At 68.1% G+C, this 47,738-nt stretch carries 45 protein-coding genes and 1 tRNA gene (1 of these 46 only partly in view); 26 read left to right on the forward strand and 20 right to left on the reverse strand.

Annotated features, from left to right (window positions below):
* Positions 1 to 63, forward strand: partial view of a glycosyltransferase family 1 protein gene (locus E3O50_RS06940; protein WP_134560143.1) — the end only. Its footprint begins 1,023 nt before the window's first position; only the last 63 of its 1,086 coding nucleotides appear in the window; its start codon lies off the left edge, out of view; it ends in the stop codon at positions 61 to 63.
* Here the strand turns inward: E3O50_RS06940 and E3O50_RS06945 are convergent.
* Positions 51 to 707 (reverse strand): histidine phosphatase family protein, encoded by a 657-nt coding sequence (locus E3O50_RS06945; protein WP_241975454.1) that lies wholly within the window; start codon positions 705 to 707, stop codon positions 51 to 53. The two genes, E3O50_RS06940 and E3O50_RS06945, sit on opposite strands and share 13 nt — an antisense overlap.
* A gap of 76 nt (positions 708 to 783) precedes the next feature.
* Positions 784 to 1,635 carry a Sir2 family NAD-dependent protein deacetylase gene (locus E3O50_RS06950; protein ID WP_134446600.1) on the reverse strand — a complete coding sequence of 284 codons (852 nt, stop codon included), beginning with the start codon at positions 1,633 to 1,635 and terminating at the stop codon, positions 784 to 786.
* 140 nt (positions 1,636 to 1,775) lie between these two features.
* On the opposite strand from E3O50_RS06950, the gene E3O50_RS06955 reads away from it, so the two are divergent.
* Both E3O50_RS06955 and E3O50_RS06960 read left to right on the forward strand, forming a co-directional pair.
* A complete protein-coding gene (locus E3O50_RS06955) occupies positions 1,776 to 2,576 on the forward strand; it encodes an RNA methyltransferase (protein WP_134446599.1) in 801 nt (266 codons plus the stop codon).
* 63 nt (positions 2,577 to 2,639) lie between these two features.
* A complete protein-coding gene (locus tag E3O50_RS06960) occupies positions 2,640 to 3,875 on the forward strand; it encodes a D-alanyl-D-alanine carboxypeptidase (protein WP_134560147.1) in 1,236 nt (411 codons plus the stop codon).
* 27 nt (positions 3,876 to 3,902) lie between these two features.
* Here the strand turns inward: E3O50_RS06960 and E3O50_RS06965 are convergent, their stop codons facing one another.
* Entirely contained in the window at positions 3,903 to 4,691 is a 789-nt protein-coding gene (locus tag E3O50_RS06965; protein WP_134446597.1) for an SGNH/GDSL hydrolase family protein, read from the reverse strand.
* A 58-nt stretch (positions 4,692 to 4,749) separates the two neighbouring features.
* On the opposite strand from E3O50_RS06965, the gene E3O50_RS06970 reads away from it, so the two are divergent.
* Positions 4,750 to 6,567 (forward strand): DEAD/DEAH box helicase, encoded by a 1,818-nt coding sequence (locus E3O50_RS06970; RefSeq protein WP_134560149.1) that lies wholly within the window; start codon positions 4,750 to 4,752, stop codon positions 6,565 to 6,567.
* Positions 6,568 to 6,677: 110 nt separating this feature from the next.
* Positions 6,678 to 7,157, forward strand: coding sequence for an Lrp/AsnC family transcriptional regulator (locus tag E3O50_RS06975; protein WP_134446595.1), 480 nt, complete (start codon positions 6,678 to 6,680; stop codon positions 7,155 to 7,157).
* Positions 7,158 to 7,172: 15 nt separating this feature from the next.
* Here E3O50_RS06975 and E3O50_RS06980 read toward each other — a convergent pair whose 3' ends face one another.
* Positions 7,173 to 7,682 carry a histidine phosphatase family protein gene (locus tag E3O50_RS06980; RefSeq protein ID WP_134560151.1) on the reverse strand — a complete coding sequence of 170 codons (510 nt, stop codon included), beginning with the start codon at positions 7,680 to 7,682 and terminating at the stop codon, positions 7,173 to 7,175.
* A gap of 119 nt (positions 7,683 to 7,801) precedes the next feature.
* On the opposite strand from E3O50_RS06980, the gene E3O50_RS06985 reads away from it, so the two are divergent.
* A complete protein-coding gene (locus E3O50_RS06985) occupies positions 7,802 to 8,389 on the forward strand; it encodes a TMEM175 family protein (RefSeq protein WP_134446593.1) in 588 nt (195 codons plus the stop codon).
* A gap of 133 nt (positions 8,390 to 8,522) precedes the next feature.
* On the opposite strand, the gene E3O50_RS06990 is transcribed toward E3O50_RS06985, so the two are convergent.
* The 5 genes from E3O50_RS06990 to E3O50_RS07010 form a co-directional block, all read right to left on the reverse strand.
* Complete coding sequence (locus tag E3O50_RS06990; RefSeq protein ID WP_035840308.1) at positions 8,523 to 8,726, reverse strand: cold-shock protein; 204 nt, start codon at positions 8,724 to 8,726, stop codon at positions 8,523 to 8,525.
* Positions 8,727 to 8,982: 256 nt separating this feature from the next.
* On the reverse strand, positions 8,983 to 9,819 hold the full coding sequence (locus E3O50_RS06995; protein WP_134560153.1) for a DUF3097 domain-containing protein: 837 nt from the start codon (positions 9,817 to 9,819) through the stop codon (positions 8,983 to 8,985).
* 44 nt (positions 9,820 to 9,863) lie between these two features.
* Positions 9,864 to 13,274, reverse strand: a complete 3,411-nt coding sequence (locus tag E3O50_RS07000) for an error-prone DNA polymerase (RefSeq protein ID WP_134560155.1) — start codon at positions 13,272 to 13,274, stop codon at positions 9,864 to 9,866.
* A 75-nt stretch (positions 13,275 to 13,349) separates the two neighbouring features.
* Complete coding sequence (locus E3O50_RS07005) at positions 13,350 to 14,987, reverse strand: DNA polymerase Y family protein (RefSeq protein ID WP_134446590.1); 1,638 nt, start codon at positions 14,985 to 14,987, stop codon at positions 13,350 to 13,352.
* Positions 14,988 to 14,989: 2 nt separating this feature from the next.
* Positions 14,990 to 15,700 (reverse strand): hypothetical protein, encoded by a 711-nt coding sequence (locus tag E3O50_RS07010; protein ID WP_174774643.1) that lies wholly within the window; start codon positions 15,698 to 15,700, stop codon positions 14,990 to 14,992.
* Between the two features lie 110 nt (positions 15,701 to 15,810).
* Here E3O50_RS07010 and E3O50_RS07015 point away from each other — a divergent pair, with 110 nt between their 5' ends.
* The 3 genes from E3O50_RS07015 to E3O50_RS07020 are packed head-to-tail and all read left to right on the forward strand — an operon-like array spanning position 15,811 to position 17,582.
* Positions 15,811 to 16,509: an SOS response-associated peptidase gene (locus tag E3O50_RS07015; protein ID WP_134446589.1), complete on the forward strand. Its 699-nt coding sequence runs from the start codon at positions 15,811 to 15,813 to the stop codon at positions 16,507 to 16,509.
* Between the two features lie 54 nt (positions 16,510 to 16,563).
* Positions 16,564 to 16,728, forward strand: a complete 165-nt coding sequence (locus tag E3O50_RS19090) for a hypothetical protein (RefSeq protein ID WP_166787273.1) — start codon at positions 16,564 to 16,566, stop codon at positions 16,726 to 16,728.
* Positions 16,729 to 16,736: 8 nt separating this feature from the next.
* A complete protein-coding gene (locus E3O50_RS07020) occupies positions 16,737 to 17,582 on the forward strand; it encodes an SMP-30/gluconolactonase/LRE family protein (RefSeq protein ID WP_134446588.1) in 846 nt (281 codons plus the stop codon).
* A 33-nt stretch (positions 17,583 to 17,615) separates the two neighbouring features.
* Here the strand turns inward: E3O50_RS07020 and E3O50_RS07025 are convergent, their stop codons facing one another.
* Positions 17,616 to 18,266, reverse strand: a complete 651-nt coding sequence (locus E3O50_RS07025; RefSeq protein ID WP_134446587.1) for a DUF1345 domain-containing protein — start codon at positions 18,264 to 18,266, stop codon at positions 17,616 to 17,618.
* 154 nt (positions 18,267 to 18,420) lie between these two features.
* Here E3O50_RS07025 and E3O50_RS07030 point away from each other — a divergent pair, with 154 nt between their 5' ends.
* Positions 18,421 to 19,383: a DnaJ domain-containing protein gene (locus E3O50_RS07030; protein ID WP_134446586.1), complete on the forward strand. Its 963-nt coding sequence runs from the start codon at positions 18,421 to 18,423 to the stop codon at positions 19,381 to 19,383.
* A gap of 24 nt (positions 19,384 to 19,407) precedes the next feature.
* Here the strand turns inward: E3O50_RS07030 and E3O50_RS07035 are convergent, their stop codons facing one another.
* From E3O50_RS07035 to E3O50_RS07045, 3 genes are all read right to left on the reverse strand, one after another.
* Complete coding sequence (locus tag E3O50_RS07035; RefSeq protein WP_134446585.1) at positions 19,408 to 20,283, reverse strand: hypothetical protein; 876 nt, start codon at positions 20,281 to 20,283, stop codon at positions 19,408 to 19,410.
* A gap of 83 nt (positions 20,284 to 20,366) precedes the next feature.
* Positions 20,367 to 21,233, reverse strand: a complete 867-nt coding sequence (locus tag E3O50_RS07040) for a DUF4097 family beta strand repeat-containing protein (protein WP_166787272.1) — start codon at positions 21,231 to 21,233, stop codon at positions 20,367 to 20,369.
* Between the two features lie 57 nt (positions 21,234 to 21,290).
* Positions 21,291 to 23,102 carry an amino acid transporter gene (locus tag E3O50_RS07045; protein ID WP_134446627.1) on the reverse strand — a complete coding sequence of 604 codons (1,812 nt, stop codon included), beginning with the start codon at positions 23,100 to 23,102 and terminating at the stop codon, positions 21,291 to 21,293.
* A 352-nt stretch (positions 23,103 to 23,454) separates the two neighbouring features.
* Between E3O50_RS07045 and E3O50_RS07050 the strand changes: the two genes are divergently transcribed.
* The gene (locus tag E3O50_RS07050) at positions 23,455 to 23,817 is read left to right on the forward strand and encodes a hypothetical protein (protein ID WP_134446583.1); all 363 of its coding nucleotides are present in this window, start codon (positions 23,455 to 23,457) and stop codon (positions 23,815 to 23,817) included.
* 11 nt (positions 23,818 to 23,828) lie between these two features.
* Here the strand turns inward: E3O50_RS07050 and E3O50_RS07055 are convergent, their stop codons facing one another.
* From E3O50_RS07055 to arfB, 3 genes are all read right to left on the reverse strand, one after another.
* The gene (locus E3O50_RS07055) at positions 23,829 to 25,229 is read right to left on the reverse strand and encodes an MFS transporter (protein ID WP_134446582.1); all 1,401 of its coding nucleotides are present in this window, start codon (positions 25,227 to 25,229) and stop codon (positions 23,829 to 23,831) included.
* 237 nt (positions 25,230 to 25,466) lie between these two features.
* Entirely contained in the window at positions 25,467 to 25,940 is a 474-nt protein-coding gene (locus tag E3O50_RS07060; RefSeq protein WP_134446581.1) for a GNAT family N-acetyltransferase, read from the reverse strand.
* Between the two features lie 34 nt (positions 25,941 to 25,974).
* Positions 25,975 to 26,397 (reverse strand): alternative ribosome rescue aminoacyl-tRNA hydrolase ArfB, encoded by a 423-nt coding sequence (arfB, locus tag E3O50_RS07065; protein WP_134560157.1) that lies wholly within the window; start codon positions 26,395 to 26,397, stop codon positions 25,975 to 25,977.
* A 208-nt stretch (positions 26,398 to 26,605) separates the two neighbouring features.
* Between arfB and E3O50_RS07070 the strand changes: the two genes are divergently transcribed.
* The 7 genes from E3O50_RS07070 to E3O50_RS07100 all read left to right on the forward strand — a co-directional run bounded on the left by E3O50_RS07070 (position 26,606) and on the right by E3O50_RS07100 (position 35,469).
* Positions 26,606 to 29,077: a glycosyl transferase gene (locus E3O50_RS07070; RefSeq protein WP_134560159.1), complete on the forward strand. Its 2,472-nt coding sequence runs from the start codon at positions 26,606 to 26,608 to the stop codon at positions 29,075 to 29,077.
* A gap of 135 nt (positions 29,078 to 29,212) precedes the next feature.
* Entirely contained in the window at positions 29,213 to 30,151 is a 939-nt protein-coding gene (locus E3O50_RS07075; protein ID WP_134446578.1) for a heavy metal-binding domain-containing protein, read from the forward strand.
* 40 nt (positions 30,152 to 30,191) lie between these two features.
* A complete protein-coding gene (locus E3O50_RS07080; RefSeq protein WP_134446577.1) occupies positions 30,192 to 31,016 on the forward strand; it encodes a heavy metal-binding domain-containing protein in 825 nt (274 codons plus the stop codon).
* Positions 31,013 to 31,834, forward strand: a complete 822-nt coding sequence (locus E3O50_RS07085) for a hypothetical protein (protein ID WP_134560161.1) — start codon at positions 31,013 to 31,015, stop codon at positions 31,832 to 31,834. The genes E3O50_RS07080 and E3O50_RS07085 overlap by 4 nt, the downstream gene beginning before the upstream one ends.
* 44 nt (positions 31,835 to 31,878) lie before the next feature.
* Complete coding sequence (locus E3O50_RS07090) at positions 31,879 to 33,258, forward strand: FAD-binding oxidoreductase (RefSeq protein WP_134560163.1); 1,380 nt, start codon at positions 31,879 to 31,881, stop codon at positions 33,256 to 33,258.
* Complete coding sequence (locus E3O50_RS07095; RefSeq protein WP_134446574.1) at positions 33,255 to 34,592, forward strand: class I SAM-dependent methyltransferase; 1,338 nt, start codon at positions 33,255 to 33,257, stop codon at positions 34,590 to 34,592. The genes E3O50_RS07090 and E3O50_RS07095 overlap by 4 nt, the downstream gene beginning before the upstream one ends.
* Positions 34,593 to 34,659: 67 nt before the next feature.
* Positions 34,660 to 35,469, forward strand: a complete 810-nt coding sequence (locus tag E3O50_RS07100) for a DUF1206 domain-containing protein (protein ID WP_241975455.1) — start codon at positions 34,660 to 34,662, stop codon at positions 35,467 to 35,469.
* Between the two features lie 25 nt (positions 35,470 to 35,494).
* Here E3O50_RS07100 and E3O50_RS07105 read toward each other — a convergent pair whose 3' ends face one another.
* Positions 35,495 to 36,190 (reverse strand): phosphatase PAP2 family protein, encoded by a 696-nt coding sequence (locus tag E3O50_RS07105; protein ID WP_241975456.1) that lies wholly within the window; start codon positions 36,188 to 36,190, stop codon positions 35,495 to 35,497.
* A 71-nt stretch (positions 36,191 to 36,261) separates the two neighbouring features.
* Entirely contained in the window at positions 36,262 to 37,050 is a 789-nt protein-coding gene (locus tag E3O50_RS07110) for a phosphatase PAP2 family protein (RefSeq protein WP_241980938.1), read from the reverse strand.
* 160 nt (positions 37,051 to 37,210) lie between these two features.
* Between E3O50_RS07110 and cls the strand changes: the two genes are divergently transcribed.
* A complete protein-coding gene (gene cls / locus E3O50_RS07115; protein WP_134560181.1) occupies positions 37,211 to 38,620 on the forward strand; it encodes a cardiolipin synthase in 1,410 nt (469 codons plus the stop codon).
* 260 nt (positions 38,621 to 38,880) lie between these two features.
* Here the strand turns inward: cls and E3O50_RS07120 are convergent.
* Positions 38,881 to 38,963: transfer RNA gene (locus E3O50_RS07120), tRNA-Leu, on the reverse strand.
* Positions 38,964 to 39,112: 149 nt separating this feature from the next.
* On the opposite strand from E3O50_RS07120, the gene E3O50_RS07125 reads away from it, so the two are divergent.
* From E3O50_RS07125 to mshC, 3 genes are read left to right on the forward strand one after another with little or no spacing between them, the layout of a single operon-like run.
* Positions 39,113 to 40,438, forward strand: a complete 1,326-nt coding sequence (locus E3O50_RS07125) for a M20/M25/M40 family metallo-hydrolase (RefSeq protein ID WP_134560165.1) — start codon at positions 39,113 to 39,115, stop codon at positions 40,436 to 40,438.
* A gap of 14 nt (positions 40,439 to 40,452) precedes the next feature.
* Positions 40,453 to 41,307, forward strand: coding sequence for an undecaprenyl-diphosphate phosphatase (locus E3O50_RS07130; RefSeq protein WP_134446571.1), 855 nt, complete (start codon positions 40,453 to 40,455; stop codon positions 41,305 to 41,307).
* A gap of 10 nt (positions 41,308 to 41,317) precedes the next feature.
* Positions 41,318 to 42,652 carry a cysteine--1-D-myo-inosityl 2-amino-2-deoxy-alpha-D-glucopyranoside ligase gene (gene mshC, locus E3O50_RS07135; protein ID WP_134560167.1) on the forward strand — a complete coding sequence of 445 codons (1,335 nt, stop codon included), beginning with the start codon at positions 41,318 to 41,320 and terminating at the stop codon, positions 42,650 to 42,652.
* A 12-nt stretch (positions 42,653 to 42,664) separates the two neighbouring features.
* Here the strand turns inward: mshC and E3O50_RS07140 are convergent, their stop codons facing one another.
* Positions 42,665 to 43,615: a PAC2 family protein gene (locus E3O50_RS07140; RefSeq protein ID WP_134446569.1), complete on the reverse strand. Its 951-nt coding sequence runs from the start codon at positions 43,613 to 43,615 to the stop codon at positions 42,665 to 42,667.
* 81 nt (positions 43,616 to 43,696) lie between these two features.
* On the opposite strand from E3O50_RS07140, the gene E3O50_RS07145 reads away from it, so the two are divergent.
* The 4 genes from E3O50_RS07145 to E3O50_RS07160 all read left to right on the forward strand — a co-directional run.
* Positions 43,697 to 44,446, forward strand: a complete 750-nt coding sequence (locus tag E3O50_RS07145) for an HAD family phosphatase (RefSeq protein ID WP_255454103.1) — start codon at positions 43,697 to 43,699, stop codon at positions 44,444 to 44,446.
* A 32-nt stretch (positions 44,447 to 44,478) separates the two neighbouring features.
* Positions 44,479 to 45,612, forward strand: a complete 1,134-nt coding sequence (locus E3O50_RS07150; RefSeq protein WP_134560183.1) for a tRNA (adenine-N1)-methyltransferase — start codon at positions 44,479 to 44,481, stop codon at positions 45,610 to 45,612.
* Between the two features lie 85 nt (positions 45,613 to 45,697).
* Positions 45,698 to 46,666: an FKBP-type peptidyl-prolyl cis-trans isomerase gene (locus E3O50_RS07155; RefSeq protein WP_134560169.1), complete on the forward strand. Its 969-nt coding sequence runs from the start codon at positions 45,698 to 45,700 to the stop codon at positions 46,664 to 46,666.
* Positions 46,667 to 47,042: 376 nt separating this feature from the next.
* On the forward strand, positions 47,043 to 47,738 hold a 696-nt coding region (locus E3O50_RS07160), incomplete at its 3' end, for a DUF222 domain-containing protein (RefSeq protein ID WP_134560171.1).

Raw genomic sequence — 47,738 nt, forward strand, 5'->3', positions numbered from 1 at the left:
AACTGGGCGGACTCCGCGCAGATCCTGCTCCGCGCGATCCGGGAGACCGCTCAGCCCGAGTAGTGCGTGTTCTCCGCTAAACCGCGGATCGTCGCGTCGAAGTGCTCGAGCTCGAGCCGGCCGTCGGTCCAGAGGAAGTCGTGGACGGATCCGTTGGCGATGATCTCGTCGGGGTGCGGGCGCACGCCGGCGGTCAGGTAGCGGATCAGGGTTCCGATCACGCCGCCGTGGCAGACCACGAGTACCGCGTCACCCGGGAACTCCTCGGCCACGCGGCCGAGGGCCGGAAGCACCCTGTCGAGGACCTGTTGGCGCGACTCGAGGCCGGGCACCGGCATCCCGTTCGGGAACTGGCGCTGCCGTTCTGCGAACGTGAGGCCCTCGATGTGGCCGTGGTGACGCTCGGTGAGGTCGTCGATGATCTCCGGCCGCGGCAGGCCGAGTTCCCCCGCGATGATGCGGGCGGTTTCCGCGGCCCGGTCGAGCGGGCTCGAGACGATCTTCTCCCAGGCGGCGGAGCTCTCGGTCAGGCCGCCGTCGAGGCTGGGCGCCAACCCCGCGCGGCTGCGCTTGAGGAGCCGCAGGCCGGTCTCGGCGGCCTGGGCCCGTCCCGTCGAGTTCAGTGGGATGTCGGTGCGGCCCTGGATCCGGGTGGCGAGGTTCCAGTCGGTCTGGCCGTGTCGGACGATCGAAAGCCTGGTCTGCAACCGGTGCATGGTCTCGCGTGGCCCCTGTCTGCGCTGTCCTGTCTGGCGCTGTCCCGTCTGGCGACCAGGACCTCCTCTACCCCGTGAGGCGTTCGGCGAGCCCGGCCAGCACCTCGGAGGTGCCGGCTTCCAGCTTAACCAGTGCGCGCGCGTCTCCCTTGGTCACGCCCCGATTGATGACGATAATCGGCAGTTTGCGCCGGCGGGCCTGTTCGAGCAGTCGGATGCCCGAATTCACCGCGAGAGACGATCCGGCGACGATGAGCGCCTGGGCCCCGGCGACGAGGGCGGTGGCCTCGACGAACTTGACCGTCGGCACGAGCTCGCCGAAGAAGACCACGTTGGGTTTGAGCATCCCGCCGCAGACTGTGCACGCGGGGATGACGAAGCCCGTGAGGTCGGTGACGTCGGCGTCACCGTCCGGTGCGAGACGGGCGGAGTCCGGCCGCCGCAGGGACGGGTTGTCGGCTTCGAGGCGGGCCGCGATGCTCTCCCTGTCGAAGGCCTGGCCGCAGCCGAGGCAGACGACGAGATCCATCGAGCCATGCAGGTCGACGACGTGGCGGGAACCGGCCCTGGTGTGCAGCCCGTCGACGTTCTGGGTGATCACGCCGGAGATGACACCATGGGCCTCGAGGGCGACGAGCGAACGGTGCCCGAGGTTCGGCTCAGCTGCGCGGAACCGACGCCAGCCGAGGTGGCTGCCCGCCCAGTACCTGACCCGGGCCCGGGGGTCGTCGATGAAGGTCTGATAGTTCATCGGGGTGCGGACCGGCGCGCCCTTCCCCCGATAGTCGGGGATGCCCGAATCCGTGCTGAGCCCGGCGCCGGTCAGCACCGCAGCACGCTTTCCGCGCAGGAGTTCGGCGACCGTGTCAAGGGTGTCGGCCGAAACCTCGCCCGCGACGGGAATCGTCTCGGTGGTCATAACGCTCCGTCCTGTCCACTCCGAGTCTAAGCTGGCCAGTTTTCGTCCTTGTTACAGAACACGGGTACGTGACCTCGAGTACGTGACCGGGTGAGACAACTGGCAGTCTGGACGTGTTCTCCTTCGAAAGGCAAATCACCGTGCAGATCATCCACATCGACTCCCTCGACCTTCCCGGTCTTGCCGACTACTCCCAGCTCACGGATGTCGCGCTCCGGCGGAAGTCCGAACCGGCGGGCGGCCTGTACATCGCCGAGTCGACCAAGGTCATCGCGCGCGCCCTCGAGGCCGGACATCGCCCCCGCTCGGTGCTCCTGCAGGAGCAGTGGCTGCCCGACGCCCTCGAACTGCTCGCCGACTGGCCGGACGTGCCGATCTACGTCGGCGCGGCATCCGTGCTCGAAGAACTGACCGGGTACAACCTGCACAGGGGGGCACTCGCCGCGATGCACCGACCCGTGCTCGCGCCGGTGTCCGATCTGGTCAGGGGCGCCCGCCGGATCGTGATCCTCGAGGACATCGTCGACCACACCAACGTCGGCGCTATCTTCCGCTCGGTCGCCGGACTCGGCGCCGACGCCGTTCTGATCACCCCGCGCTGCGCCGACCCGCTCTACCGGCGCAGCGTGCGCGTGAGCATGGGCACGGTGCTTCAGGTGCCCTGGACCCGGCTCCCCGAGTGGGACGAAGCCGTTCCTCTGCTGCACGAAGCCGGCTTCCACCTCGCAGCACTCGCCCTCGCGGACAACGCGGTGAGCCTCGACGACTTCGCGATCGACCCGCCGGAGCGGCTCGCGATCGTGCTCGGCGCCGAGGGCGACGGGCTCAGCAGGCAGGCGCTCTCTGTCGCGGACACGGTCGTCACGATCCCGATGCTGCACGGCGTCGACTCGCTCAACGTCGCATCCGCGAGCGCGGTCGCACTGTACGCGCTGCGCTGACCGGGACTGCGCCGCGCCGCGGTGTCCAGCGTTTCCCTATCCGTGGATCGGTAAAGTGAGCGGATGCCTTCCGCGAGTCGTTCCACCATCCTGCGTCGCCGATTCGCGGTCCTCGGGGGCCTGCTCGTCGTGATCCTCCTCGGGGGCTACTTCGCGACAACGAGTGCCGCAGCACTTCCAGCGTCGTCAGCGACGCTCACGCAGCCTGCCGCGCTCACCCAGCCGGCGACGGCAATGAAATGGCCGGGAATCGGGGAGGGCGCGATCGGCGCCGTGGGCTACGACGGGGTGCTCGGCTCCAGCGGCAGCCAGTCCGCCGTGCCGATCGCGAGCATCACCAAGATGGTCACCTCCCTCGTGCTGCTCGAGGCGAAGCCGCTCGCGGCCACCGAGGCCGGCCCCGACGTGAAGTTCACCGACGCCGATGTGCAGATCTACTACGACGTGCTCGCCCAGGACGGCTCGGTCGCCCCCGTCGTGTCCGGGATGGTGCTGAGCCAGCGCCAGGCCCTCGAGGGCATGCTGCTGCCCTCCGCGAACAACTACAGCATCACCCTCGCGAACTGGGCGTTCGGTTCTGTCGACGCGTATCTGAAGGTCGCCAGGGCCTGGCTCACCGACCATGGCCTGACCGGGACCACGATCGCGGACACGAGCGGGATTTCGCCGCTGAGCGCCAGCACGCCGGCCGACCTCGTCGAGATCGGCAAACTCGTGCTGAAGAACCCGGCGCTCGCCTCGATCGTCTCGGAGAAGACGGCCACGCTGCCGACGATCGGGACGGTGACCAACACCAACGAGATGCTCGGCGAGCACGGTGTCGACGGCATCAAGACCGGGACGACGGACGAAGCCGGCGCGTGCCTGCTCTTCTCCGCGGACTTCACCGTCGGAGACACGACCGTGACCCTCGTCGGGGTCCTGCTCGGCGGGACCACCCACGACACCCTCGACGCCGACATCGGGCGGCTCATCGAGAGCGTCAAACCCGGCTTCCGTGAGGTCACCCTGACCGAAGCCGGTGCGTCCTATGGAACGTACGCGAGCGTCTGGGGGCAGAACGGTTCGGTCGTGGCCGCCGAGAAGGCATCCGCCCTCGTCTGGTCTGACACGGCCGTCACGGGCGTCGCAACGGCCCGTTCGGTCGGGGTCGGCTCGGACGGAGACGCCGTCGGGTCTCTCGACTTCGTGGTCGGCACCCAGAAGATCAGTGTGCCCCTGGTGCTGGACGGCACACTCAGCGATCCCGGACCCGGCTGGCGCTTCACGCACCCTGGCGAACTGCTCGCGTCCCGCTGACGCCTCTGCGCTGTGTGAAGAGCTGGGCTACTTGACGGCCTGGCGGAACGGCCCGGCCTCCGGGCGTTTGGGCAGCACGTGGTCCCCGGACGACTGGTGCCTGATGCGGCGCAGCACCCACGGCACGAGATACTCCCGCGCCCAGACCATGTCCTCGCTGCGCGCCTGGCGCCAGGTCTGCGCGGGCAACGGCTCGGGCTCGGAGGGTTCGAGACTGTTGGGCACGTTGAGCACGTCAAGCACCATCCGGGCGACGGTGTGATGTCCGAGGGCGTTCAGGTGCAGCCGGTCGGGCGCCCACATCCGTGCGTCCTGGATCTCGGTGAGGGCCCACAGGTCGGCGACGACGCAGTCGTAGCGCGCAGCGACGGCACGGATGTTCTCGTTGTAGATCGCGATCTTGCCGCGGATCCCGCGGAAGACCGGGGCGAACCCGACATCGGCGCCCGTGAACAGCACGATCGTGGCTCCGTCGCGGCTGAGCAGGCGCACGGCCTCATCGCACCGGGCGGCGATCTCGTCGGGGTCTGACCCCGGCCGGATCACGTCGTTGCCGCCTGCCGAGAAGGTGATCAGGTCCGGGTGCACGTCGAGGGCCTGCTCCAGCTGCTCGTCCATGACCTGCCGGATCAGTTTGCCGCGCACGGCGAGATTCGCATACGCGAAGTCCGTCGAGCCCTGGCTGAGTACCTCGGCGACGCGGTCTGACCAGCCGCGGAACCCTCCCGGGCACGCGGGCTCGGGATCCCCGACACCCTCCGTGAAGGAATCGCCGACGGCTACGTACCGCGACCAGGGATGCAATGGCGTTGTCATCAGTCCATTCTCCTCGTTTGCACGAAACTGTCGGTTCACCTTGCTAGGTTCTATTGAAGTGACTACCTCAGCAGCGTTCGAACCGAACCAGGGAACGAGTGCAGCCGAACACCTGTCCCCGTCGTTCCCCGGCCGGGCCGCCTGGGGTACCGCGACCAAGCTGCGCGCCTGGCAGGAAGAGGCCCTGGCCGCCTATTTCGTGCACCAGCCCCGTGACTTCCTCGCCGCCGCGACACCGGGAGCAGGCAAGACCACGTTCGCACTCCGGCTCGCGTCCGAGCTTCGTGCGCGGCACCTGATCGACCGCATCACCGTCGTAGCCCCGACCGAACACCTCAAGCGCCAGTGGGCGGATGCCGCCGCTCGCGCGGGCATCCGCCTCGACCCCTCGTTCAAGAACGCGGACGGGCGTTACGGCAACCACTTCCACGGTGTCGCCGTCACGTACGCTCAGGTCGCCAGCCGGGCCGCCCTGCACCGCGAGCTCACCCAGTCCAGCCGCACCCTCGTCATCCTCGACGAGGTGCACCACGGGGGCGACGCCCTCAGCTGGGGCGATGCGATCCGGGAGGCCTTCGAACCGGCGACCCGCCGCCTCTCCCTGACCGGGACCCCGTTCCGGTCAGACACCTCGCCCATCCCCTTCGTCAGCTACCTGCCGGACGAGCACGGCATCCGTCTCTCGCAGAGTGACTACAACTACGGCTACGGTCGCGCCCTTGCCGACGGCGTCGTGCGCCCGGTCATGTTCATGGTCTACGCCGGGCACATGAAGTGGCGCACGCGTGCCGGCGACGAGATGGAAGCCAAACTCGGCGAGGGCAACACCAAGGACATCACGAGCCAGGCCTGGCGTACGGCGCTCGAGCCGACCGGGCAGTGGATCCCCGCCGTGCTGCGCGCCGCTGACTCGCGCCTCACCCAGGTCCGGCACGGCATCCCGGACGCCGGCGGCCTCGTCATCGCAACGGACCAGTCAGCCGCACGCGCGTATGCCACCATCCTCGAGGAGATCTCCGGGGAACCGGTGACCGTCGTGCTTTCTGACGAGAAGGAGTCGAGCGACCGGATCGACGAGTTCTCGAAGAACACCCGGCGTTGGATGGTCGCCGTCCGGATGGTGTCAGAGGGTGTCGACGTTCCCCGGCTCGCCGTCGGCGTCTACGCGACGAGCGCATCGACACCCCTGTTCTTCGCGCAGGCCATCGGCCGCTTCGTGCGCGCCAGACGGCGCGGCGAGACGGCCTCGATCTTCCTGCCCAACGTGCCGAGCCTGCTGAGCCTCGCCAACGCCCTCGAACTCGAACGCGACCACGCGCTCGACCGGAGCAACAGGGACGACGGCGACGACGGGATGTACAACCCCGAAGACGCGATGGTCGCCGCGGCGAACCGGGACGAGAAGGGGTCGGACGGACTCGGCGAGGACGAGTTCACCTGGCAGGCGATCGACTCCCAGGCGACCTTCGACATGGTCATGTTCGACGGCGACGAGTTCGGCCAACTCGCCGAACCGGGAACGGACGAGGAATTCGACTTCATCGGCATCCCCGGACTCCTCGAGCCGGAACAGGTTTCTGAGCTGCTCCGGCAACGGCAGTCCCGCCAGGCCAAACGGTCGACCGACCGGCGAAAGAACCCGGTCACGGGCGAGATCGCCCCCGAGGAATCGCCGCCGCTTTACCGCACCCTCAAGGAACAGCGGACCTTGCTCGCGAGTCTCGTGGGCATGTGGTCGAAACTCGCGAATGAGCCGCACGGGATCGTACACGCCGAACTACGGCGGGTCTGCGGGGGACCCGCAGTTGCCCAGGCGAGCGTGACCCAGCTGCAGAACCGGATCGACTTGCTGCGTCGCCGCCTCGGCCGCAGCTGAAGCCACCGCCTCGCGCGATCGATCCTCGATCGTTACCCGGTCCAGGCGCAGACCCTTGCGTCAAGGAATGATTCGTCGCATAAGCTCTTAGGGACGAAAGAGTGTGACTGATGGAACCGAAGAAAGCCGAAATCGACAGGGTCGACCGGGCATTGCTGAAGGCCCTCTCGGTCAACGCGCGAGCCTCCGGCGCCGCACTGGCTGCCGAGATCGGTGTCGCCGAGTCAACCGTGTCGCTCCGGTTGCGCCGGCTCCAGCAGCTGGGCCACATCCGCGGGTACCGGGCGAACATCGACCTCGCAGCCCTCGGAGCCTCCCTGCAGGCGCTCATTTCCGTGCGGCTCGTCAAACACGCCCGGGTGCAGATCGACGACTTCCGTAATGCCGCTCCGCACTGGCCCGGCGTCATCGGTCTCTTCCACACCGCGGGGGCCGACGACTACCTCCTGCACGTCGCGGCGGCGAACGCGTCCGCGCTGCGTGACTTCGTGCTCGAACATCTCGCCGAGCATCCTGCTGTCGCGCACACCGAGACCAACCTCATCTTCGAGTACGTCGACGGTGACGGCTGGCAGGACCTCGTCAACTAGTCGACGACCGTCCCCTCACTGAGCGCGGTGACGGTGCGGAAAGTCTTCCGGCGGGCGCCCGGTCGCCAGGATCTCGGCCGGTCGCCTGCCGGCGTCAGACCACGGTCCGGCCAAGCCCAGCACGGCGAGGGTGCTGGTCGGCATCGGTATCCACGTTCCGGTGAGGAGTTCGGCGAGGCCGGTGATCCCGGGATTGTGCACGACGAGAACGACCGTGTGGTCCTCGTCGGGAAGCTCCCTGACGACGTCGAGCAGTTCGTCGGCGGATGCCGCATAGCCGCGGCTGTCGACCACGGTCGGCGGCGATTCCGTCAGTTCACCCTCGGCGATTTCCCAGGTGCTGCGAGCGCGGTGCGCGGGGGAGACGACCGCGAGATCGACGTGCCCGATATTGCGGGCGAGCCACGCTCCGGCGAGCGGCGCCTGGCGCAGTCCCCGTTCGGCGAGCGGGCGCTCGAGGTCGGAGACCTCGCCGGACCAGTCGGACTTGGCGTGCCGCAGCAGGATCAGGGTGCGCTCACTCATACCCTGAGTCTGCCACCGACGGCCGGACAGGTTGTGCGAAATCCGGCTCCTGACAGGGCGAACGGAATCTGGGATGATGCCCTCAGCGCACCTGAACGGACGACAGGGACCGGAGGCACATGACCAAGAACAGGCTCGAAGCGTTCAGCGATGGCGTGCTCGCCATCATCATCACGATCATGGTGCTCGAGATCCGGGTCCCGGAGGAACCGACCTGGCAGGGGCTCGTGACCATCCTGCCCACGCTGTTCAGTTACCTGCTGAGTTTCCTCTACATCGGGATCTACTGGAACAACCACCACCACTTGCTGCGCCTCGCCTCCGGCGTGAACGGCGGCATCCTCTGGGCGAACCTGCACCTCTTGTTCTGGCTCTCCCTGTTCCCCTTCGCTACGAGGTGGAGCGACGAGTCCGGCTTCGCCGAGGTCCCGGTCATGGTCTACGGGTTCACGCTGCTCCTGGCCGCCGTGGCGTTCTACATCCTGCAGCGGACCCTGATCCGTTACCAGGGCGCCGACGGAGCCCTCGCCACGGCCCTCGGACGGGACTGGAAGGGCAAGGGCTCGCCCTTCATCTACCTGGCCGGGATTCTGCTCGCCCTGGTGCAGCCGCTCGTGTCCATGGGCGTTTTCGCGATCGCCGCACTCATCTGGCTGGTGCCGGACCGGCGGGTCGAGCGTTTCGTCGGAGACGGCCGCGCAGACTAGGGCGGCGGCGAGAAAAGCTTCGGCTTAACGAAGTAATGCCCCCGCCGAAGCGGGGGCATTACTGGAGCTCTCTGGGCGAATGACCTCGGTCAGACGCAGTTCAAGCAGTGTGCTGATTCAGCACTGAGCAGAATCAGAGGGCGCGGATGTTCTCGGCCTGGGGACCCTTGGGGCCCTGGGTTACCTCGAACTCGACCTTCTGGTTCTCGTCGAGGGACTTGTAGCCATTGGAAGCGATCGCGGAGTAGTGCGCGAACACGTCGGCGCTTCCGTCGTCGGGAGCAATGAATCCGAAGCCCTTTTCAGCGTTGAACCATTTCACGGTACCTGTTGCCATTTTTGAAACTCCTCCAGGAGTGTTAGACCGACCCCGACTGTCGGGGCCGTTCGTCGCGGTATTCGTCGTCCGCTTCCGAAAGGAATACGCCGCATGGACCGAAGTCCGTGCGTTTTAAGACGTGCAAGCACTACAACTACTGGGACAAGACTAGACCACTTCGCTCGGTAAGAACCGGATTTGGGGCGAATTCGAGTCATAACCGTTACGTTTTATGAATATTTCGCCCGAACAGGGGCGGTATTCAGCCCACCTGTCAATCGACGGTCGCGAAGTCGATGAGCTGTTCGACCCTGCCGAGGAATGCGGCCTCGAGGTCGGCATACGACCGGACCCGGCCCAGGATGCGTTGCCAGGCCCTGGCGATGTCGGCCTGGTCCTCGTGCGGCCAGCCCAGGTGCTCGCAGATCCCGTGTTTCCACTCGACCGTGCGGGGGATCGTCGGCCAGTCCTTCATCCCGAGTCGCTCGGGTTTGACGGCCTGCCAGACGTCGACGTAGGGGTGCCCGACCACGAGGACGCTCCGCCCGTGCGGGCCGCGAGCGACGTTCTCGGCGATCCGGCTCTCCTTGGACCCTGGTACGAGGTGGTCGACGAGCACGCCGACCTTCCTGCCTGGTCCCGGGCTGAATTCGGTGAGGAGTTCCTCGAGGTTGTCGACTCCCTCGAGGTATTCGACGACGACGCCCTCGATCCGGAGGTCGGCGCCCCAGACCTTCTCGACGAGTTCGGCGTCGTGCCGACCCTCGACGAAGATCCGGCTGCCGCGGGCGACCCGCGCGCGGGTCGCGGCCATGGCCAGGGAACCGGATGCCGTCCGGGCGCGTTGCTGGGCCGCCCTGGCGGGCACGACGAGTCGGACGGGCTCCCCGTCGATCAGGAACGCTGAGCCGAGGGGAAAGAGCCGGAGCGCGCCGTGCCGGTCCTCGAGGGTCACGATCTGCTTCTCGAGGCGCACGATGGCGCCGCAGAACCCCGTGGCGACTTCTTCGACGACGAGGTCGCGGACGGCGTCGTGGGTCGGGATGACCTTCCGTCCCACCTCGCGCCAGCCCGGCCTCAGGGCGTCCTGTCCGTATCGATCGTCATTCACCCGTTCGACGTTAGCCGAAGACCCACGGGAGAGGGACGGCTCTCTCAGCGGAAATCCCGGGAGGTCGTCGGCGCCGCGAGGGTGAGGGTTTCGAATTTGTCGGCGAGGAGATTCGTGACGCCCTCCGGGGAACGCTCCAGGATGCCGCGCACCACGAGCGCGGGCGATTCCCTCGCGATTCTTCGGTAGCGGTTCCAGACGCCGATTCCGGCGATGACGTTGAGAGTCCCGGTTTCATCCTCGATATTGAGGAAGGTCACCCCGCCGGCGGTCGACGGGCGCTGCCGGTGGGTGACGACGCCGCCGACCTGGATCCGGCGTCCGGACTCGGCGGCGGGAAGCCGGTCGATCGGAAGGGCACCGCGTGCGGCCAGGCCCGCGCGCGCGTGGCTGATCGGATGGTCGTCCGGGGAGATGCCGGTTGCCCAGAGATCATAGACGACCTGTTCGACGGGGCTGAGCAGGTCGAGCAGAGGCGGCTGCACGGTGACGGCGGTTCCGCTGAGGTGGTTCGGTCGTTCGGTCGCCGCCTCTCCGGCCGTCCACAGCGCGGTCCGCGGTTCGAGCCCGAGACCGGAGAAAGCACCGGCGGCGGCGAGCGCCTCGAGCTGTTCCGTGTTCAGGCCGACCCGCCCCGCGGCATCCGCCATCGACAGGTACGGCCCGTTGAGGCCGCGCTCTGCGACGATGCGGCCCGCCAGGTCGCCGCCGATGCCGGAGACCTCGGCCAGGCCGAGGCGCACCGCGAAGTCGCCGTCCCTGCGGTGGTCTGCCCAGTCCGGCGGAACAGCTCGGTCGAAGGGCGGCACCGGAGGCTGCTCTGGGCACAGGCACACCGAACGGCGAACTGTCGGGGGACCGTCGGTGGTTTCGAGGCCCGCGTCGGCGCCCGATCGGAGGATGTCCGGACGGAGCACGGTGACGCCGTGGCGGCGGGCGTCCGCGACGAGCGACTGCGGAGAATAGAAGCCCATCGGCTGGGCGCGGAGGAGGGCGGCCAGGAAGGCGCCGGGGTAGTGCAGGCGCAACCAGGCGCTCGCGTACACGAGCAGGGCGAAGCTGATCGAGTGGCTCTCCGCGAAGCCGAAGTTGGCGAAGGCCTCGATCTTGGCGTAGATCGTGTCGGCCACGTCCCCGGTGATGCCGTTCGACGCCATCCCGGCGTAGAGCCGGTCGCGGAGGGTGGAGATCTTCTCGATGCCGCGCTTGGATCCCATCGCGCGACGGAGCAGGTCGGCGTCCTCGCCGGAGCACCCGCCGACGGCCATGGCCATCTGCATGAGTTGCTCCTGGAAGAGCGGGATGCCGAGTGTGCGTTCGAGCACGGGCTCGAGTTTCGGGTGCAGGTACGTCACCGGTTCCTGGCCGAGCTTGCGCCGGATGTAGGGATGCACGGCGCCGCCCTGGATGGGCCCCGGCCGGATCAGGGCGATCTCGACGACGAGGTCGTAGAAGCGGCGCGGCTGGAGGCGGGGCAGGGTGCCCATCTGGGCGCGGCTCTCGACCTGGAAGACTCCGACGGAGTCCGCCCGGCAGAGCTGGTCGTAGACGCCGGCTTCCTCGCGGGGGATGGTCGCGAGGGTCCAGGTCTCGCCGAGGTGTTCTGCGGTGAGGTCGAAGGTGTACTGGATGGCCGCGAGCATGCCGAGTCCGAGCAGGTCGAACTTCACCAGGCCCATCCAGGCGCAGTCGTCCTTGTCCCACTGCAGCACTGTCCGGTTGTCCATCCTGGCCGGCTCGATCGGGCAGACCTCGCCGACGGGGCGGTCGGTCAGGACCATGCCGCCGGAGTGGATGCCGAGGTGCCTGGGGGAGCCGAGCAGCTGCTCGGCGAGGTCGGTCACGAGCGGGGGGATGTCGTGTTCCGGACTCGAGACGGATTCGCTCCAGCGCTCGACCTGCTTGGACCAGGCGTCCTGCTGGCCCGTGCTGAAGCCGAGCGCCTTGGACATGTCGCGCACGGCGACCTTCGGCCGGTAGGTGATGACGTTCGCTACCTGGGCCGCGTTGAGCCTGCCGTAACGGCCGTAGACGTATTGGATGACCTCCTCGCGCCGGTCGGAGTCGAAGTCGACGTCGATGTCCGGCTCCTCGTCGCGAAGGCTCGACAGGAAGCGTTCGAAGGGGAGCCGGTAGAAGATGGAGTCGACCGCGGTGATGCCGAGCACGAAGCAGACGGCCGAGTTCGCCGCAGAGCCGCGGCCCTGACAGAGGATGCCGCGGCTGCGCGCGAACCGGACGATGTCGTGCACGATCAGGAAGTAGCCGGGGAAGTCCTTGGCCTCGATGACCGCGAGTTCCTTCTCGATGCGTTCGAGCACCGACGGAGAAGCTCCCGGGTACTTCTCGGCGACGCCGTCCGTGACCAGGGACCGCAACCAGGTCATCGGTGTGTGCCCCGCAGGGACATCCTGGCGGGGAAGGCGGGGGCGCGCCCGGCGTAGCGAGAAGGCGAGTTCGGCGGCGAGCGGAACGGTGTTCGCGACCGCGCCGGGATAGCGCGCGAACCGGGCGGCCATTTCGGCGCCGCCGCGCAGGTGCGCTCCGTCGGAGCCGGGGAGCCAGCCGTCCATCTGGTCGAGGCTGCGCTGGGCGCGCACGGCGGCGAGCGCGGAGGCGAGCCGGGAACCTGCCGGCGTTGCGTAATGCACGGCGTTCGTGGCGAGCACCGGCAGGCCCGCGTCAGCGGCGAGGCCCGCGAGGGCGTCGTTGCCGGCGCTGTCCGCGGGGTAGCCGTGGTCGTACAGTTCCACGAAGACGTTGTCCCTGCCGAAGAGGCGCACGAGTCCGGCCAGTTCCCTCGCCGCAGCAGCAGGCCCCCCTGTGACGAGAGCCCGGCGCACGGCGCCCTTGCGGCATCCGGTCAGCACGGCCCAGGTGCCGTCGGCCTGGGCTGCGAGATCCTCGATGTCGTAGACCGGACGGCCCTTCTCGCCTCCCGCGAGATGGGCGCTCGTGAGGGCGGCGGCGAGCCGATGGTAGCCGGCCTGGCCGCGGGCGAGAACGAGCAGGTGGGAGCCGACCGGGTCGGGAACGCCGGCCTGCGGCTCGCCGAGGCCGAGGGACAGCTCTGCTCCGAAGATGGTGGCCAGGTTGGGAAAGCTCTCGGCCGTCTCGGCGAGGCGCACGGCGCCGTAGAGCCCGTCATGGTCGGCCAGGGCGAGAGCGGAGAGTCCGAGCCTCGAGGCCTCCTCGAGCAGGGCCTCCGGCGAACTCGCGCCGTCGAGGAAGCTGAAGTTGGAGTGCGCGTGCAGTTCGGCGTACGGCACGAGGGCAGCCCGCGTGGTTGAGCCGGCCGCAACGGCGGGCTCCGCCGGGCGGTATGGCCTGCGCCTGCCCGACCACGCCGGGCTGTCGCCGCCGTCGGCTCCCGCGGGCGGACCGCCGGGGCGGCGCCGGTCGGAGAGGGCGCGCTCGAGTTCGGACCACGGGATCGGGGGATTGCTCCAGCCCATCAGTCGGTTCCGTTCTGAGTCATACCGTTGTCAGCCATACCGTTCTCAGCCATACCGTTCCCAGTGGTTCCGTCGTCAGTCATACCGGGCCTCCGCAACCCAGCGGGCGGACTCGAGCAGGAGCAGCCAGGCCGCGCCCGATCCGTCCACGAGCTGGAGGCGATGGCCGTGGTGCGCCCTGGCGGGATCCCACCAGCGTTCGACGAGCGGCCAGGGTCCGGCCCAGGCCGTGACAGGGGACAGGTCGTCGGTTCGCCCGGTTTGAGAGAAGGCGGCAGGAGTCCCGGAGAGGATGCCCCGCTCGTCGACGCCGACGGCAGCGCCGTCCGTGGCGTGGAGCAGGACCGACGGCGATTCCAGGAAAACGGTCGCGGGGGAGAGCCCGGGGAGGCTGCCAGGCCAGGGCGCCGTGGCCGTGCGTTCGCGTGCCGAGGCCGGCTGGGCGGGGACGACGGGGACGGCGTCGCCCCAGGGAACGAGCACCCGGCGGTCCCTGAGTAGCCGGCCGCCCGCACTGATTGCGGTGAGCACCCCGTCGTGCCCGAGCAGGCCCTGGACCCGGGTGAGCGCGTGGTGGATCCGCTCGTCTGGCCCGGAGTCCCAGAGACCCTGCTCGTGATCGGCTGTCGAGTCCACGCGTTCGGGGATGATCCGCACCCGGGTGATGGCGGCTTCGAGCTCGCTCGCACCGGGGCCGGCCCCCTGCAGTTGCCACCGCACCCGGTCGGCGATGTCCGCGCCGGTGAACCAACGCGGATGCCGCCACGAACGCGTGTGCACGGCTCCTGCCCCCGCCGCGGCCTCGGTGCACACCTCGATCGTGACTTCGGTGCAGACCAGGCGCGAGGCGGCGAGGTCGCCGACGAAGGCGTCGAGTCCCGCCCGGATGGCGAAGGTGACCTGGTCGACCCTGTCGAGGGGAGGTTCCCAGTCGAAGGCCACCTCCCGGTGGCGGGGAGGGACCCGGGGAACGACTCGGCCATCGTCCGCCGCCCCTGCGATCCGGTGGGCGCGGGCCGCTGCCGCTCCGAACCGGTGCCGCACCCGGTCGGCGGGGAGCGCCGCGAAGTCCCTCAGCGTGTGCACGCCCAGGCGGCGCAGCAGTGTCGCGAGGTCCCTGTCGATGAGCCCGGCGTCGACGAGGGTCGTGACCGGGCGGACGGCGAGAAAGGCCGCTGACCCCCCGGGGAGAACCACCCTGACCGGGGTGGGGGCCTGGTCCCTGGCGACCTGTTCCGCGGCGAAGGCGCCGTCCGCGATGCCGACCCGGGCGCCGGGGATCCCGAGCCCCGCGACGCACGCGACGAGGGCGTCCGCGGCCGCCTCTTCGGTGCCGTAGAACCGGGCAGGCCCGCGGGAGCGGATGGCGCAGAGTCCGGGACGCAGGACCTGCACGCCGGGTGTCGTGTCCTCGAGCCGCTCGATGACGGGTTCGAAGGCCCGGTCGTCGAGTACGCGGTCGTAGCCGAGCACGACGAGCTCCGGGCAGCGGAACTGGGCCTCGCGGGCGGCGAGTCCTCTCCGCACGCCCGTCGTGCGGGCCGCCGGCGAGCAGGCAAATACGATGCCGCGGTCGACGAGCGCGAGGGGCACGTCCTCCGGGAGCCCGGCGCGCACCCTGGCCGCCGTCACGGGCCAGTCGGGGCACCAGAGCACCAGGGTGCGCTCGGGTCCGTGCGGGTGCCCCACTGTCGTACCGGTGAGTGCTGTCATTGTCAGACCGCCTCGCTGTACCGGTGCGCGCCGAAGGGGATACCGAGGCGGGGCGGGTCGACGGACTCTGCCTCCGCCGGGCCGCCGGCGAGCGACATCCGTGCGGTGCGGGGTGCGCCGGAGCGCGCGGACGCCGCGACGGTCACCTCGCGTCCCGTGAGGTGACCGTGACCGTCGCCGAGCCCGGTCCAGGTGCTTGAGCGCACGGAGAGCCTCGCCTCGGCCTGCGGCCAATCGCCGGCGACGAGGAGTGTGCACCCGCGTTGCCGGAGCCGGGCGGCGAGCCGGGAGGCCTCCGCCTCCGAGACCCGCCGCGTCGGTCGCACCGCGACGACGGGGAGAACGTCCGCGAGGGCCGCCGTGACGGTGAGCCACTGGTCGCCCGGCGCAGGGACCAGGACGAGGCGCGTGAGGTCGATACCGAGGCTCGTCGCCGCTTCGGGGCCGAGGTCGGGCAGCCCGATGATCCCGCACCAGGACCCGGCCTGGGACGGCCCGGCGAGGAGCGCGAGAATGAGGGAGACGGAGCCGTCCACGGTGTAGACCGACCCAGGCCTGAGCGCGCCGCCCGGCAGGAGGCCGGCGAATCCCGTTGCCGCCTGGCGGCTTTCGAGTCCCGCCCGAGTGGATTCCATCCCGCGGATGCGCGCCTGCAACCCGGCCGCGAGTTCTCGCGGGTCGGGTCCGCTGCGGGGGACGGGGAGACTGGACACCCCACCATATTCGAACAGACATTCGATTAAGTCAAGACGATCCGGGGCGGGCGGATGCACGGCCGATGCCCGGGGAGAGGGTTGTCGGTGGGCCGCGCTAGCCTGAGACCATGTGTGGTCGATTCATCATCACGGACACGGCGCCGGACCTCGCCGCGATGTTCGACGTCGAGCATGAGGGCGAGGACCTCCCGGAACCGTCGTGGAACATCAAGCCAACCGAGCGGATTCCGATCGTGCTCGAGTCGGCGAAATCAGGCGCCGTCGTGCGCAGGATCGAGTCTGCGCGCTGGTCGCTCGTTCCCTCCTTCGCGTCGGCGCTCGTGTCGAAGTTCCCGACGTTCAACGCCCGGTCGGAGACGGTGGGGGAGAAGCCCACCTTCCAGCCCTCCCTCGCATCGCGGCGTGCTCTCGTGCCCGCCACCGGTTACTACGAATGGCACACCGAAGGCACCGTCAAGACCCCGTACTTCGTGCACTCGGACGATGGGCTGCCCCTGGCCCTCGCCGGTCTCTACGCGTGGTGGCGCAACCCTGCCCTCACGGAAGACGACCCGGCGCGATGGGTGCTGAGCGCCACGATCCTCACCCAGGAGTCGAGTGGCCGTCTCCGGGGCCTTCACGAGCGGATGCCCGTCGTGCTCCCGGAGGAGACCTGGGACCAGTGGCTCGACCCGCACACGGTCGGCGACCAGGAGTTCGTGGACGCGGCCGTGGCCGCCTCCGCGGAATCCGTGGAGGGTTTGCGGTTCCACGAGGTTGCGCCCCTCATCGGCGACGGGCCCGAACTCATCGAACCGGTCGCCTGAGCGGCTACGCTCGTCATGGCACGGAACGGCCGGGCCGGTGTCGAAAGGACCCCTATGAAAATTGTCGCCTTCATCGTCGCGATGGCCGTGTTCGTCTTCGGACTGTGGCTCTTCGGGTTCGCCTTCACGGTCACCGCGGGCCAGTTGCCCATCTTCTTCGGCGGGATCCTCTGCGTGGCCCTCGCCGTGGCGATTCCCGTCCAGATCCTGCGCGACTGAGCAACCCCGTGCAGGCCGAACAGCGTACCGATCCCCTCGCCTTCCACGGTGAGGGCCCCGTATGGTCCCCGTCCTGGGGCGGCCTGCGCTGGCTCGACATGTTCGCGGGAGACATCCTCTCGCTGGACGGTGACACCGTGCATCGCAGGCACGTCGGCAGCATGGTCGTGACCGTGCGGCCGCGCCGCGCGGGCGGCGCCGTCCTGGCCCTGCAGCGCGGTTTCGCCCTCGAGGATGCCGAAGGGACGATCACCGAACTCGGGGAGCTCTGGAGCGATCCGCTCCTGAGACTCAACGAGGGCGGCTGCGACCCGGACGGCCGGTTCTACTGCGGTTCGATGGCGTTCGACCAGTACCCGGGCGCCGGTTCCCTCCGCCGCCTCGACCCGGACGGCTCGGTCGAGGTCGTCCTGACCGGCCTCACCATCTCCAACGGGCTGGACTGGAGCCCGGACGGCTCCCTCGCCTACTACAACGACACCGCGACGGGCCGGGTCGCGGTGTTCGACTACAGTGCAGAGACTGGCCTGACGGGCCTGCGCAGTTTTGTCGAGATCCCGGCGGAGTCCGGCTTTCCCGACGGTCTCACCGTCGACAGCGACGGCGGGGTCTGGGTGGCACTCTACGGCGGGAGCGCCGTGCATCGCTACACGCAGGATGGCCGCCTGGACGAGGTCGTCGAGGTCGCCGCAAGCCGCGTCACCGCGTGCACCTTCGGCGGACCGAACCTGGACGAGCTTTTCATCACGACGTCACGGGAAGGCCTCGACGACGGGGAAGAGGCACTCGCCGGATCGTTGTTCCGGGTGGATGCCGGGGTCACCGGCCTGCCCGTGCGCGCGTTCGCCGGCTGAACGTCCGGCCCAGCGCCTGACCCGAAGCCGGGCTCAGTGCAGCAGCCCGGCGACGAGGTTGATCATCGTCGCAAGGATCACGGATCCGAAGAGGTAGGACAGCAGGCCGTGGCGCAGCGCCGTCATCCGGATGATGTGTGTCTTCAGGTTGGTGTCCGACACCTGGAACGTCATGCCGAGGGTGAATGCGAGATAGGCGAAGTCCCCGTAGCTCGGCGGCGCTGTCTGGTTGAATTCGATCCCGCCATCCGCCCCCTCGTAGTAGAGCCGGGCATAGCGGAGGGTGAACAAGGTGTGCAGAAGCGTCCAGGACAGCACGACGCTCAGCACGGACAACAGGGCCAGCACGACCTGCGCTGCTCCCGTCGTGGAATGCGTTTCGACGAGCAGAAGGCCGAGCGCGCCGAGGCTCGCGAGGCTGATCAGGAGCACGAGCAGGTCGGACACGCCCCGGGACGGGTCCTCACGGGTCGCATGCGTCGCGGTCGTCGCGGCGTCCATCGGCCCGATCACGATCCAGACCCAGGCGATGAACGTCACGCAGGCCGCTGCCCAGCCCACGATCGGGGCGAGCACCCAGTCGCCCCCGATCGACGCCACCACCCCGGCGGCAAGGCCGATCACGGCCATCACGATCAGGCGGGTGCTCGAGCGACGCACCGTCAGGCGTTCCCAGGTCTTCATGGGCCGATCGTCCCACAGATCCGTCAGGATCCCGTGAGCGGCTCGGGTGGGGCGAGATGACAGAAACGGTCGATAAGGTGAAGAGAACGTCTGACACAGGTCAGACCCCGGACGGCGGCTTGCCGCACACGATCGAACGAAAGAGACCGCGAGGATGTCAGAGAGCCCGGCGGCGGCATCACCCTATGAGGTGCTGGGCGTGAGCCCTGAGGCGACCAGCGAGGAATTGCGACGCGCCTACCGCAAGAGGCTGCGTCTCACCCACCCGGATGTCGGGGGTCGCGCCGCCGACTTCCAGGCCGTCCAGGTGGCGTGGGAACGGATCGGCAATCCCGAGAGCCGGGCCGATTACGACAGGCGCCGGTACCCGGACAACGAGCACGGGACCGTGCACACCGGCTCCGCCTCCGGTTCGTCCGGTTCCGGTTCGTCCGCAGGCTCGGCGCGCGCTTCGTCGGCGGCGACAGGTCCGCGTGCGCGGATGTACGGACACCCGGGGGGCCACGCCCGGCAACGGTACCTCGAGCTCCTGCGCGAGTGGGTCGGCCGCGGGACCGTCATCGACGATCCGTACGCGCCCCAGCTCGTCCGCTCCGCGCCCCGCGAGATCCGGCACTGCCTGGCCCGCGCCCTCGCCCAGGAATCGACGGCACACCTCGTGTCCCTGCTCGGCATCGGCTACACGGCCTGGCACGACGTGCTCGCGGGCTCCCACCCCGACCCGATCGACCATGTCGTCCTCGGCCCCGCCGGGCTGTTCGCAATCCTCTCCGAGGACTGGGGCGCCTCCGTCGAACTCCGGCGCGGCGAGCTCCTCGCGGAGACCCTCCGGCCGGAGGACCGTCCCGTTCATGAATTCGAGGATGCCGCGCGGGCGCTCTCGCGCGCCCTTGGCGTGCGCTTCACCGCCCTCGTCGTCGTGCTCCCCGACGACGCCCTGTCCGACCCGCTTGCGGTACCCGGCCGCGGCCGGCGTCCCACGGTCGTCATCATTCCGCGGTCGCGGCTCGTCGGCCTGTTGCGCGAGGGGCTGCCGGGGATGGATCGGGGCAGCTTCGAGAAGGTGTTCGACCTGCGCAGCCGCCTGCAGGACGGCATCCGCTTCGTCACCGACTAGCGGCCCGCGCCACTCGGCCCGGGTCTAGCGCAGGCCGAGTGTGTCGACCCAGTAGGCCAGGAAGTTCGCGCCGGCGGCGTCGTGGATCAGGTCACCCTCGATGATCACGGGGTACGGTCGCTCGAGGACCCCGTCGGACGGGCGCACATCCACGTGGGCGACCTCGTACCCGGCGGTGTGCAGGTGGTCGGCCATCAGGTAGTCGCTGCGTGAGTCGCCGACGGAGCGCCACACCCGGGGGAGCGGGCCGGTCTCGGCGAAGAAGGCGAGGGCGCGTTCGGCGCCGTGGTCTTTGTCGAGGGTGACGGATTCGATGTCCGTCGAGATGATCGTGGGATCGATCCGGAACGGCACAGCACCCGACGCGTCCGGGGAGACCCGGTCACCGAAGCGGACCCCGAGCCCGAGGCCCGTGAGGATCGCGAATGAGGCCTCGTTGAAGTCGGCAGCGGCCGCCGCGTAGTCGGAGTCTGCGGCATCCGTGCGTTGTTCGACCGAGACCATGGCCTGCTTGGTCTCATCGAAGAACATGGTGTCGGCGAAACGGTCGTGCACGAGCGAACGGATCGCGTCGACGGCGGCCGCAGGCAGTGCGACGCTCGGGTCGACAACAACGTCGCCCATTCCCGCTGCGGTGATCGGGAACCAGACGGCGCCCTTCTCGCAGACACCGTACATGCGCATGGTCTCCGGGAGGCCGGCCGCGAGGAGGGGCGTGATGACCTGCTCGCGAATGAAGAGCGCCGACCGGCCGGTGATGAAGGCGATCGGCACGTTCGCGGCCGCGAGCGTGATCAGGTCGGCGATGATGCTGTCGCGCCGGATCGTTCGGGTGACCGGACTGGCGATCGGCCCGTCGACGTCGAGGAGGAGGCCGAGGGGAGGGAGGCTGTCTGGCATGGCTCCATTGTTTCATGGGCCGCTCGGTGCATGGCCCGCCCGGTGCACGGCCCGCCCGGTGCGCGGCCGCCCGTCGACGGGCGTCAGCCGGTCGTGACGCGCACATCACCGTTGGTGGTCTGGGCGATGATCGTGCGCCGTGCGGAGGGATCGCTCGGGACGGAGCCTGTGTCGACGTTCCCGTTCGTCGTCCGCGCGTCGACGAGGTAGGAGAGTCCGGCTGCCGGCATGCGCACCGTGATCGAACCGTTGGTGCTGCGGGCCTCGACGGCCTCAGGGGCATCCCGGAAATCGACCTCGACGGCTCCGTTCGTGGTCGTGGCGACCACGCGGCGGGAACCGGCATCGCGCACCCTGATCGCGCCGTTGGTGGTGTGGACCTCCACCCGGCCGAGCGTACCCGTCGTCTCGACGGCTCCGTTCGTGGTCGTCAGCCTCAGCGCGCCGGTGAGTGCCGACGCCTCGATCTGCCCGTTCACCCCGTCCGCGGTGAGGGAGAGTGCCGCAGGGAGGGCCACCGTCATGTTCAGGGAGCAGAAGCCGAGCCACTGGCTCGGGCACCCGCCGGTGACCTCGGTCACGCCGTTCGCCGTTGTGATCGCCAGCGTCGGCGTGGCGCCGAGCGAACTGCCGTCTGCCCGCACGTGCACCTGCGAATCGGGGCTGGGTTCGAAGCGGATGGCGGAGTTCGGAACCCGGACAGCCACGCTCGACCCGGCCTCGGCATCCGCTGCGAGATGGACGGGCGTGCCGACCGCGCCGCCGGTCAGAAGAAGGATGAGCAGTGCGGCCCCGGCCAGGATGACGACGCCGAGCACAACGACGGCGACGATGAGGCCTGCCCGCCCTCCGCGGCGCCGATCCGGCTGCGGGGGCACGGCCGGCTGGGGCGGCACCGGCGTTCGGGGCTGGACCGGTGGACGTTCCGGCGGCATTGCGCTAGCGTTCATGCAGCAGACCATACCCGTGTCCTGCCCTCCCGGTACGGAGCGAGGCCTGGGCAGCGGTCAGCTCACGTGCACCGCCGGACGGCGCTTGACGTCGCGCTCGGCGACGCGGAGCACCTCGCGGGTCACCGGGGCGACCTCGCCGTTTCCGAAGAACAGGAACCTGGCCATGTTGGAGATCGGGCTGCCCTCTGTCCACTCGAAGTAGATCGTGGGGACGATGCCGGTCACGTCGCGAATTTCGAGGAGCACGGAAGCCAGGGTGTTGGGGATGTTGCCGCTGTAGACCTCGAGGACCCGGTAGCCGTGCTTGACGACGCCGCGAACGAGGAGGTCCTCCTCGAACTCGGAGGAGTCGGTGCCGTGCACCTCGAGGAAGATGGTCTGCGAGTCGCGGGGAATGTGCGAGTACCGGCGCTCGTCGCGGTCCTTGTGCCGGTACTCGTGTTCGCTGCCGTCGTCCGGTTCGTTCGCGATGACCCGGACTGCGCCGTCGGCGGCATCCGCTTTCACGAAAGCGAGGGCCCTCTCGTCGAGGGCCACGGATGTCGCCCGAAGCTGGAAGGACCGGCGTACCCGGGAGATCAGCGAGATGAGCAGGATCCCGGCGATGAACAGCCCGGCGATGCGCAGGCCGTCCGGGCGTTCGATGACGTTGAGGACGGTCGTGTACGCGAAGACGAGGGAAATGGCTCCGAAGCCGATCGTCCGCTTGCGCTGGCCCTGCCTGCGGGCGGACAGGGTCACAGCGGCGGACGCCGACGTGATCAGCACGAGAACGCCTGTCGCGTATGCGCCGCCCTGGGCGTCGACGCTGGCCTGGAAGACGACGGTGATGATGAACGCGATCGCGGTGAAGACGAGAACGAGCGGCCGCACGGCGCGAGCCCACTGCGGTGCCATGCCGTAGCGCGGCAGGTACCGGGGCACGAGGTTGAGGAGTCCGGCCATGGCGGACGCCCCGGCGAACCAGAGGATGCAGATGGTGCTGACGTCGTACACGGTTCCGAACACCGGGCCGAGGAACTCGTGTGCGAGGTACGCGAGCGCGCGCCCATTGGCCTGCCCGCCCGGCTGGAATTCGGCCTGGGGGATCAGGAACGTCGTCATGAAGCTCGTCAGGATCAGGAAGCCGCTCATGATCACGGCGGCCGTCGTCAGCAGGCGGCCGGCGCCGCGGATGCGCCCTGCGGGACGCTCGGGTGTGTCCGTCGGGTCGCCGGTGATCTGCGGCATCACGGCGACGCCGGTCTCGAAGCCGGAGAGGCCGAGGGCGAGCTTCGGGAAGACGATGAGGGCGATCCCGACCATGATCAGCGGATCACCGTGCTGGGCGTTGAGCGCGCTCCACCAGTCGGTGATCATCACCGGCCGGCTCGCGATCTGCGCCAGGGAGACGAACACGACCACGAGGTTGAGCGCGAGGTAGACGCCGACGAGCACGACGGCGATGCCGATCGCTTCCTTGAAACCCTTGAGGAACACGATCGCGAGGAGCGAGATCAGGGCGAGGGTGATGCCGATCTCGTTGCCGTGGAACCATTCGGGGGCGAAGGGATTCTCGATGGCGTGTGCCGTGGCATCCGCCGCGGAGAGGGTGATCGTGATCATGAAGTCGGTGGCCGCAAAGCCGAGCAGGGCCAGGACGAAGAGCTTGCCCGCCCACCAGGGCAGGAGGTGTTCGAGCATGTGGATGGACCCGGAGCCGTTGAAGCTCTCGCGGGCGACCCTGCGATACACGGGGAGCGCGCCGAGCAGGGTCAGCAGGACGAGGACGATCGTTGCAAAGGGGGAGAGCAGGCCGGCCGCGAGCGCGGCGATGGCCGGCTGGTAGCCGAGCGTGGAGAAGTAGTCGACGCCGGTGAGGCACATGACGCGCCACCAGCTGTGCGTCTTCTCCGCTGTGCGGGCGTGCGGACCCTGGTGCGGGCGCTCACTGTCCTGAAGGAGCCAGTGCGAAAGACGGTCCCGCCGGGTGGTGACGGGTCGGGGAACCGCGGTGGAGCCGGCCTCCGTCGAGGAGTGAGGCATACGAGGGGCCCTTACTGGTCTGGAGGTCGCGTAGTGCAGGGATCAGCCTACGCGCACGAAAGGCCTGCTGGCACGTTCCTCAGCACCGAATTGACGCCGGATACCGCGGTGGTGTCGGGGATGTCGTCCGGGGTACCGTCCCGGGTGATGTCGGCGGACCAGACCCGGCCGGCGGCGATTATCCTTGAACACGATGATTACGAGACGAATGGCCGCCTTGCGACTGGATATTCCGCTCGAGATGGCGCAGCGACACGACCTTCCCTCGCGCCTGACCGAAGCGGAACTGGCCGAGATTGAGAACAACCCGCCGGACTGGCTGGTGCAGTCGCGGGCCAACCGCACGGGCAAGAAACCGGTCTGGGTCGAGCTCCGCTGCGACGTCTGCGGTTTCTCGGAGGCGGCCCGCCCGAAGAAGTGGTGGCCGGCCTTCACGTACCTCACGTGTGACGACCATGGCGCAGACGAACTGCCGGAGCCTGCCGCCGGTCTCAGCCGTACAGAGGTCGACGGTGTCGGCACCCGCTTCATCGGAATCGTCGACGAGACCCCCTGACCGGATCGGCCTCAGGCCCGGGCGCGCCGGGGCATCGACACCGCGGCGACCACGGTCAGCGCGGCGGTGATGGCGACCGCGACGAAGACGGCGACGGATGCCGCCTGAACGCTCGCGGCATCCCGCACGCCCGATGCCGACGAGCCGATGATCCCGTTCGCCACTGCGCCGAAGATCGCGACACCGACGGCACTGCCGATGGACCGGGAGAACAGGTTCGCGCCGGTCACGACGCCGCGCTCGTCCCATTCGACGCTCGACTGCGCCGCGATGAGCGTGGGTGTTGCGACGAGGCCGAGGCCGAGGCCCACGACGAAGCAGCTCAGCGCGGTCACCACCACCATCGGAGTGCCGGCCGTCCCCGCGAGGAGCAGGGCGCCGAACAGGACGATGGACACGCCGATCAGCGCCGTGTTCCGGAAGCCGATCCTGAGGTAGAACCGGCCGGACAGCGCCGCGGAGATGGGCCAGCCGACCGTGAGGGCGGCGAGAGCGAGTCCGGCGACGAGCGGCGGCGTGCCGAGCACGCCTTCGAGGTAGGTCGGAACGAAGGAGGTCAGCCCGATCAGGATCGCGCCGACGCCGACCGAGATCAACGCGGTACTGAGCAGCAGGCGCCTGCTGAACGCCCAGAGCGGCAGCACCGGTTCTGCGGCACGACGCTCCGCCAACCCGAACAGGACGAGGAGCACGGCCCCGGTCGCGAAGGCCGCGATGCTCGGCACGGAATCCCAGGCCCAGGCCTGACCACCCTCGAGGACCGCGAGGATCAGAAGAGTGAGTGCCGTCGTCAGGAGGACGGCGCCGAGGTAGTCGACGCGGTGCCGGCGGGCCGTCACGGTCTCGTGGAAGGTGCGTTGCAGCATCCAGGCAGCGATGAGGCACAGCGGGATGTTCACGAAGAAGATCCAGCGCCAGGACAGGAACTGCGAGAAGATCCCGCCGAGGCTCGGTCCCACCACCGAGGAGATCGCCCAGACGCTTGCGAGGTAGCCCTGCACCTTGGCCCGTTCGACGACGGTGTAGATGTCCCCGGCGATCGTGATCGCCATCGGCTGCACGGCGCCGGCGCCGAGGCCCTGGATCGCCCGGAATGCGATCAGCGCAGGCATGCTCCAGGCCAGGCCGCAGAGCACGGACCCGAGCAGGAACAGTCCGATGCCGATCATCACGATCGGTTTCCGGCCGAGCGTGTCCGAGAGTTTCGCGTAGACCGGCACGGAGACGGCCTGCGCGAGCAGGTAGATCGAGAACAGCCACGGAAACTGGGCGAATCCGCCGAGGTCGCCGACGATCGTCGGCACCGCTGTGGCGAGGATCGTCGCGTCGATCGCCACGAGCCCCGTCGTCAGCATCAGGGCGATCAGGATCGGGCCGCGCGCGGATCGGAAACCTACTTCAGTCGTGCTCATGCGGCCTCCGTCGTCATTTCGGTACGAGGGATGTAATCGGCGCCGACGGTTCCGCATTCCCATTCCAGAATAAGAAGTCCGAGCCGAGGCAAAAGAGAAGGCCCCAGGACGAATCCGGGGGCCTTCCTGCACTGTCTCAACCAGCGCTCGTCCGTTCGCTGAAGTTATCAGCGACCGGAAGTCTGGACCGAGTCTAGTCGACGTCCGGGACCGGGCCGGTGAAGCGGATGCGCGGGCTCAGGCGCGCCGCAACGCTGCGCCGTCGAGACGGTACGTCGTCCAGCCGTCGAGGGGCCGGGCGGCGAGAGACTCGTAGAAGCCGATCGCGGGCGCGTTCCAGTCGAGGACATCCCATTCCAGGCGCGCGTACCCGCGCTCGACGCACAGTGCCGCGAGGCTGGTGAGGAGTGCGGTTCCATACCCGCCGCCCCGGTGGGCCGGCCGTACGTACAGGTCCTCGAGATGGATGCCGTGCACGCCCTCCCAGGTCGAGAAGGTCAGGAACCACACGGCCATCCCGGCCAGGGTACCGGCCTCCTCGCCGTCGATGACGAACGCGTGGACCGCGGGCTCGTCGCCGAAGAGGGCGGCGAGGAATCCCTCCTCCGTCGCCGCGACCGCGTCGGGTTCGCGTTCGTATTCGGCGAGTTCGACGACCAGCCGAAGGATCTCGGGAACATCGGCGGGCACGGCGGGACGGATCGGCTTCATCCGACCAGCGTACGGGACCTCCCGCTGGCCGGCGCTAGTCCTCCGACGGCCTCCGGCGCTGCTGTTTCGTCGACGAACGCTGTTCCTTGGCCGCGAGGCGCCGACGGTTCGAACCCCTGGTCGGTTTGGTCGCCCGGCGGCGAGCGGCATCCGGGGCCAGGGCCGCGGACACGAGTTCGGCGAGCTTGGCCAGGGCGATCTCGCGGTTCCGGAGCTGGGAGCGCTGCTCCGACGCTGCGACCGTGATCACCCCGCCGACGAGTCGCCGGTCGAGTCGCGCCAGGAGCCTTGCCCGCTGGTCGTCGGACAGGGACGGCGACAGGGCGACGCTCCAGGACAGTTCGACGCGGCTATCCGAGGTGTTCACGTGCTGCCCGCCAGGCCCCGGCGACCGCGAGAACCGCCAGCCGAGTTCCGATGCGGGAATCGTGAGCGCGGGTGACACCTCCAGATCCATGGTCCCAGCGTGCCACAGCAGAGTGGAGCCGGCGGGGTATGCATCCGGTGGGCGTGCGGTGTGGCACCCCGGGGTCTACCTTTGCTAGGGTAGCCGTGGGCGCCAATGAGAGCGCTCTCACACAGGTTTGGGTCTGGTGCATCGATGGATTCCGATATTTTCGGATCCCGTCGCTATCCGGTCCTCCGCATATCGCAAAGGTGCACACATGAGGTTCGGTCATTTCGACGACGAGGCCAGGGAATACGTGATCGAGACCCCGCTCACGCCATACCCGTGGATCAACTACCTGGGCAGCGAAGATTTCTTTTCCCTGATTTCTCACACGGCCGGCGGGTACACGTTCTATAAGGACGCGAAGATGCGTCGCCTGACGCGGTATCGCTACAACGACATTCCCACCGACTCCGGCGGACGATATTTCTTCATCAACGACGGCGGCGACGTCTGGACGCCGAGCTGGCTGCCGATGAAGAAGGACCTCGACTTCTTCGAGACCCGCCACGGCATGGGGTACACCCGGATCACCGGCGAGCGCGGCGGCCTGCGCGTCTCCACCCTGTACTTCGTACCCCTCGGCGAGACGGCCGAGGTGCAGAAGGTGACGATCACCAACACCTCGGACCACGTCAAGACCTTCTCCCTCTTCTCGTACCTCGAGTTCTGCCTCTGGAACGCCCAGGACGACCAGACCAACTACCAGCGCAACCTCTCCCTCGCCGAGGTCGAGGTCGAGGGCAGCACGATCTACCACAAGACCGAATACCGCGAGCGTCGCGACCACTACGCCGTGTACTCGGTGAACGCCGAGATCGCCGGGTTCGACACCGACAGGGAGACCTTCGTCGGGCTCTATGAGACCCTGGCCGAGGCGAAGGTCCCGAACGCCGGCACGGCGCAGAACTCGATGGCGTCCGGCTGGTACCCGATCGGTTCGCACCAGGTCGACTCGACCCTGCAGCCCGGCGAGACCCGCGAGCTCGTGTTCGTCGTCGGCTATGTCGAGAACACGGAGGAGAACGGCCAGGGCAAGTGGGCCGACGATGCCAAGCAGGTCATCAACAAGACACGGGCGCACGAACTTCTCGCCCGGCTCGACACGACCGAGAAGGCGGATGCCGCGTTCGAGGCCCTGGGGGAGTACTGGACCACCCTGCTCTCCGCGTACACCGTGACCTCGCCGGACGACAAGCTCAACCGGATGGTCAACATCTGGAACCAGTACCAGTGCATGGTCACATTCAACATGTCCCGCTCGGCCTCCTACTTCGAGACCGGAATCGGGCGCGGGATGGGCTTCCGAGACTCGACCCAGGACCTGCTCGGCTTCGTACACCTGATCCCCGACCGCGCCCGCGAACGCATCCTCGACATCGCCGCCACCCAGCTTCCGGACGGCTCGGCCTACCACCAGTACCAGCCGCTCACCAAGCGCGGCAACGACGAGCTCGGGAGCGGCTTCAACGACGACCCGGCCTGGCTGATCATCGGGGTGGATGCCTACCTCAAGGAGACCGGGGACTTCAGCATCCTCGACGAGGTCGTGCCGTTCGACAACAACGACGCGCTCGCGCAGACGCTCTACACCCACCTCACGCGCTCCTTCGAGTTCACCCTCAACAACCTCGGCCCGCACGGCCTGCCCCTGATCGGGCGCGCCGACTGGAACGACTGCCTGAACCTGAACTGCTTCTCGACGACGCCGGGCGAGTCTTTCCAGACCACGGAGAACCAGGCAGGCGGCGTCGCGGAGTCGACATTCATCGCGGCCCAGTTCGTGCTCGCTGCCGGACAGTACGCGACCATCGCCGAGCGCGGCGGCGACACCCAGCAGGCCGACCGCGCCCGCAAGGCCGCTGCGACCATGAGCCAGGTGCTGCTCTCCGACGGCTGGGACGGCGAGTGGTTCCTGCGCGCTTACGACTTCTACGGCAACAAGGTCGGCACCCACGAAGACACCGAGGGCCAGATCTGGATCGAGCCGCAGGGCTTCGCGGTCCTCGCCGGCGTCGGCGTCGAGCACAACGCGGACGGAACCCCGTCCGCTACAAGCCCCGCGTTCCGAGCCCTCGACTCCGTGGACCGCCTGCTCGGCTCCGCACACGGACTCGTACTGCAATACCCGGCGTACAAGAGCTACCGCATCGAACTCGGCGAGGTCTCGACGTACCCGCCGGGCTACAAGGAGAACGGCGGAATCTTCTGCCACAACAACCCGTGGGTCATCATCGGCGAGACGGTTCTCGGCCGCGGCGCCAAGGCCTTCGACCACTACCGCAAGATCACGCCGGCCTACCGTGAGGAGATCTCCGAGGTGCACCGCCTCGAACCGTACGTGTACGCGCAGATGATCGCCGGCAAGGAGGCCTCCCGGCACGGCGAGGCCAAGAACTCCTGGCTCACCGGCACAGCCGCGTGGAACTTCGTGACGGTCTCCCAGTACCTCCTGGGCGTGCGCACCGACTACGACGGCCTCGTCGTCGACCCGCAGCTCGGACCGGACGTCGCTGAATTCACCGTCACTCGCCGGGCCCGCGGTGCGACCTACGTCATCACCGTTGCCAACTCGGGCAGGGAGGGGTCGCGCGCAAGCCTCGAGGTCGACGGAGTGGCCATCCAAGGCCGCACCGTGCCGTACGCCCCTGACAGCGCCGTCGTGCAGGTGCGCGCCACCCTGTAGTCACCCCGGCCGGCATTCGCCCGGTGCGCCCGAGAGAGTCTCCGGCGCACCGGGCGTTCTGCGTCACCGGGAAATAAACCGTGTCCGACCGCGGAAGTGCCTGGCTATCCGGGTCCGGGGTGCTTATATGAGCACGTGGATGAATGGACGGGGGGACTGCCGCCTGCTGCGCATGCCCGCATCGCTGGACAAAAGGCCAGTCGAACAGCGGGGTCGCTGCTCTCGGTCGCCGCGGCGGCGAGCATCCAGAGCGTCGGGCTGACCGCCGTCGGCGAAGTCTTCGGCTGCGCCGTCATGAACCTCGGGTGGAAGGGCAGCGGTTGTGCCTGGTGGACGTCGGGGGCGAAGATGGGGAGATCGTCGATAGGCCAGGTTTCGCCCGTGACGACCTCAGGCGGCGGGTCCACCTGGGGCAGCTTCGCCCCCTACGTCGGCGCATACGAACGCGGCTGGTATGGCGCACTCAAGCGGATGCGCGTCGAAGCGCAGGCACTCGGGGCGCACGGAGTCGTTGACATTCGCATCCGTCGCACCCGCGTCGAGGGCACGGCCTGGGAATTCAGCGCCCTCGGTACGGCCGTGCGCTCCACGGATTCCTCTCTCGTGCCTTCTCCCGGATCCGCGGCCGACCCCTGGTACACCAACCTGAGCGGAGAAGACTGCGCCGCGGCTCTCCTGGCCGGATATCTCCCGCACAGTGTCGTGCTCGGGATGTCCGTGTCGACGAAGCATGAGGATTGGCAGCTCCAGCAGCAGCGCACCAGTTGGATAAACGGCGAAGTGACCGGGATGACCAGGCTGGTCCAGGCGGCGCGGCGCGAAGCCAGGGAGCGGCTCGCGCGCCGGGTCACGCACACGGGTGCGGCAGATCTCGTCGTGACCGACACCACGCTGTCCGAGTTCGACACCGCGTGCGGCGGCTCGGATGCGCGAGACCTGCACGCCGAATTCGTCGTCGTCGGCACCACCCTGGTGGCGTTGCCGCGCGCGCGGAACCGGTCGGCCGTTCCTCCGCCCCTGACCGTGATGCCCCTGCGCGATTCCCCGCAACGCCCACGAACGCCTGAACGATGATCTCCCCAGCACCCACGACGAGCGAACGGACGACCACCCCATGACGGACCCATTCTCCGGCGTCTCCCTCTCGGCGAGCGCCCGGGCGCGCCTGGCCGACGGCAAGAAGCATCTGTTCACGTCCGACCTGTCCGTCAACGAGTTCCTCCTGGTGCGGCAAGCCGGATTCCGCCCGGTGGGACTCGTGCTCGGTTCGAGCGTCTACCACGTCGGGATCCAGACGCGACGCTGGGGCCAGAACATGGAGCTCGACAAGCTCAGTGCCGCGATGTACCACGCTCGGGAACTCGCGATGACGCGCATGGAGGCGGAGGCCGACGCCCTGGGCGCAGACGGCATCGTGGGCGTTCGGCTCGAGATCGAGTTCAAGGACTACGGCAACAACCTTGCCGAATTCGTGGCCATCGGAACAGCCGTCGTGGCAGACCACGCCCCGGCGAGCGGTACCTGGCGCAACAACAAGGGTCTTCCGTTCACCTCGGACCTCTCCGGCCAGGACTTCTGGACCTTGATCCAGTCGGGCTACGCACCGCTCGGCCTCGTGATGGGAACCTGCGTCTATCACATCGCCCACCGGGGAACGATAGCCGCCCTCAGCAGCCTGGGAGCGAACATCGAGATCACCCAGTTCACGGAGGCGCTGTACGACGCTCGCGAACTGGCCATGGGGAGAATGCAGACGGAGGCCGAAACCCTCGCGGCTGACGGCATCGTCGGAGTGCAACTCTTGTCGCTGCCGCACCGGTGGGGCGGCCACACCACGGAATTCTTCGCGATCGGAAGCGCGGTCCGCGAACTGCGCGAGGATCACGTCATCGCCACTCCGGGCCTCGTGCTTCCCCTGACGGACGGTGGCCGCTGGTGACCCTCGAGCAAGCCACGGCCGACCCCCAGGCGTTTCTGGCCGGCCTCGCCGACGGAGCCATACGTGCGCTGTCCGCACCGGTGGCCGCGAGTGTCCTGACGGTGGAACGGAACCGCTCGCTGGCAGACCGCCTGGCCGGCAAGTCCGGGTCCATCCGTGAGATTCGACTTGGGGCGAACGGTGAGACCCTGACCCTCACTCACCTCGCGGGACCCCGGTTCCTCGCCCAGGCCCAGAAGGCTTCCGGCGGCGTCGTGATCTCACGGCGGACCCTGACCCTCGGCGAATGGCTCAGCGTCTTCGCCGGCCGTATCGCCGCCGTGGCGGGGGATGCCGCGGGCGAGGCTTCCGCGGCGGCGCACGCACTCCACACCCTCGGCATCGAGTCGACAGGGTCGGACGTACGGGTTGCCGATGCGACCCTCGACGTCGATCTGAGAAGCCTTCCGGCGCGGGTGGAGTCCCGTCTCCCGCCGGAAGCCGTGACGGCCGTCCGTCGGATCACCGGGCTGCTGCTGGAGACACTGCCGAGGCTGGCGGGCAACCTGGAAGCCGAGATGACGGCCAGGCGAACGGCGACCTCGTATCTCCCCGAGACTCTGCGCACGTATCTTGCGCTCCCTGCCGAGTGGGCGCACAATCACGTCTTCGCCGACGGCACCACGCCTGACACGGCACTGGCCGCTCAGTTGACCGTTCTCGAGACGGCCGTCACCGAGATGTACGACGCGGCCGTCCGTGATGATGCCGAAGGTCTCCTGATCAACGGCCGGTTCCTCTCCGCTCGTTTCGCCAGGTCCAGTCTCGATCTCTCGTAACGGCGATGCGTGCGGGCTGGGCGATCGAGGACTAGCTTGGGTGGGTGTCCACTCCCTCGATCGACGCACACACCATTCACGCCGCCGGCGTCGAGCGGCTGCTCGCGAGCTATCGGGCGGTCCCGCCGACGGCCTCCGTCCGGCTCGCGAAGCACGCCTCGAACCTGTTCCGGTCACGCGCGAAGTCGGACGCCCCGGGCCTCGACACGTCGGGATTGACGGGCGTCATCGCGGTCGATACCGAAGCGCGGACGGCCGACGTGGCCGGCATGTGCACCTATGAGGACCTCCTCGCCGCGACCTTGCCGCTCGGGTTGGCTCCGCTCGTGGTCCCACAGCTGAAGACGATCACCCTCGGCGGTGCGGTCACGGGCCTCGGCATCGAATCGACGTCCTTCCGCAACGGCCTTCCGCACGAGTCGGTGCTGGAGCTGGACATTCTCACCGGAACGGGCGACGTCATCACGGCGTCGCCGGCTGAGCACGAGGACCTCTTCCGCGCTTTCCCGAACTCCTACGGCACGCTCGGGTACGCGGTGCGCCTGCGCATTGAGCTGGAGCAGGTTGACCCCTTCGTCGAGATCCGGCACCTGCGGTTCCACTCGCTCCCCGACCTCATCGCGGCGATGGACCGCATCGTCGCGACCGGTGACCTGGACGGCGACCGCGTCGACTACCTCGACGGCGTGGTGTTCAGCGCCGACGAAGGCTACCTCTGCGTGGGCGCCCAGACCGCCGCGTCCGGCCCGGTGAGCGATTACACCGGGCAGAAGATCTACTACCGGTCCATCCAGCACGACGCCGGCACCACGGTCGACCGGCTCACGATCCACGACTACCTGTGGCGGTGGGACACGGACTGGTTCTGGTGCTCGGCGGCATTCGGCGCACAGCGTCCGCTCGTCCGCAGGCTCTGGCCCCGAACGCTTCGGCGCAGCAGCTTCTACGGGAAGCTGATGCGCTACGAACAGCGATTCCAGATCGGGGATCGCCTCGAGTGGCTGCGGAATCGTCCACGCCGGGAACGTGTCGTGCAGGACGTCGAGATACCGATCGAGCGCTGTGCGGAGTTCCTGGAGTGGTTTCTGGCCACTGTGCCGATCGAACCGATCTGGCTCTGCCCGCTGCGGCTGCGTGACGACGGCGGCTGGCCGCTGTACCCGATCCGGCCGCGACAGACGTATGTCAACGTCGGGTTCTGGTCGACGGTGCCGGTGGGGTCGACCGAGGGGGAGACGAACCGTCGGATCGAGGATGCGGTCGGCGAGTTCGACGGGCACAAGTCGCTGTACTCGGACTCGTACTACTCTCCGGAGAAGTTCGACGGACTCTATGGCGGAGACGTCTATCGGAGCGTCAAGGACCGATACGACCCCGATTCGCGTCTCCTCGATCTCTACGCAAAGGCGGTGTTACGACGATGACCACATTCCAGCAGCGATCCTCGGAAGCCACGGAAGGGGCTCGCACGTCGGAGCCGGAGGGGAAGCTCGCCCTCGCCGGGATCCTCGAAATCCTGGCCGGCGGTCGGCTCCCGCTCCGTTTCACCGCCTACGACGGGAGTTCGGCCGGCCCGCCGGAGGCACCGCTCGGGCTGGAGCTGAGAACGCCGCGGGGCACGACCTACCTGGCGACCGGCCGCGGCGACCTGGGCCTGGCCCGCGCCTATATCGCCGGTGACCTCGAGATCCACGGGGTGCACCCCGGCGACCCGTACGAGCTCCTCAGAGCGCTCACCGGCGACCTGGTCTTCACGCTGCCGTCGCCCCGGGTGATGGCCACCATCATCCGCTCGATCGGAGTCGGCCACCTGCGCCCGATCAAACCGCCGGAACTGGAAGCACCGCCGCGCTGGCGCCGGATCGCCGGGGGACTACGGCACAGCAAGAGCAGGGACGCCGAGGCGATCCACCACCACTACGACGTGTCGAACACCTTCTACGAGTGGGTGCTCGGGCCGTCGATGACCTACACGTGCGCGTGCTACCCGCGCCCGGACGCCTCCCTCGACGAGGCTCAGGAGAACAAGTACCGGCTGGTGTTCGAGAAGCTGCGGCTGAAGCCGGGCGACCGGCTGCTCGACGTCGGCTGCGGCTGGGGCGGCATGGTGCGTTACGCGGCCCGCCGCGGCGTGAGGGCCACCGGAGTGACCCTGTCGGAACAGCAGGCCGGCTGGGCGCAGCGTGCGATCGCCGAGGAAGGCCTCGCCGGTCTGGCCGAAGTCCGGTTCGGCGACTACCGCGACATCGCCGAGACCGGCTTCGACGCCGTGTCGTCGATCGGGCTGCTCGAGCACATCGGCGTGCGCAACTATCCCGCGTACTTCGAGTTCCTGCAGTCCCGCCTGCGCCAGGGCGGGCTCCTGCTCAACCACTGCATCACCCGCCCGGACAACCATTCCGAAGCGTCCACCCGCGGGTTCATCGACCGGTATGTCTTCCCCGACGGCGAGCTCACCGGCTCCGGCCGCATCATCAGCGCCGCACAGGACACCGGCCTGGAGGTGCTTCACGAGGAGAACCTGCGGCAGCACTACGCCCTGACCCTGCGCGACTGGTGCACCAACCTCGTCGAGCACTGGGATGAGGCCGTCGCCGAGGTCGGACTGCAGACCGCGAAGGTCTGGGGCCTGTACATGGCCGGCTCACGGCTCGCGTTCGAGACGGGGGGAATCCAGCTGCACCAGGTCCTTGCGGTGAAGCCGTCGGACGGGGACGGCCTCGGGAGCCTGCCCCTGCGGCCCTGGTGGACTCCCTGATTCGTTGGGGAAGTTCGTTAGGGAAGAAGGATAGTCCGGACCACCGATGTCGTCCTATGCTGAGGCCGTGATCAGTAACTCAGCGGCCAGCGTTGCCAGCACAGCAAAGAACAGCCGCACTTTGCAGATGCTTGCCCGCCTGGGCTTCGCCGTCAACGGCTTGTTGCACATCCTCATCGCCGCGATAGCCATCGCCATCGCGGTTGGTGCCGGAAGCGGTAGTGCAGATCAGTCCGGTGCTCTCGGGCAGCTCGCGACGAGCCCGGGCGGAGTATTCGTTCTGTGGGTTGTGGTCGCGGGACTGGCTGCCCTCGGGCTCTGGCTGCTTTTGGGAGCGTTCCTGATGCGCGGCGCAGACCCCAAACGTCAGTGGTCCCGGCGCGTCACTGAAGTCGGCAAGGCGGTTGTCTACTTCCTTCTTGCGGGGACCGCTTTCACCTTTGCGCAGGGGGGAGCGACGAGTTCCGCCGGCAGTACCCGTGATGCCAGCGCATCGCTTCTTGCGGCGCCAGGAGGCGTGATCGTCCTCCTGGCCGGGGGTCTTCTCGTGCTGGCCATCGGGGTCTACTTCGTGCGCAAGGGTGCGTTGCAGAAGTTCACGGCAGATATCTCGGTGCCGAGCGGGTCGGCTGGAAAGTTTGTCCTCGCTTTGGGAATCGTCGGCTACGTCGCCAAGGGAATCGTGTTGGCCGTCGTGGCGGTCCTCATCGTGGTTGCGGCCATCACCGTGGACCCGAGCCAGTCGACCGGCCTGGACGGGGCGCTGAGGTCCCTCGTCGCTCTTCCGTACGGCGGGCCTATCTTGTCTGCTCTTGGTGCGGGTCTGATCGCCTATGGGCTGTACTGCTTCGTCAGGGCCTGGCGCGCCCGGCTCTGACATCTGAGGTTCACGCGGGTTCAGGTCATTCCGCAGAGTGCGGGATCGTGATCTGGAGCTCCCCGGAAGCCCGAAGGCTTCGCCACGTGTCGTAGGCGATCACGCTGCCCAGAATGACCAGGGAAAGTGATACGGATGCCATGACATCCGTTGCCCAGTGGTAGCCCAGATAAACGCGACTGACCGCCGCGGCGACGATGCACAGGAGCGCGAAGCCGAAGCCTGCCATTGCTCCACGGATGCTTCGACGACGTGAGAACACGAGGTACGCGGTCAACAGGACGAAGTCTGATGCGCCCAGGACGTGTCCGGACGGGAAGGAGAAGGAGGGATCGGGGCCGAAGAGCATGAGATCGGTCGGCGGTCGATGGCGGTCCACCGCATGTCCGATCACCTGCCCCAAGAGGACTCCGACCAACATGGCCGATGCCAGGATGAGTGGACGTCGGCCGTGCTTACCTATGATGCCCCAGACCACGCACACGACGAGAAGAAGGATGGGAAGTGCGACGGGCCCGAAAACGATCGCCAGTCCGATCATGATCGCGGTCAGGGTTGGCGAGCGCATACCGAAGAGCCAGTCCTGCACAGGCGCGTCCACCACGGTGAGTCCGTTGTGCTGCAGGACGGAGGCGAGGATTGCCGTGAAACAGACGACGCCGAAGCCGACCAGAACAATCGACGTCACATAGAATCGCCGGCGAGAGGCGGGCTCCAGCACGCGTTCCTCTGCGATGAATCTGGTGCGCATGCCGTGCAGGGAAGACCGCTGGCCGTTGGTGCGGGGAGGATTCACGGGGCAATTCCTTTCGCTGATCGTGACCTGCGTTCCTTGGCGAGCGCGCGTTCACCGTCGAGCTTGGCGGCGAGCGGCGCCCACGTGACAATCGCGACGCCGATTCCGAGCAGCAGGGCGCCCAGGGTATCGGTGAGCCAGTGTGCACCGAGATAGGTGCGACTGATCATCATGAGGGCCGTGTAAACGGTCCCGGCGACCACAACCCAGATCCGTGGCAGGAGAATCGCAATGACTGCGGCCATCGTCGCGGCATTCGCAACGTGGCCAGATGGGAAAGATCCGAAATCGAGGTTCGTCAGGAAATTTTCCGGGCGTGCGCGCCCGAAGAATTGTTTCAGGAGTTGGACGGCTGCTCCGGTGACGATGGTCGCGACCAGGTAGTAAGCCGCCGCCCAGGGACGTCGTGCCACAAGCAGCGCGACGGCGACGAGGGCCGGCACGACGAGGGTCGCCACCACGCCTCCTCCGAGGAAGTCCATCGTCAGTGCAAGGACCTGCCAGAGGGGTTCGCGATTCTCAACCAGTTCCCGCATCCATTCCACATCGATGGGCAACGGCAGCCCATGATCACGCGTTGCGATCAGAGCGCCCAGCGCACACGCCAGGGCGACGGCTGCGAGGCCACTGATCAGCGGCCACCGGCGGGAGACGCGGCGTGCACCCGACGTTGCCGCACGTTCAGGACGCGCGCCGGGCGCTGCATCCGAGCGTTCGGTTGAACTACCGGCCATGACTCCAGCCAAAGGATCGTTTGATGGGCACCGACCGGTCACCATGCTCATGCGGTGATCGTGGGTGAAGGCGAGCTTACCTCCCGGGGTACCGGCGGCCCAACTAAGGTGGGGACACGTGAATCCGCGCGGCCGCACGTCAGATCGGACTTCCAGAGTGAACCTGCGAAAACTGCCCAAGGCCCTGCCGATCGCGGTCCTCGTCCTCGAGATGGCCATCCGCGTCGGGGCGGTCATCAGGATTCCGCCGAACCGCCGTCCCACGGCGGCGATGGCCTGGCTGATGGCGATCTTCATTGCGCCGATCCCGGGAGCGGTGCTCTTCAGCCTCTTCGGCAGCAGCAGGCTCCCGAAGGCACGGCGCGAGAAGCAACAGGACATCAACGACTACATCCTCGGTACGACCGCCGGCCTCGACCAGGTCTCCAAGACGGAGACCTGGCCCCAATGGTTCGAATCCGTCGTCGAACTGAACCACACGTTGGGCGCCATGCCGCTCGTCGGCGGAAACGACGCTGTGCTTCTGCCCGACTACGAGGAGTCGATCGCCGCGATGACCGAGGAAGTGATGCGGGCCGAACGGTACGTGCACGTGGAGTTCTACATTCTCAGCCGAGACCGGACGACGATGCCGTTTTTCGACGCCCTCCTCGCAGCCCATGAACGGGGTGTGATCGTCAGGGTTCTGTACGACCACATCTCGACGATCCGGAGCCCGCAGGGCCGGGCGACCCGCCGTTGGCTGAGGAACGTCGGCATCGATTCCCACGAAATGCTCCCCTTCCATCCTTTCAGAACGCAATGGCGGCGCCCGGACCTGCGAAACCACCGCAAGGTGCTCGTGATCGACGGAATCGTCGGATTCATGGGCTCGCAGAACATGGTCGACCCCAGCTACAACACCAGGGGAAACATCAAACGGAACCTGCGGTGGAAGGATCTGATGGTGCGACTGGAAGGCCCCGTCGTCGCGGGCGTCAACGCGGTCTTCATCACCGACTGGTACTCCGAGACGGAAGATCTCCTCACCCGTGAGGCAGACCCGATCTATTCCGTGACCACCGAGGACACCCTCGACTGCCAGGTCGTTCCGAGTGGGCCCGGGTTCGAAGGCGAGAATAACCTGCGGGTCTTCAACGCCCTGCTCTACTCGGCCCAGGAACGACTCGTCATCGCCAGCCCCTACTTCGTCCCCGACGACTCCATGCTCTACGCGATCACGACGGCCGCGGAACGGGGAGTAACGGTGCACCTGTACGCCTGCGAAGTCGCCGACCAGGCCCTCGTATACCACGCACAACGCTCGTACTACGAGACCCTGTTGCGGGCGGGAGTGCGCATCTTCCTGTACGAGAAACCGGTCGTCCTGCATGCCAAGCATTTCACCGTCGACGATGAAGTCGCGGTGATCGGGTCGAGCAATATGGACATGCGCTCGTTCAGCCTCAACTTCGAAATCTCGCTGCTGGTCCGGGGGAGACGTTTCGTCGACGCGCTGCGCAGGATTCAGGACGACTACCGGAGCCACTCCCGGGAGGTTCTGCTCGACGAGTGGCTGCAACGTCCGCTTGGCACGCAGGTCCTGGACAACCTCAGCAGGCTCACTGCCACCGTCCAATGACCGCCGCATGGCGCGACCATTCCCGTTCCCGGGGCACAGCGGGTGGGCAGGCACGTCAGCCGTTCTTCAGGACTCGGGCGGCACGATCAGGAACGTATCGGAACGAATCCTTGGGCCACTGTCAGCAAACTGCAGGCTGCACATATCGCAAGGAGCGCTGAGTATCCGATCCGGGCAAAGAAATAGGCCGGACATCCGTTGGATGTCTCGACCTATTTCTTCTCACAGCGAAGAACCTGGACTACCGGATCTTCATTCTGTGCCCGAGGGGGGACTTGAACCCCCACGCCCATAAGGGCACTAGCACCTCAAGCTAGCGCGTCTGCCATTCCGCCACCCGGGCTGGTGCTGGCCAGCCGGTGACCGGCTGACGAGTCAATAATCTAGCACGGATTTCGAGGCCTTCCCGCACAACCCGACCGCACACCCGCACATGACAGTCCGTGAACCCCCGGGACAGCTCCCCGCAGCGACAACCGATAGCGTGAAGTCATGGCTTCCTGGGCAGACGACACCGATCCGGCAACACCCCTCGATCTGACCGCGGAACTCGCCCGCGACCTGATCCGGTTCGACACCACGAACTACGGCGAGGGCCGTTCCAACGGTGAAACGGATGCCGCGGAGTACGTCGCCGAGCACCTCAGGGGCCTCGGCCTCGCGCCGGAGCTCTTCGACTCGGAGCCGGGGCGCACGAGTGTCGTCGTGCGCGTGCCCGGCCGGAACCGCGACGCGGGCGCCCTGGTCGTGCACGGCCACCTCGACGTCGTCCCCGCCGACCCGGAGACCTGGTCGGTCGACCCTTTCGCCGGTGTCATCAAGGACGGCCTACTCTGGGGCCGGGGTGCCGTCGACATGAAGAACATGGATGCGATGATCCTCGCGGCACTGGGCGACATCCTCGGCGCGGGCGAGGCACCGGCCCGTGACCTCATCGTGGCGTTCTTCGCCGACGAAGAGGCCGGGGGAGTGCTCGGCTCGCACTACCTCGTCGACACCCGCCCGGAGCTCTTCGCAGGCGCCACCGAGGCGATCAGCGAGGTCGGCGGGTACTCGATCACGCTCGGCGGCCAGCGCGCCTACCTGCTGCAGACGGGGGAGAAGGCCCTGATCTGGATCAAGCTCGTCGCCCGCGGCGACGCCGCCCACGGCTCGAGGCGCATCCGGAACAACGCCGTCACCAAGCTCGCAACGGCCGTCGCGGCGATCGGCCGCCGGGAGTGGCCGATCCGGCTGACCGACACCACGACCCAGCTGCTCGCCGAGATCGCCCGGATCCTCGACGTCGATCCGCAGCGCGTCGGCCCGGACGAACTCGCGCTCGCGACGGGAACAGCGTCCGGGTTCATCCAGGCCAGCCTCCGCACCACGACCAACCCGACGCTGCTCAAGGCCGGGTACAAGCACAACGTGATCCCCGACCTCGCCGAGGCGCTCATCGACATCCGCACTCTGCCCGGCGAGGAGGACGCGGTGCTCGCCGAAGTTGCGAGCCTCGTCGGCCCGGACATCGAGATCGTCGTGATGCACCGCGACATCGGCCTGGAGACCGACTTCGGCGGCCCGCTCGTCGACGCCGTGGTCGGCAGCCTGCACCGGCACGACCCGGGCGCCCCCGTGCTTCCCTATCTCCTGTCAGCGGGCACCGACAACAAAGCCCTGTCCAAGCTTGGAATCCGCGGGTACGGGTTCGCCCCGCTGCGCCTTCCGGCTGAGCTGGACTTCCCCGGAATGTTCCACGGGGTCGACGAGCGGGTTCCGCTCGACGCGCTAGTCTTTGGCAGGCGGGTCCTTACCGACCTGTTGTCGACCTACTAGCAAAGCGAGCTCCGGTGAACTTCCTCAACGCCATCATCCTGGGACTCGTGCAGGGTCTGACCGAGTTCCTCCCGGTTTCGTCCAGCGCCCACATCCGCATCGTCGGCGAACTCCTCGGCATGGGCGGGGACCCGGGCGCCCGGTTCACCGCGATCATCCAGATCGGCACGGAGGCGGCCGTCGTGCTGTTCTTCTGGCGGGACATCTCGCGCATCGTGACGCACTGGGTCAAGTCCCTGTTCGGCAAGATCCCGCGCAGTGATCCCGACGCGCGGATGGGCTGGCTCATCATCTTCGGATCGCTCCCGATCATCGTGCTCGGCCTGGTCTTCCAGAACCAGATCGAGTCCACCCTCCGCAACCTGTGGATCACGGCGACCGTGCTCATCGTCTTCGGCGTGCTGCTCGGTGTCGCCGATGCGGTCGGGGCCCACCGGCGCCGCCTGAAGGACATCACGGTCACGCACGGCGTCATCTACGGCTTCGCCCAGGCGCTCGCGCTGATCCCTGGCGTCTCCCGTTCCGGCGGAACGATCACGGCCGGCCTGTTCATGGGCTACGAGCGCCGCGCCGCCGCCCGTTACGCATTCCTCCTCGCCATCCCGGCTGTGCTCGGCAGCGGCTTCTACGAGATGTACAAGGCCATCGCGCACCCCTGCCTCGAGGGCGCCACCAACTGCACCCCGGAGATCTTCGGCCCGGCCGAGACCGCGGTCGCGACCGTCGTCGCCTTCGTCGTCGCCTTGTTCGTCATCGGATTCTTCATGAACTACATCTCCAAGCGCAGCTTCCTGCCCTTCGTCATCTACCGCATCGTGCTCGGCTTCGCTCTGATGGCCCTGCTCGCGACCAACACCATCGCGGCTTAGGGGCCCTGGAATGCGCGCCTGGCGACACCCCGACATCCCCGTCCTCCCCGGAAACTCCGAAGCACCGCACCTGTACGACACGGCGACGGAAGCACTCGTGCTCGCGGAACCGGTCGACGTCGCCCGGCTCTACGTCTGCGGGATCACGCCGTATGACGCGACGCATATCGGCCACGCGAACACCTACCTCGCCTTCGACACCCTCCAGCGGGTGTGGCTCGATGCCGGCTACCGCGTGCACTACGCACAGAACGTGACGGATGTCGACGACCCGCTCCTGGAGCGGGCGACGGCCACCGGCGTCGACTGGCGCGACCTCGCTGCGTCCCAGGTCGACCTGTTCCGCACGGACATGGAAGCCCTCGGCATCATCCCTCCGGACAACTACGTCGCCGTGACCGAGGTCATCGAAGAGGTCGCCGACGCGGTCGCCCAGCTCTGGGACGACGGCCTCGCATACGCCGTTGCCGTCGATGCCGCCGAGCTCTCGGACACCGCAGGTCCGGCGGAGGCTGCGGGCTCCGACATCTACTTCGATATCGCCGCCGCAGAGCGGGTGGCGCCCTGGCGGCTCGGCGACGAGAGCAACCTCGACCGCGAGCAGATGCTGACTCTGTTCGCCCAGCGTGGCGGCGATCCCGACCGTGCGGGAAAGCGCGACGCGCTCGACCCGCTGCTCTGGCGTGCCGCCCGGGTGGGCGAACCGGCCTGGGACTCGCGCGTCGGCGCCGGCCGTCCCGGCTGGCACATCGAATGTTCCGTGATCGCCCTCACCGAACTCGGCACGGACTTCACCGTTCAGGGCGGCGGCTCGGACCTGATCTTCCCGCACCACGACATGAGCGCCGGCCATGCGGCCGCCCTCTCGGGGCATCCGCTCGCCGGCGTGTACAGCCACACCGGCATGGTCGCATACCAGGGCGAGAAGATGAGCAAGTCGCTCGGCAACCTCGTGCTCGTTTCGGCGCTACGCGCCGGGGGCACCGACCCCCGGGCCATCCGCCTGGCCCTGCTCGCGCAGCACTATCGCAGCGACTGGGAATGGACCACCGACTCGCTCTCCGCCGCCGAGGCGCGCCTCGAGGCCTGGACGAGGGCCTTCGGTCGTGCCACCGGAGACACGACCGCCGCCGATGGCACGGTGGACGAAGACCTGGTCGACGACGTCAACACGGATGCCGTCGCGAACGCGGACGAGGTCATCGTCGCGCTGCGCGCAGCGCTCGTCAACGACCTCGACACCCCGGCCGCGCTGCGGATCCTGGACGCCGCCGCAGAAGCGGGCACGGCTGCGCCGGAACTGGTGGCCCTGGCCATCGACGCCCTGCTGGGCATCACCCTCTAGGTCGGCCGAGGGCTACGGCTGACGCGGCACGTCAGGACCCGGACGCCCGTCCGCGCGCCCGGACTGGCCGTCGCGGCCGTCGCCGCGCTTACGGAGGTACTTCTCAAACTCCTGGGCGATCGCCTCGCCGCTCGCCTCCGGCGAGTCGACTGTGTCCCTGGCCTGCTCGAGCTGGTTGATGTACGCCGCCATCTCCTCGTCGTCTGCCGCGAGGGTGTCGATGCCGGTCTGCCATTCCTCGGCCTCGGTGACGAGGTCGCCGCGCGGGATGACCACGTCGATGATCTCCTCGAGCTTGTCGATCAGGGCGAGCATCGCCTTCGGCGACGGCGCGTTGTGCACGTAGTGGGGGACGGACGCCCAGATCGAGAGGGTCGGGATGCCGACGAGCTCTGCCGCGTGCGAGAGCACGCTCAGGATCCCGACGGGACCCTCGTAGCTGCTGCGCTCGATCTGCAGCTCGCTGCGCACCTCGGGGTTCTCGCTCGAGACAAAAATGGAGATGGGGCGCGTGTGCGGAACGTCCGCGAGCATGGCGCCGAGGAAGACGATTCCGCCGATGTCCGCAGCGAGGGCCGCGTCGAGCACCTCTGCGGTGAATCCCTTCCAGCTGCGGCTCGGCTCTGTGCCGAGCAGGAGGTAGATGTTGCCCGCATTGCTGCCGCTCACGCGCAGCTGTGCGTCGTCAGCGAGGGGCTCCCCGACGACGCCAGGCTCTGCAGGACCGAACAGGGTCGCGCCGGGCCATTCGAGCTGGCGGTGACCCTCGTCATCCGTGGAGATCGTCGGCCGGTTGAACTGGTAGTCGAAGTAGACCTCGGGGTCCACCTCGAAGAGGGAGGACACGTCGAGGAGGTCCCTGAGGATGCCAACGGCACCGGTCGCGGCCTCACCCGCGTCGTTCCAGCCTGCAAACGCCACCACGAGGAGGCGTCCGCCCAGGAATCCATTGCCATCTGTCACTGCGTGAAACCTCGATCTGCCGGGGCGCCCGGAAAAGCACCGTCAGTCAAGGATAAGCGGTGCCCCTTACACTTGGACCCTGTGAACCCGTTCCGTCCTCTTTCGCCCCTGCCCGCGGCCGTGCTGTGGGATATGGACGGCACGATCGTCGACTCGGAACCGTACTGGATGCGTGCCGAAACCGAGCTCGTCGAGAGCTTCGGCGGTGTCTGGACGCACAGTGATTGCATGCTTCTGGTCGGAAGCGGCCTGCTGGGCTCCGCGGCCATCCTGCAGGATCGCGGTGTCCGCCTCGACGCCGAAGTGATCGTCGACCGTCTGACCACGCGGGTCCAGGGCCTCCTCAGTGAGTTCGGTGCACCCTGGCGCCCCGGCGCCCTCGAGCTGATGACGGAGGTCAAGGCCGCGGGCATCCCGATGGCCCTCGTGACCATGTCGGAACACCGGATGGCGCAGCAGGTGTCCGACCAGGTCGGATTCGCCGCATTCGATGCGATCGTCGCCGGTGACATGGTCCTCCAGAGCAAACCGCACCCTGAGGCCTATCTCTCGGCCGCCCGGTTGCTGGGTGTCACCCCCGCCGACTGTGTTGCCGTCGAGGACTCCCTGCCCGGCATTGCGGCGGCCGTCGCCTCCGGCGCCGTTGTCATCGCGGTCCCGCACATGGTCGAGATCGAAGCGAGCGCCCGGTACGAACTGTGGCCGACCCTGCACGGACGCACGCTGGCCGGCGTCCACACTGTCTTTGCCGAGCGGCGCGCTGCCGTCGCCGAGGTACCCGCGCGGCCCGGTTCCGGCTCGCATCCGACCGAGGACGACATCCACGCATGAGCGACACCGACAACATGAGCGAAACCGGCACCATGAGCGCCGGCAACGGCATCACCCCGAACGGCGAATACACCCAGGTCATCCAGAGCAGCGGGCCCTTCCGGGTCGGCGATCGCGTGCAGCTCACCGGCCCCAAGAACAAGCTCAACACCATCACGCTCGAGCCGGGCAAGGTCTTCCACACCCACAGGGGAATCCTCGCGCACGACGACATCATCGGCCTGCCCGATGCATCCGTCGTCGTGAACAACGTCGGGGTCGAGCACCTCGCGCTGCGCCCGCTGCTCAACGACTTCGTGATGTCGATGCCGCGGGGAGCCGCGATCATCTACCCCAAGGATGCGGCCCAGATCCTCGCCCAGGCGGACATCTTCCCCGGTGCGACGGTCGTCGAAGCCGGGGTGGGCTCCGGAGCGCTGTCCCTCTGGCTGCTCCGCGCGATCGGGCCGGCCGGCCACCTCGCCTCCTTCGAACGCCGGGCCGAGTTCGCCGACGTCGCGAGGGACAACGTCGCCACGTTCCTCGGTGCCGACCCCACGAACTGGACGATCACCCTCGGCGACCTTGCGGACGCACTGCCGTCCGCGGTCCCGGATCAGACGGCCGACCGGGTTGTGCTCGACATGCTCGCCCCCTGGGAATGCCTCGAGGCCGTCTCGGCCGCCCTCAAGCCCGGCGGCGTGCTCCTCTGCTACGTCGCGACCGTGACCCAGCTCTCCCGGGTGGCCGAGGCCATCCGTGGAACCGGGTTCTACACGAACCCGGATTCGAACGAGACCATGGTGCGCGGCTGGCACGTCGAGGGTCTCGCGGTCCGCCCGGACCACCGCATGATCGGGCACACCGGGTTCCTGATCACGGCACGGCGTCTCGCCCCCGACACGATCCTGCCCGAGCTCAAGCGCCGGCCCTCCAAGACCGACTTCTCGGATGCGGATGTCGAGGCTTGGACCCCTGGCGCACTCGGCGAACGCAGTGTGAGCGGAAAGGTCATGCGCAAGCGGGTCCGGATCGCGGAGGCCGGCGCAGCCACCTCCAAGGCCAGAGGCCTCGACGGTCGGGGCCCGGCCATCGTCGCTGCGCCCCTCGACCTGCCCCGAACGACCGAGACCACGGCCGACACCGCAGCCGACGCCGCGACCGACACCGCAGCCGACGCCGGTTAGGATAGGCTCCGGCCGTGTTCGGCCTCCCGACTGTGGGCGCCAGAGGGCGCCGCACGCTGAACGTCCCACACTGAAATGAGATCCTGTGCGTAGAGCTTCTGCCCTCATTGCGACTGCCGGCCTGCTGCTTGCCGCCCTCACCGGGTGCAGCAGCAGTGCGGATGCCGCGTCGAGCTGCGTCGCACCGATCAGCGATGGCGCCGCCTCGAAGCTCGTCACGGTCAGCGACAACCTCGGCGCCGTTCCGAAGGTCGACTTCCCGACCCCGCTCATGACGGGGACGACCCAGGGCAGGGTCATCGTCCCCGGCTCCGGCGACAGGCTTGTCACCGGCCAGCAGGCGAAGATCGAACTGAACGTCTACAACGGGACGACGGGCTCACCGATCCAGGTCAGCAAGTACGACAGCACGAGCGCGAACGTGCTCACCCTCAACGACCAGACCATCAAGGGCATCACCGACGGGCTCGCCTGCGCGCAGGCCGGCTCGCGCATCGCCGTCGTCGTCTCCCCGGACGACGCGTTCGGACCCCAGGGCGGCAACTCCACCCTCGGGATCGCCGCGACGGACTCCCTGGTCTTCGTGATCGACGTTGTGAAGACCTACCTGCTCCGGGCGAACGGTGCCGACCAGACTCCGGTCAACGGCCTTCCCGCCGTCGTGCTCGACGCCAACGGCACCCCCGGGATCACGATCCCGGGCGGCACGCCGCCGGCCGACCTTCAGGTCGCCGTCCTGAAGAAGGGCACCGGCGACACCGTCAAGGAGGGCGACACGGTCACCGTGCACTACACCGGCGTCCTCTGGGCGGAGAAGAAGCTCTTCGACTCCAGCTGGACGAAGGGCGCGCCGGCACAGCTCCTCGCCGTCGACGGCTCGAAGACCCAGGGCGGCGTCGTCCCTGGCTTCGCGACCGCGATCATCGGACAGACCGTGGGCTCGCAGATCCTCACCGTTGTCCCGCCCGCGAAGGGCTACGGAGACGCAGCGCAGGGAACCATCCCGGCCGGCTCCACCCTCGTCTTCGTCATCGACATCCTCGGCATCGGCTAGCCCCACCGCTCCACTGCCGCACGCGTCACCCTCCGTTCACGAGAGCGAGGGTGCCGCGTGCTTTCGGGTGACCGGCCCGTGCTTTCGCCGGTGAGCCGGGTCTTCATGGATGCCCCACGAATCTCTGGTCAGGACCACGCGGCCGCCTGGGGCCGCGTGGGGTCGCCTGAGTGTGTCGAATTCAGGAGATGCTTGCGGCCGGGTGGGGGCGTCCGCACTGGTCCGCGGGCCGGTATTGCCCGCCCGGGCGGATCTCCTGAATTCGGTACCACGGGCAGGAGAATCAACCGTCTTCAGGTGTGAAAGTGGAAATATGAAGCGCAAAATTATGTGAGTAAGTCTCGTCTTTGTCTTCGATTCGGGGTAGAATCGGGGTATGGCAGGAGCTTCAGATCCCCAGTCACACACCCCGCAGGCCCACGATTCAGTGGCCGCGGGTGATCAGCCCACCATGGGTGCCGAAGGTTTCGAGGGTGCTGAAGGTCTGGCGGGGTCGGTGCCGTCGGTGTATGCGGATGCTGTCGCAAGGCTCGCCGAAGCCCAGGCGGTTCTCGCAGACGCCCTGGCGGCGATCCCGCTGGGGCTGCTCGGCGACAGAGAAGCGGTGACGGCGCTGAGCACCGTGGAGGCGATCGGGCGGACGGTGGATGCGGCCCGGGTGAGCACGGCGACGGATGTGGACCGGAGGGCCCGGGTGCTCGGCCGGGAGGGTCTGGCCTGGCGGATGGGCTGCACGGGCCCGTGGGATGTCCTCACCCGGGTGACGCGGGTGTCGGCCCGGGAGGTGAAGCGGCGCACGAAGCTCGGCGACGCGGTGTTGCCGCGGCCGTGCGGCGGGAGCAGCTGGTTACCGCCCTTGTTCCCGACGGTCGGGGCCGCCCTGGCAGCGGGGGAGATCGGGGTGGAGACGGCGGAGTTGATCGTGGCGGGGCTGCAGGTGATCAGTCACCGGGTGGCGCCGGATGACCTGCTCACGGCGGAGCGGGCCCTGGTCGCCTCTGCGGCCGGGCTGATCACCCCGGAGACGGAGGATTTGGCCGGGGCGGGTGTCCCGGTGACGACGGACCTGATC

Source organism: Cryobacterium sp. MDB1-18-1 (assembly GCF_004402735.1).
In the GTDB taxonomy this organism is placed as follows: domain Bacteria; phylum Actinomycetota; class Actinomycetes; order Actinomycetales; family Microbacteriaceae; genus Cryobacterium; species Cryobacterium glucosi.

Excerpts from the sequence above, each read along its gene's own strand:
- E3O50_RS06950 (WP_134446600.1), bottom strand. The coding sequence starts at position 1,635 with ATGACCACCGAGACGATTCCCGTCGCGGGCGAGGTTTCGGCCGACACC.
- E3O50_RS06960 (WP_134560147.1), top strand. The coding sequence starts at position 2,640 with ATGCCTTCCGCGAGTCGTTCCACCATCCTGCGTCGCCGATTCGCGGTC.
- E3O50_RS06965 (WP_134446597.1), bottom strand. The coding sequence starts at position 4,691 with ATGACAACGCCATTGCATCCCTGGTCGCGGTACGTAGCCGTCGGCGAT.
- E3O50_RS06975 (WP_134446595.1), top strand. The coding sequence starts at position 6,678 with ATGGAACCGAAGAAAGCCGAAATCGACAGGGTCGACCGGGCATTGCTG.
- E3O50_RS06980 (WP_134560151.1), bottom strand. The coding sequence starts at position 7,682 with ATGAGTGAGCGCACCCTGATCCTGCTGCGGCACGCCAAGTCCGACTGG.
- E3O50_RS06985 (WP_134446593.1), top strand. The coding sequence starts at position 7,802 with ATGACCAAGAACAGGCTCGAAGCGTTCAGCGATGGCGTGCTCGCCATC.
- E3O50_RS06990 (WP_035840308.1), bottom strand. The coding sequence starts at position 8,726 with ATGGCAACAGGTACCGTGAAATGGTTCAACGCTGAAAAGGGCTTCGGA.
- E3O50_RS07000 (WP_134560155.1), bottom strand. The coding sequence starts at position 13,274 with ATGGGCTGGAGCAATCCCCCGATCCCGTGGTCCGAACTCGAGCGCGCC.
- E3O50_RS07005 (WP_134446590.1), bottom strand. The coding sequence starts at position 14,987 with ATGACAGCACTCACCGGTACGACAGTGGGGCACCCGCACGGACCCGAG.
- E3O50_RS07015 (WP_134446589.1), top strand. The coding sequence starts at position 15,811 with ATGTGTGGTCGATTCATCATCACGGACACGGCGCCGGACCTCGCCGCG.
- E3O50_RS19090 (WP_166787273.1), top strand. The coding sequence starts at position 16,564 with ATGAAAATTGTCGCCTTCATCGTCGCGATGGCCGTGTTCGTCTTCGGA.
- E3O50_RS07025 (WP_134446587.1), bottom strand. The coding sequence starts at position 18,266 with ATGAAGACCTGGGAACGCCTGACGGTGCGTCGCTCGAGCACCCGCCTG.
- E3O50_RS07030 (WP_134446586.1), top strand. The coding sequence starts at position 18,421 with ATGTCAGAGAGCCCGGCGGCGGCATCACCCTATGAGGTGCTGGGCGTG.
- E3O50_RS07035 (WP_134446585.1), bottom strand. The coding sequence starts at position 20,283 with ATGCCAGACAGCCTCCCTCCCCTCGGCCTCCTCCTCGACGTCGACGGG.
- E3O50_RS07040 (WP_166787272.1), bottom strand. The coding sequence starts at position 21,233 with ATGAACGCTAGCGCAATGCCGCCGGAACGTCCACCGGTCCAGCCCCGA.
- E3O50_RS07045 (WP_134446627.1), bottom strand. The coding sequence starts at position 23,102 with ATGTGCCTCACCGGCGTCGACTACTTCTCCACGCTCGGCTACCAGCCG.
- E3O50_RS07050 (WP_134446583.1), top strand. The coding sequence starts at position 23,455 with ATGATTACGAGACGAATGGCCGCCTTGCGACTGGATATTCCGCTCGAG.
- E3O50_RS07055 (WP_134446582.1), bottom strand. The coding sequence starts at position 25,229 with ATGAGCACGACTGAAGTAGGTTTCCGATCCGCGCGCGGCCCGATCCTG.
- E3O50_RS07060 (WP_134446581.1), bottom strand. The coding sequence starts at position 25,940 with ATGAAGCCGATCCGTCCCGCCGTGCCCGCCGATGTTCCCGAGATCCTT.
- arfB (WP_134560157.1), bottom strand. The coding sequence starts at position 26,397 with ATGGATCTGGAGGTGTCACCCGCGCTCACGATTCCCGCATCGGAACTC.
- E3O50_RS07070 (WP_134560159.1), top strand. The coding sequence starts at position 26,606 with ATGAGGTTCGGTCATTTCGACGACGAGGCCAGGGAATACGTGATCGAG.
- E3O50_RS07080 (WP_134446577.1), top strand. The coding sequence starts at position 30,192 with ATGACGGACCCATTCTCCGGCGTCTCCCTCTCGGCGAGCGCCCGGGCG.
- E3O50_RS07095 (WP_134446574.1), top strand. The coding sequence starts at position 33,255 with ATGACCACATTCCAGCAGCGATCCTCGGAAGCCACGGAAGGGGCTCGC.
- E3O50_RS07110 (WP_241980938.1), bottom strand. The coding sequence starts at position 37,050 with ATGAGCATGGTGACCGGTCGGTGCCCATCAAACGATCCTTTGGCTGGA.
- cls (WP_134560181.1), top strand. The coding sequence starts at position 37,211 with ATGGCCATCCGCGTCGGGGCGGTCATCAGGATTCCGCCGAACCGCCGT.
- E3O50_RS07125 (WP_134560165.1), top strand. The coding sequence starts at position 39,113 with ATGGCTTCCTGGGCAGACGACACCGATCCGGCAACACCCCTCGATCTG.
- mshC (WP_134560167.1), top strand. The coding sequence starts at position 41,318 with ATGCGCGCCTGGCGACACCCCGACATCCCCGTCCTCCCCGGAAACTCC.
- E3O50_RS07150 (WP_134560183.1), top strand. The coding sequence starts at position 44,479 with ATGAGCGCCGGCAACGGCATCACCCCGAACGGCGAATACACCCAGGTC.